Raw genomic sequence first — 56,410 nt, forward strand, 5'->3', positions numbered from 1 at the left:
CCCGATCCGGACGGGGGCCCCTGGGCCGCGGCGGGGGCCGCATACGGTGCGGTGGAACCGCCCGGGAGGCCGGGGAAACACGAAACCGGCCACGGCGGCCCTCCGGGTGACCAGGCGATGGGGGAGCCGAGTCGGGCTGTACGGAGGGCGCCGCGGCCGGGGCCGGGGTGCCGGTCAGACCGCTTCGGCGGTCTCCGGCAGCTGCTCGTGGAGCAGCTCGGTGAGCCGGGCCACGTCGGCGACGTCGCCGAAGTCCCGGGCAGCGGTGTCGACGGTCTTGCGCAGGCGGGTGTTCACCCGCTCGGAGCGGACCTTCTTGGCGATCTTCAGCGCGCGGGCGGCGAGCACGGTGGACTGTTCGGGCTCGCGCTGGAGCAGGTGGACGGTGGCCATGCCGATGAGGTTGAGCGCGTAGGAGCGCTGGTGCTCGTCGTCCTCGCCGAACAGCTCGACGGCCTTGTCCATGACGGGCTGGGCGAGCGAGGCGTACGTGGGGCTGCGGCCGGCGACGTAGGCCAGGTCCCGGTAGGAGTGGGCGTTCTCCCCGTTCAGCTCGGCCTCGGAGAAGAAGCGGATCCAGTCGGGCTCCGGCTCGCCGTCCAGACCCGCGTCCAGGAAGGTGTCCTCGGCCATCCGGACGGCCCGCTTGCACTTGCTGGGCTGGCCCATGTTGGCGTAGGCGCGCGCCTCCATCGCATACAGCATCGCCTGCGTGCGGGAGGTGGCGCAGTCGCGGCTGCCGTACTGCGCGAGGTGGATCAGCTCCAGGGCGTCGTCGGGGCGGCCCAGGTGGATCATCTGGCGGCTCATGCTGGACAGGATGTAGCTGCCGAGCGGCTTGTCCCCCGCCTCCTTGGCGGCGTGCAGGGCGAGCACGAAGTACTTCTGGGCGGTGGGCTGGAGGCCGACGTCGTAGCTCATCCAGCCCGCCAGCTCGGCCAGTTCGGCGGCGCAGCGGAAGAGGCGCTGGGCGGTGGGCCCCGGCTGGGGCTCCTGGAGCAGGTCGGTGACCTCGTGCAGCTGCCCGACGACGGCCTTGCGGCGCAGTCCGCCGCCGCACTGGGCGTCCCACTGCCGGAACATCGCGGTGGTGGACTCCAGCAGGTCCAGCTCGGGCCGGGAGAGCCGGGAGGGGCGGTGGGCGGCGGCCTGGGGCTCCGGCTCGCCGGGGCTCCGGGCGGGCACGGGCACCAGCCAGCGCTGCATCGGCTCGATGAGGGCGGGCCCCGCGGCCAGCGCCAGCGAGCTGCCGAGGAAGCCGCGCCGGGCGAGCATCAGGTCGCTGCGGGAGAACTCGCTGAGCAGGGCGACGGTCTGGGGTCCGGCCCAGGGCAGGTCGACCCCGGCCACCGAGGGTGACTGGTGGGCGGTGCGCAGTCCGAGCTGTTCGATGGCGACGACGGTGCCGAAGCGCTCCGAGAACAGCTCGGAGAGGATGCGCGGGATCGGCTCGCGCGGCTGTTCCCCGTCGAGCCAGCGGCGCACCCGGGAGGTGTCGGTGCTGATGTGGAGGGCGCCCATCTGCCGTGCCCGCCGGTTCACCTGACGCGCCAGCTCGCCCTTGGACCAGCCACTGCGCACGAACCACGACCCCAACTGCCCGTTGGGCCGCTTCCCGGCATCCGTGTCGCCTGCGCCGCTGCCACTCACTGGAACGCCCCCATCCCGCCGATACCTCTCCGCGCGAACCATTATCAGAATGCCGTGCATCAGTGCTGCCCGTAAGGGAGTTGAGACCTCATCAACCTCACGGGAACTTCACCGAACATCACCGAACAGGAAATCGGGTTGCCCGCGGCATACCCGAGGGTGCACATACTTCCAGGGTTCGTGTACCGACGGTAATCCTACGATCACCCCTCCCGCGAGGGGGATTGAGGAAACGCCACCATTCGCCACCCCTTCGAATGAACCCGACTGCCGCTGAGCGCGCTTGACTTGAGCCACCAGGACCGAGAGCGAGCGGATGGACGCACTCGGGGGCGCGCACTCCGTGGCGCGCTCCCTTTCGCACTACCGCGCACGCCACTCGATCGAGTTTCAGCGACGGAGGGTTACCCGAGCGACGCGGGTCGTAACCACCGACGAGCCGGACCCGTTGGAGGGGGCATGGGCTTCACGATCGGCGGCATCCGGGAGATGCGATCCGGGGCGCGGCGACGCCACCGCGGCGCCGCGGGTACGGCGGTGGGCGAGTACACGGGTCTGTGGGGCTGGGCGGTGACGCCCGGAGCACGGGCCGAGGCCGGCTCCTGCTCGTGCGGCGAGCCGGCCTGCCCGGCCCCGGGGGCCCATCCACTGGACTTCGCCCGGGAGGTCCCGGCGGGCACCGGCCTGGACCGAGCGTCGGACGCCTGGGCCGAGACTCCGGGAGCGGCGATGCTGCTGCCCGTGGGCCGCGCCTTCGACGTCCTGGAGGTCGCGGAGCAGGTGGGCCGGCGCGCCCTGGTCCGGATGGAGCGGATGGGGCTGCCGTCGGGGCCGGTCGCGGTGACGCCGACCGGCCGGGCCCAGTTCCTGGTCGCCCCCGGGGCCGCCGCCGAGCTGCCCGCGCTGCTCTACCGGATGGGCTGGGACGACGCGGGCCTCGATCTGCGCGCCTACGGCCCGGGGACCCACATCACCGCCCCGCCCTCCGACCTCGGCGGCCTGGGCCCGGTCCGCTGGCTGCGGCCCCCGCTGCTGGACACGGCGGCCGCTCCCCCGCGGGCGCGGCTGCTGCTGGGGACACTGGCGTACGTCTGCCACCGCTCGTAACACCCGGGCGGCGGGCCGCTCACGGACCCGGGCGGCACGCCCCCCGGGCGGGCACGGGAACGGCGGACGGGCGGGAACGGCGGACGGGCGGCAGGCTCCCCGTTGGAGCCGCCGCCCGTCCGCCGTACCGGATGCGAGGTGGGTCAGTCGCCGATCAGCGCGTCCACGAAGGCGCCCGGCTCGAACGGGGCCAGGTCGTCCGCTCCCTCGCCGAGGCCGATCAGCTTCACCGGCACGCCCAGCTCGCGCTGGACCGCGATGACGATGCCGCCCTTGGCGGTGCCGTCCAGCTTGGTCAGGACGATGCCGGTGATGTCCACGACCTCCGCGAACACCCGGGCCTGGACGAGGCCGTTCTGTCCGGTGGTGGCGTCGAGGACGAGCAGGATCTCGTCCAGCGGGCCGTGCTTCTCCACGACGCGCTTGACCTTGCCGAGCTCGTCCATGAGGCCGGTCTTGGTGTGCAGCCGGCCGGCGGTGTCGATGAGCACGACGTCCGCGCCCTCGGCGATGCCCTCCTTGACCGCGTCGTAGGCGATCGACGCCGGGTCGCCGCCCTCGGGTCCCCGGACCGTACGGGCGCCGACCCGCTCGCCCCAGGTCTGGAGCTGGTCGGCGGCGGCGGCGCGGAAGGTGTCGGCCGCGCCGAGCACCACACTGCGGCCGTCCGCGACGAGCACCCGGGCCAGCTTGCCGGTGGTGGTGGTCTTGCCGGTGCCGTTGACGCCGACGACCATGACGACGCCGGGGGTCTCGGCGCCGCCCTCGGTCTTGACCTCGCGGTCGAAGTCCGGGCCGAGCAGGGTGATCAGCTCCTCGCGGAGCAGGGTGCGCAGTTCCTCGGGGGTGCGGGTGCCGAGCACCCGGACGCGCTCACGGAGCCGCTCGACCAGTTCCTGGGTGGGGGCGACGCCGACGTCGGCGGTGAGGAGGGTGTCCTCGATCTCCTCCCAGGTGTCCTCGTCGAGGTTGTCCCGGGAGAGCAGGGTGAGCAGCCCCTTGCCCAGTGAGTTCTGCGAGCGGGCGAGCCGGGCCCGCAGGCGGACGAGCCGGCCGGCCGTGGGTTCGGGGACCTCCAGCGCGGGGGCCTCGGGGGCCTCGGCGACCGGGGCCTCCTCCGCGGGCGCGGTGGCGTCCGGCAGGCCGACTTCGTCGATGGTGCGCCGCGCTTCGTCGCGCGGCGTCTCGGCCTCCTCGCCGACCTGCGGTTCGGCGGGAGGGGTGATGGTCGGCGCGCTCGGCGGCGGGGGCGGCAGCTTCTTCTTGCGGCTGCCGACCACGAGCCCGCCGACCAGGCCGACAGCGACCAGGGCGATGACTACAGCGAGGATGACGATTTCGACGAGTTCCATAACCCGTCCAGTATCGGCCACGGCCGTGCCGCGGGCGCGGCCCCTGCTGACCCCCGGCGATCCATCAGGGCCATATGCACCTTTTGGCGGTAATGCGAACGCCTACCCCTACACTTCTGACGCCTCGTCAGCTATGGTGCCGCCGCCTGCCCGCCTCGGCGAAGGGACGCCTCGGATGGCCTTCACAGTGGTCCGGTTCAATCTCGTCGATCCAGCAGCCACGCCCGTATCGCTCTCGGCCCGCTATCGCGCCGCCCTGGAGATGGCTGCGTACGCGGACGAGCACGGCGTCGACACGGTGCAGACCGAGGAGCACCACGGCGTGGCGAACTCCTGGCTGCCCTCCCCGTTCGCCTTCGCCGGAGCGGTCTTCGGCGCCACCCGCCGGATCGCGGTGACCGTCTCGGCGATCATCGGCCCGCTGCACGATCCGCTGCGTCTCGCGGAGGACATCGCGGTGCTGGACCTGCTGAGCGCGGGGCGGCTGGTGACCGTCGCGGGGATCGGCTACCGCCCCGAGGAGTACGAGCGGGCCGGGGTCGAGTGGCGGCGGCGCGGCAGGCTCCAGGACGAGCTGCTGGAGACGCTGCTGTCGGCGTGGACCGGGGAGCCGTTCCCGTACCGGGGGCGTACGGTTCGCGTCACCCCACGCCCCTACACGCGCCCCCACCCGATGCTGCTGGTCGGCGGCAGCTCGCGGGCGGCGGCGCGGCGTGCGGCCCGGCTGGGGCTGCCGCTGTTCCCGAGCGCGCACCTGCCGGAGCTGGAGGCGTACTACCAGGAGCAGCGGGCGGCCCACGGGACCGAGGGCTTCTGCATGATGCCCGCGGCCGAGACGCCGCTGCTGCACGTGTCGGAGGATCCGGACCGCACGTGGGCGGAGTACGGCGAGCACTTCCTGCACGAGGCGCGGACGTACGCCTCGTGGCAGTCCGAGGACATCCGCTCGGCGGTGCGGTCGGCGGCGACGACGGTGGCGGAGCTGCGCGAGGAGGGGGTGTACCGGATTCTCACGCCGGACGAGCTGGCCGGGCTGGAGGCGGACTCGCTGGTGCTGCATCCGCTGTGCGGCGGGATGCCGGTGGCGGAGGGATGGCGCAGCCTGCGGCTGTTCTGCGAGGCGGTGGCCCCGAAGAAGCCGGACGCCCCGGCCCGGGGGCGGGCCGGGGCGTCCGCATGAGAAGGAGAGGGGCGGCGGGGGGCCGGACGCCCCCTACCCCATCTCCTCCAACGCCTTGCCCTTGGTCTCCTTCACGAACTTGAGCACGAAGGGGATCGAGAGCACGGCGAAGCAGGCGTAGATGATGTACGTCCCCGAGAGGTTCCAGTCGGCCAGGCTCGGGAAGCTGGCGGTGATCGCCCAGTTGGCGATCCACTGCGCGAACACGGCGACGCCGAGGGCGGCGGCGCGCAGGCGGTTCGGGAACATCTCCCCCAGGAAGACCCAGACGACGACACCCCACGACAGGGCGAAGAAGAGCACGAAGACGTGGGCGGCGACCAGGGCCGTGGCGCCCTGGGCGGTGGGGAGCTTGCCGTCGACCAGGTCGGCGGAGAAGGCCCAGGCCTCGACGGCGAGCGCGACCGCCATACCGATGGAGCCGACGAGGGCGAGCGGCCTGCGGCCCACCCGGTCGACCAGCACCATCGCGATCACCGTGCCGATGATGTTGATGATCGAGGTGGTGAACGAGTAGAAGAACGAGTCGGTCGGGTCGATGCCGACGGACTGCCACAGCGTCGCCGAGTAGTAGAACGCCACGTTGATGCCGACGAGTTGCTGGAACATCGAGAGGCCGATACCGACCCAGACGATCGGCAGGAAGAAGAAGCGGTTGCCGAGCAGGTCCTTGAAGGAGGACTTGTGCTCGCGGTGCATGGCCGTCTCGATCTCGTTCACCCGCGCGTCGAGATCGATCTTGTCGCCCTCGACCTCTTCGAGGATCTTGCGGGCCTCGGCCTTCTTGCCGACGGAGATGAGGAAGCGGGGGGACTCGGGGATGGCGAAGGAGAGCAGCCCGTACAGGACGGCGGGGACGACCATCACGCCGAGCATCCACTGCCAGGCCTCCAGGCCGAGGATCTTGCCGCGCTGGTCGCCGTCGGCGATCTGGAGGACGGCGTAGTTCACCAGCTGGGAGATGGCGATGCCGATGACGATCGCGGCCTGCTGGAAGGAGCCGAGCCGGCCGCGGTAGGCGGGCGGGGAGACCTCGGCGATGTAGGCCGGGCCGATCACGGAGGCCATGCCGATGGCGAAGCCGCCGATGATGCGCCAGATCGCCAGGTCCCAGAGCGCGAACGGCAGCGCGGAGCCGATCGCGCTGGCGGTGAAGAGCACCGAGGCGATCTGCATGCAGCGGATGCGGCCGATCCGGTCCGCGATCCGCCCGGCGGTGGCGGCGCCGATCGCACAGCCGATCAGCGCGATGGCGATGACCTGGGCGAGCGTGCCGGAGCCGATGTCGTACCGGTCGCGGATCGCCTCGACGGCCCCGTTGATGACGGAGCTGTCGTAACCGAAGAGGAAGCCGCCCATCGCGGCGGCGGCGGTGATGAAGATGACATGGCCCAGGTGGTCCGGATGGGCCGCCCGGGCCCCGGACTCGGGTCCGTTCGCAGTGCTGGTCACGTGAACTCCTGATGCCTGGCCGCAAGTCAGACGTGGGGGGTGAGCCTTCCCAGTGGGGCACAACATCCGGCCCGCCACCACTTGAAGACGAAATCGACTTTGGAGAGGCTATTTATTCAAGAAACGAAGTCAAACAGGGGGTCGATCCCCGTGTACCCAGGAGTGCACAGAAGGTGCGTTGAACTTCTGATGATTCGGTAAAAAGTCAGCGCAGCCGCTGGCTGATGACCTTCGAGACCCCGTCACCCTGCATGGACACGCCGTACAGCGCGTCGGCGACCTCCATCGTCCGCTTCTGGTGGGTGATCACGATCAGCTGGGAGCTCTCCTGGAGCTCCGCCATGATCCGGATCAGCCGTTGCAGGTTGGTGTCGTCGAGCGCGGCCTCGACCTCGTCCATCACATAGAACGGGCTGGGCCGGGCCTTGAAGATCGCCACCAGCAACGCCACCGCCGTCAGGGACCGCTCGCCGCCCGACAGCAGGGAGAGCCGCTTGACCTTCTTGCCCGGCGGACGCGCCTCCACGTCCACCCCGGTGGCGAGCATGTTGCCCGGATCGGTCAGGACGAGCCGCCCCTCGCCGCCGGGAAAGAGCCGCGAGAAGACCCCCTCGAACTCACGGGCGGTGTCCCGGTAGGCCTCCGTGAAGACCTGCTCGACCCGCTCGTCGACCTCCTTGATCACCTGGAGCAGATCGGCCCGGGTCTTCTTCAGGTCTTCAAGCTGCTCGGAGAGGAACTTGTGCCGTTCCTCCAGCGCCGAGAACTCCTCCAGGGCGAGCGGATTCACCTTCCCGAGTTGCTGGTACGCCCGTTCGGCCGACCGCAGCCGCTTCTCCTGCTCGGCCCGCAGATACGCCTTCGGCCGGTTGCGGGGGTGGTCCGGGTCCTCCGGCAGCTCCTCGCCCTCGGCGGCGGGCGACGGCGGCACGAGCTGGTCCGGCCCGTACTCGGAGACCAGCCCGGCAGGCTCCACGCCCAGCTCCTCCAGGGCCTTGGTCTCCAGCTGTTCGATCCGCAGCCGCTTCTCCGCGCCCAGCACCTCGCCCCGGTGGACCGAGTCGGTGAGCTTGTCCAGCTCGCCCTTCAGCCCCCGGCCCCGGTCGCGCTCGACGGCCAGCTCCCGCTCCCGCTCGCCCTTCGCCGCCTCGGCCGCCGTGCGCTCCCGGTCGGCCCGTACGAGGGACACCTCCACGTGCGCCAGCAGCTGACGGGCGCCCGAGGCCACGGCGGAGGCGACCTCGGCCTCGTACCGCAGCCGGGCCCGGCGCCGCTCGGCACGGGTGCGCGCCTCCCGTTCCGCGCGGGCGGCCCGGTCCAGCGAGTCGGCGCGGCCGGCCAGCGCTTTGACCCGCTCCTCGTGGGTACGGGCCTGGAGCCGGGCCTCCATCTCGGTCTGGCGGGCGTTGGCCCCGTCGGCGGCGAGCCGGTCCCGCCGGGACGTGTCGGGCTCCTCCTCCGTCGGGGCCTCCTCGGCGACCAGCAGCCGCTCCGCCAGCTCCTCGGCCTCCTCCGTCGCCCGCTCCAGGGCATCCTGGGCGCGGGCGGCGGACGCGGTCATGCGCTCGGCCTCGCCGGCCGCGCCCCGCGCCTGCCCGGCGAGCCGCCCCAGCTGCTGGGCGACACCGGACTTCTCCCGCTCGGCCGTCCGCCGGCGCTCGGCCAGCTCCTCGACGAGCGCCGTCCGCTCCGTGCGCCGCTCCCCCGCCAGTCGCTGGGCCTCCGCGAGCTCCTCGCACCGCACCGCGAGCTCGGCCAGCTCGGCGGCGGCCTCGTCGACGGAGGCCTGCACCTCCAGAAGGCTGGGCGCCCCGGCCGACCCGCCGTGCGCGAAGTGGGCGGAGAGCACGTCGCCCTCAGCGGTCACGGCGGTGATCCCGGGGTGCGCGGCCACCAGTTCCTCGGCCTCCTCCAGCGTCCCGACGACCACCGTGTCCGGTACGAGGCCGCGTACGGCCCCGAGCAGCGCGGCGGGCCCGCGCACCAGATCGGCGACGGCGGGCGCGGCGAGGGCGGTGGTCGTCCCGGCACGGTCCGCAGGATGCGCCTCGGCGTCCGGGCCGCTCCGCGCCCCCGAGCCGGCGCCCGCGCCCCCCTGTGCGGGCAGCACGGCGGGCGCCGGGCTCTCCGCCGTCTCCCGTGCAAAGGTCTGCTCCGGCACGTGCCGGGGCGCGGCGGCGGCGCCGTCCGCGAGCTCCGCGCCGAGCAGCATCGCCGCGCGCCCCGCGTCCCGTTCGCGCAGCAGCCGGATCGCGTCGGCGGCCGTGGCCGGGTCCGTGACGGCCACGGCGTCCGCCGCCGCGCCGAGGGCGGCGGCGACCGCGATCTCGTAACCGGGCTCGATGGTGAGCAGTTCGGCGGCCGGGCCGAGGAGTCCGGCCGGCCGGTCCCGGTCCCCGAGCAGCGCGCCCGTGCCGTCCTTGCGGCGCAGCCCCAGGGCCAGCGCCTCGTGCCGGGCCGCGACCGCCGCCCTTCTGCGCTCGGCGGCGGTCGCCTCCTCGCGCGCCGCGCTGTGGGCCGCCCGGTCCGCGGCGAGGGCCCGCTCGGCCTCCTCGTGGCGGGCGGTCAGCTCCTCGTCGGCGCCGTCCAGTCCCTCGACCTCGGCCTTGAGCTGCTCGTACTCCTCCTGGGCGCTCGCCGCGCGCTCCTGCGCCTCGTCGCGGGAGGCGGCCAGCCGGTCGATCTCGGCCTGAGCCGAAGCCGCCCGGCCGCGGGCCGCGTTGACCTGGCCGTTCAGCCGGGCGAGCCCCTCGCGCCGGTCCGCGATGGCGCGGGCCGCGTCCTTGAGCCGGCGTTCCTCGGCGGCCAGCTCGCGCTCCAGATCGGCGCGGTGGGCGACGGTGTCCTCCAGCGCGTGCTCGGCCGCCTCCAGGGCCGCCGTCAGCTCCGCCTCCTGCTCCCGGATCCGGGCGGCCTCGCGCTCCAGGTCCTCGGGGTCGCGGCCCCGACGCTCCTCGGCGGGCGCCTCGGAGGCGCTGCGGACCCGGGCGTCGGCCAGCGAGACCGTGCCGCGGACCCGCTCGGCCAGCTGGGACAGCTCGTACCAGGTCTGCTGGGCGAGCTGGAGCCGGGGCGCGAGCCGGCGCACCTCGCCCTCCAGCTCGGCCTCGCGGGCGAGCGCCGTCCTCAGCTCGGCCTCGGCCGCGTCCTTGCGCTTCTTCAGCTCCGCCTCGTCGGCGATCTCGTCGCGCAGCGCGACCCGCAGGGTCACCAGGTCGTCCGCGAGGAGCCTGAGCCGGGCGTCGCGCAGGTCGGCCTGGATGACGGCGGCCCGGCGGGCGACGGCGGCCTGCCGGCCGAGCGGCTTGAGCTGGCGGCGCAGTTCGTCGGTGAGGTCCTGGACCCGGGCCAGGTTGGCGCCCATCGCGTCCAGCTTCCGCAGCGCCTTCTCTTTCCGCTTGCGGTGCTTCAGGACGCCCGCGGCCTCCTCGATGAAGGCCCGGCGGCCCATCGGGTCGGCGTGCAGCACGGAGTCCAACTGGCCCTGGCCGACGATGACGTGCATCTCGCGCCCGATACCGGAGTCGGAGAGCAGTTCCTGGATGTCGAGCAGCCGGCAGGTGTCGCCATTGATCTGGTATTCGCTGCCGCCATTGCGGAACATGATCCGAGTGATCGTCACTTCGGCGTACTCGATGGGCAATGCGCCGTCGGAATTGTCGATGGTCAGCGACACTTCGGCGCGGCCGAGCGGGGGCCGCCCGGTCGTCCCGGCGAAGATCACGTCTTCCATCTTGCCGCCACGCAGGGATTTGGCGCCCTGTTCCCCCATGACCCAGGAGAGCGCGTCCACCACATTGGATTTGCCGGATCCATTGGGACCGACGACGCAGGTGATCCCCGGTTCGAACCGCAGGGTGGTGGCGGACGCGAACGATTTGAAACCACGCAGGGTCAGGGCCTTGAGGTGCACGCCGCCGGACTCTACCTTTCGCACTCGGTTTCGCTGATGAAGGTGCAGGGCACATCAGACGGTAAGCGAACGCCGGTACGTCCGGGACGGGGGGCGGGCAAAGAAAAAGGGACGCCGAGGCGTCCCTGTGAATCTTGCTGGTGTCTGCGTGAATCCAGCTGCCGGTCCTGCGTCGGCGCATCGCACGACGACCGGACAACGGCATCCCCGGCAGTGCGGGGACCCCGGTGTTCGGGGACGGCGATCCGTGACGCAGAACGAATCAGAGAGGTTCCGAGGCTACTGAGCGTGCCCGGCCCGACCGGCCCGAGGGGCCAGGACGGTCAGGTCAGCGCAGGCTCGCCCTGGGGTACGTCGATGTCGATGCTGTCGAGCAGCGACTCCTGGTGCTGGGCGGCGGCGTTGAGCGCGTCGTTCTCGTCCTGGATCCGGTTGAGCTCGGATTCCAGGTCCTGGACGCGCTGCTGGAGCCGTCGCATCTCGGCGAGGAGTCGCGGGTCGGAACCGCCGACGTAACCGAGAAGCGCCTTTGCCATGATGGATGGTCCTCCACAATGAGTGACCGACCGATGCGGTGTGGGTCGTCTGGGGATCGCACCCGCGGTGCTCGGCAGGGCTCTGTCACCACTGCGGTTCTGCTGCTAATCAGCTCTACCGAACAGCTAAGGTGCGCGGGGTTTTCAGCGTCTCACCAAAAAGTTTGACGGTCAACACGATCACACCCTGTGTACCCGGGTGTCCCGGGGGCGCGCTGCCGGACGATCATGCGGCGCGGCTCTCCTGCGGGACCCCGAGGGGTGCGCGGATCTTCGTCAATGCCGCAGCTTGGCACGACATCGGGTATCTGGCAACCATCGGTCGCCACCGGGTCCCGCCGCAGGTCATTTCGGGTGCGGGGACCGCACGGGCGTTCCGGTGACCGTTCGGCACACGGCGCCGGCCGAGCGGCTCGGGCGGCCGGCGCGAGGCGCGGTCAGCGGATGGCGAATCCGTCGTATCCGCCGCGCGGGGTGTCCCAGATCTCAGTCACTCCGTCCACGCGCCCGGGTGTGTCGTCGGACCGCAGCCAGTCCAGCAGACGGTGGCAATTGTCACGCGGCCCCTCGGCCACGATCTGCACCCTGCCGTCGTCCAGATTGAGGGCGAACCCGATGAGGCCGCCGATCTCCAAAGCATTTGCCCTGGTGAACCAGCGGAAGCCTACTTGCTGTACTCGGCCGCGTACCCAGACGACGAGGCGCGCTTCTTCGTTCATGCCCGAACGCTAACCGGCCAATTGCCCGTGAAGCACGTCGCCCCCTTTCGGCCATGGGCTACAGTCCCGTCGGAACAGCCTCACTCGATCGGGTGAGCATCGGATGGATGTCGACGGAAAGTCGATCAAGCAACGGCATTCACCCGGCGTGCCATCGAATTCGATCGACGAGGCAGTCGAGCGACGTCGCCAGGACGTCCGGAGCACCAGGAAGGCACAGCGCATGGGACGCCACCGACGATCCGCCGCAGGCCCCGCCGCTGAAGAACCCGCGGCCGGAGGCGCTTCGCGGCGCCGGGGCACTCGGCGCAAGAAGTCCGCCGTGCCGATCCGCACCGGCCTCCTCGGCGTCTCCGCGGCCGTGGCCGTCGGCGCGGTCGCCGTCGCCTCGGGCCTGCTCCCCGGCGGCGACACCTACACCTCCGGCAACACCACCGCCGCCGACCAGGTCCGCACCGGGGGCGCACCGGACCTGCTGACCCAGGGCGGCAGCTCCACCGCGCCCGCCGACCGGTCCGCCTCGCCGACCAGCCGGGGATCCGAACGCCCGGAGGCGCCGAGCGGGTCTCCGTCGAAGACACCGTCCAAGACGCCCTCGGCCTCGCCCTCGAAGACCCCGTCGAAGTCGTCCGCCCCCGCCACGTCGAAGAAGCCGGCGGCCACCCCGTCCCAGAAGGCGAAGACGCCCGCCGCCCCGAAGGCCCCGGAGCAGAGCAGCGCCCCGGCGAGCAGGACCCCGGCACCGCCGAAGACCTCCGCCGCCCCGCCGCCCAGCAAGAAGCCGAGCCCCTCCCCGACCGACGCCTCCGCACGCAGCGAGGTGCTGGCGCTGGTGAACGAGGAGCGCGCGAAGGTCGGCTGCTCCCCGCTCTCCACCAGCGCCCCGCTGACCTCGCTCGCCCAGAACTTCAGCGAGGACATGGCGGCCCGCGGCTTCTTCGACCACACGGACCCGGACGGCGACACTCCCTGGGACCGGGCCGCGCAGGCCGGCGTGCAGGGACTCGGCGCGGAGAACATCGCCCGCGGCCAGGCGGACGCCCGGGCCGTGATGGAGGGCTGGATGAACAGCGAAGGCCACCGGGCGAACATTCTCAACTGCGACTACAAGACCATCGGCATCGGCGTCCACGAGGGCTCCGGCGGCCCGTGGTGGGTCCAGAACTTCGGCTTCTGACCCCGGAACGCGCTTCGCCCCCACGCTCGGAGCGTGGGGGCTGTCCGCGTCCGAAGCCGGTCAGCAGTCGACCAGGCCCAGGAACGTGTTGAACGGGGCGGCCGGCTTGACCCACTGGGTCACTTCCTGGCCCGGCTGCAGAACGTGACACGCGGGCTGCGGCCCCGACGGGGACGTCACCTGGAAGGTCGCCCTCACCCGCTGCGGTGTCCCACAGGCATGGGTGATCTCGACGCCCATGTGGCCGAACACCTCGGGTATCACCACTGCGGTGACGCAGTTCGGCACCGCCGCCCCCGCGGCGGACGCCGAGGCGGGGGAGACGGCGGCCAGGGTCATGCCGCTCACGGCAACCGCCGTGGCCACGGCGACCTTTCGCCTGATCTTCGCCAGCACCATGTCCATACCTCCTCGTCGGGAGGCACCAGTCAACGGCGCGGCACCCTGCCGGAGAAGGCCACATCGAAAACCTCTACGCGGCTACGGGCGGCGTGGGCGCTTTCGTCCGAACAGCGCTCTCCCGCAGTGAGCACTGCGCGAGAGTAAGGTGTCGTCATGGCCAGCGATACGGACCGCCTCGCGTTCGACGTCTTCTCCCGGGAGTGCCCCTCGCGCTCCACGCTGGAGCACGCCACCGGGCGCTGGGGCAGCCTGACGCTCGGCGCCCTGTACGAGGGGAGCCTCCGGTTCAACGAGCTGCGCCGCAGGGTCGACGGGGTCAGCGAGAAGATGCTCTCCCAGACCCTCCACGCGCTGGAGCGGGACGGGCTCGTCCTGCGGGAGGCCCAGCCGGTCAACCCGCCCCGGGTGGACTACGAGCTCACCGCGTTCGGGCGCGAGGTCACGGAGAAGCTGCTCGGGCTGATCCGGTTCGTCGAGGGTCGGATGGACGACGTGCTGGCCGCCCGGACGCGCTACGACGAGGCGCGCGGCGGGCGCTGACAGCGCGGGCAGTAGTAGCTGGAGCGGTTCATCCAGGCGCGGCGGCGCATCGGGGTGCCGCACCGGTGGCAGGGCTCGCCCTCCCGGCCGTACGCGTCGAGCGACCGGTCGAAGTAGCCGGACTCGCCGTTCACGTTGACGTACAGGCTGTCGAAGCTGGTGCCGCCCTGGGCGAGTGCCGCGTTCATGACGTCGCGGGCGTGTCCGAGCAGTTCGGCGGACCTGGGGCGGGTCAGGGTCGCGGTCGGCCGGTCGTAGTGCAGCCTGGCGCGCCAGAGCGCCTCGTCCGCGTAGATGTTGCCGACCCCGCTGATCAGCGACTGGTCGAGCAGGGCGCGCTTGACCGTCGTACGGCGCAACCGCAGCGCGGTGTGGAACGCGGCGTCGTCGAAGAGGGGGTCGAGGGGGTCCCGGGCGATGTGCGCGATGGTCTCCGGCAGGCCGTCAGGGGTGTTGGCGTGCAGCGAGAGGCCGCCGAAGGTGCGCTGGTCGACGAAGCGCAGTTCGGTGCCGAGCGCGTCGTCGAACCGCATCCGGATCCGCAGGTGCTTCTCGTCCGGCGCGTCCGCCGGCCGCACCAGCAGTTGCCCGCTCATGCCGAGGTGCCCCAGCAGCGAGGCGGACGCCTCGTCGATCGGCACCCAGAGGTACTTGCCGCGGCGCATCGCCGCCCCGAAGCGGGCTCCGGCCAGCCGGGCGGCGAAGTCGACGCCCCCCGCGAGGTGCCGGCGGACCGCACGCGGGTGCAGGACCTCGACCTCGCTGACGGTGCGGCCGCTCACCCAGCGCTCCAGGCCCCGGCGGACCACTTCGACCTCGGGCAGCTCAGGCACGGTGCACTACTCCAGACACGACGACGGGCGGGGGTACGGGAGCGGGTCCGCCACCCGGCCCACTCCCCGGGACGGGGAAAACCCCCCGGTGCGCTCGGCACCGAGGGGTTCCCGTTTCGCTTCAGGCCGGAGCGGCGTCCGTGTGCGGCGACGGATCGGCAGGGGTGTCGGCGGCCCCTCCGTCGGCAGCGGACTTCTCCGCGGCCTGCCGTGCCTCCGCGGCGGCGCTGATCTCGCGCCAGGCGGACTCGGCCGCCTGCTGCTCCGCTTCCTTCTTGCTACGGCCGGTGCCGGTGCCGTACGAGACACCACCGACGCGAGCGGCAGCAGTGAAGGTCTTCTCGTGATCCGGACCGGTCTCCGTGACGAGGTACTCGGGGACTCCGAGGCTCTCGCTCGCGGTGAGCTCCTGGAGGCTGGTCTTCCAGTCCAGGCCGGCACCGAGGTTCGAGGACCTGTCGATCAGCGGGTCGAAGAGCCGGTGGACCAGCTCCGAGGCCGCGCTGAGGCCCTGGTCGAGATAGACCGCGCCGATCACTGCTTCCAGTGTGTCGGCGAGGATGGAAGCCTTGTCCCGGCCCCCCGTGCCCTCTTCACCGCGGCCGAGCCGGATGAAGGAGCCGAGTTCGAGGCCGCGGCCCACTTCCGCAAGCGCACGCGAGTTGACCACCGCGGCCCGCAACTTGGCCAGCTGGCCTTCGGGCAGGTCGGGGTGGGTGCGGTACAGCGTGTCCGTGACCACCAGGCCGAGCACCGAATCCCCGAGGAATTCGAGCCGCTCGTTGGTGGGCAGACCGCCGTTCTCGTATGCGTACGAACGGTGGGTCAGCGCACGCACCAGAAGGGCGGACTCGAGGTGATACCCGAGCCGCCCTTCCAGAAGCGTGTGGGACGAGGCTGTGTTGACGTTGTCTGCCTGCTTCTTGGCGCTGGACAACTCAGACATCGGGCCTCTCACCAGCCGCTCAGACCTCGAGGACCTGGCGCTTGTTGTAGGTGCCGCAGCTCGGGCACGCGATGTGCTGGAGCTTGGGCTCCTGGCAACGCTCACACGAAACCAGGGTGGGGACCGCAGCCTTCCACTGCGACCGGCGGTGGCGCGTGTTGCTGCGCGACATCTTCCGCTTCGGAACAGCCACGGCTACTTCTCCTGCTTCTCGTCGACGCCCGGTTCGGCGCCGCCCATGTTGTCCTTCTCGCCGTCCTGAACGGTCTCGGCGAGTCCTTGCAGTGCCGCCCAACGGATGTCGACGGCGTCGTGGTGGTGGCCCGGATTCTCGTCCAGCCTGATTCCGCATTCGGAACACAGACCGGCGCAGTCCTCCGAGCACACCGGCTGCATGGGCAGTGCGAGCACTACCGCGTCACGCAGCATGGGTTCGAGGTCGAACAAGCCGTCCTCGAGGAAGAACCTGTCCTCGTCGTCCTCGGCGTCGTCGGCCGGTTCCGCCGCAGTGCTGCGGCCCCGGTCATCGGCGTCAGGGTACGAGAACATTTCCTGGAAGTCCGCGTCGACCTCTACGGTCAGCGGCTCCAGACACCTTACGCACTCCCCCTCGGCGGTTGCACGGGCGGTGCCTGTGACAAGCACCCCTTCCATGACCGATTCGAGGCGGAGGTCCAGCTCCACGGGTGCGCCTTCCGGCACGCCGATGACGCCGTCGATGCCCAGGACCGGTGAACCGGGTGCTTCCACCGAGCGGGACAGCCGCTTCATGGCACCGGGACGCCGGCCCAGCTCGTGCGTATCGAACACGAGGGGGTTGCGGTGGTCGAGGTGGCCGTTCAGGGCTTTTCCTGCTTTCGAGATCATGGGTGTCGTCCTGCGAAGGGAGGGCCGTCTACGGTCCGGGGACGAACCGTCTCCGTTCCGTGGACGAAACGGGCAGCCGAGATCGCGGACCTGTGTGCGACCGAGGATTCAGGATACTGGACGGACCGCTCAGCACCCAATCGGGTCGGCCCGCCCGGGCTCAGCGGCCCTGCTCGTACCGGCGCAGCTGTTCCAGGTCGATCATGCTGGTGTCGAAGAGGCTGGTCTCGTCCAGCGCTCCCCCGTCCTGCTGACCGTCCGCCCGGGGCTGGGGCTGCTGGGGCTGCTGCCAGCCGTAGTCCGGCTGGGCCGTCGGCTGGGGCGGGTAGCCGCTCGGGTCGTAGCCCCCCTGCTGCTGGTACGCGGCGTAGGGATCGGGCTGCTGCTGGTAGCCGTAGGCGTCCTGGACGCCGTGCTGGAGCGGCTGCTGCGGCTGCTCCTGGTAGCCGTACGCCACCTGCGCGTAGCTCGGCTCGCCCTGCGGCTGCGCGGGGTACTGCGGCGGCTGCTGCACCGGCTGGGGCGCCTGCCGCGGTTCGGGGGTGGCGAGCTCGGCGAGGCCGGCCAGGTAGTCGGCGTCGCTGGTGTGCCCCTGGCCGCCCGCGGCGTCCTGGGCGGCGATGTGCGCGCCGAGGTCGTCGGTGGCGACCCGGCCGTGCAGCTTCTGGCGGCCCCGGCCGACCGCCTCCAGGGTCTTCGCGAGGACGGCCTCGAAGGCGCCGAACTTGGCGTCCACGTACGCGTCGGCCCGCTGCTTCAGGGTCTCCGGGTCGGCGCTGCGTTCGGGGGCCTCGGTGAAGTCGGGGTCCTCGTAGCCCCGCTCGTCCAGGCCGTGGCCCCGGCCGAGGAGCTTCTCGCGGCCCCGGTCCACGGAACCGATGGTCTTGGTGAGGACGACCTCGAAGTTGGCGAGCTTGCTGTCGACGTAGTCGTCGGCCTCGGCCCGGACCTCCTCGGCCTCGCGGCGGGCCTCGGACAGGATCCGGTCGGCCTCGCTCTGCGACTGCCGGGCGACCTCGGTCCCGGAGATCAGCGAAGCGCGCTCGGTGCGGGCGGACTCGATGATCCGCTCGGCCTCCTGCCGGGCCTGCACGGCGAGCTGCTCATGGCCGCCGAGCAGCTCCTGCGCCTGGGCGAGGGAGCCGGGCAGGGCCTGGCGCACCTCTTCGAGCATGGCGAGCAGCTCGGCGCGGTTGACCACGCACGAGGCCGACATGGGCATGGATCGGGCGCTCCCGACCGCTTCGACGATCTCGTCGAGCTTCTTCTGCACGTCCACCGTGTGCTCGCCACTCTCTGCTGCTCTGTTGAAGCTGCTGCTCCGTTGGAGACGGACGGGACGACTGTAAGGCCAGTCGGCCGCCGCCCGACACCTGGTGACGGGCCGTCAGCGGCTCAGCGCTCGCCCAGCCGCTTCACCAGTGCCTCGTGGACGGTCGGCGGCAGCAGGTGGGAGACGTCGCCGCCCCAGGTCGCCACCTCCTTGACCAGCGAGGACGACAGGAAGCTGTACGTCGGGTTGGTCGGCACGAAAAGCGTCTCGACGCCGGAGAGGCCGTTGTTCATCTGGGCCATCTGCAGCTCGTAGTCGAAGTCGCTGACGGCCCGCAGGCCCTTCACGATCGCCGGGATCTCCCGCTGCTTGCAGAAGTCGACCAGCAGGCCGTGGAAGGACTCCACCTCGACGTTGCCGAAGTCGGCGGTGACCTCGCGGATCAGCTCGATCCGCTCGTCCACGGTGAACAGCCCCTTCTTGGACTGGTTGATCATCACCGCCACGTGCACCACGTCGTACAGCTTCGAGGCTCGGCCAATGATGTCGAGATGTCCGTTGGTGATGGGGTCGAAGGACCCCGGACAGACGGCGCGGCGCACTGTGATTCCCTCGCTCTCCGGTCCGGTCATCGTGCGTCTTCGCACGTAGCGGCGGCGCGACCGTACCAAAGCGTCCCCTCGCCGTAGCGACGGGACCGCAGTGGCTCGAATCCGGCGGGCCAGCCGAATTCTCCGCCCCGGGTGCTGCGTTCCACGGTGACGAGCACATCGTCGGCGAGCCACCCCTGGGCACGGAGTGTGAGCAGGATCTCGCGAAGATCGTCGTCGGTGACGGCGTACGGCGGGTCCAGGAAGAGGATGTCGTACGGGTCGGCGGGCGCCGGTCCTGTCACGATCTGCTCGGCTTTGCCGGTACGGACCTCGGCGCCGGGGAGACCGAGGGTGCGGACGTTGTCGCGGACGGTGCGGACCGCCTTCGGGTCGGCCTCGACGAGCAGGGCGTGGACCGCGCCGCGGGAGAGCGCTTCGAGGCCGACGGCGCCGGATCCGGCGTAGAGATCGGCGACCCTGGCCCCGTCCAGGGTGCCGAGCAGCGCTTCCCAGGTGGAGAAGAGGCCCTCGCGCGCACGGTCGGAGGTGGGGCGGGTGCCGGTGCCGGGCGGGACGGCCAGGCGGCGTCCGCCGGCCGAGCCGGCGATCACGCGGGTCATGGGTGTCGGGTCCTCGGGGTCGGGGGCGTACGGCGCGCGCGGCCGTCGGCGGTCGGTACGCGCGCTGTGCGCGTGCCGTACGCCCACGATATGGCGTGCGGACCGCACCGGCCCGTCCGGCTCTCCTCTGCCCGCCCGGCCCGTCCGGCTCTCTACCGTGCCCGCACCGGCCCGTCCGGGTCTCCCCCCTGCCCGCCCGGCCCGTCCGACGCTCCCCCGCGTCCTCACCCCTTGTCGAGGTACTCCTCGCGGTCCTTGTCCAGCAGGGCGGCCAGCACCGTGCGCAGCTCCGGCAGGTGCTCCAGCTCCGGGTCGGCGGCGACGATCGCGACGGCCTCCTCGCGGGCGGCGGCGATCACCTCCTCGTCGTCGATGACGGTGAGCATCCGCAGCGAGGAGCGCACCCCGGACTGGGCCTGGCCGAGCACATCGCCCTCGCGGCGCTGCTCCAGGTCGATCCGGGAGAGCTCGAAGCCGTCGAGGGTCGCGGCGACGGCGGAGAGCCGGGCGCGGGCGGGGCTCGCCTCGTGGGCCTCGCTGACGAGCAGGCAGAGCCCCGGGGCGGAGCCGCGGCCGACGCGGCCGCGCAGCTGGTGGAGCTGGGAGACGCCGAACCGGTCGGCGTCCATGATCACCATGGCGGTGGCGTTGGGGACGTTGACGCCGACCTCGATGACGGTGGTGGCGACGAGGACGTGGACGTCCCCGGCGGCGAACCGGCGCATGACGTCGTCCTTCTCGTCGGGGTGCATGCGGCCGTGCAGCACCTCGACGCCCAGCCCGGCCAGCGCGCCCTTGCGCAGCTCGTCGGCGATCTCCAGGACGGCGAGCGGCGGGCGCTTGTCCGGATCCTCCTCGGCGGCCTTCTTCTTGGCCCTGCCCTTCTCCTCCTCCGCGTCGTCGCCGATGCGGGGGCAGACCACGTACGCCTGGTGGCCGTTCTCGACCTCCTCGCGGACGCGTTCCCAGGCGCGGGCGAGGAAGTGGGGCTTGTCCTTGGCGGGGACGACGTGGCTGGCGATCGGGGAGCGGCCGGCCGGGAGCTGGTCCAGGACGGAGGTCTCCAGGTCGCCGAAGACCGTCATCGCGACCGTACGGGGGATGGGGGTGGCGGTCATGACGAGGAGGTGGGGCGGCTGCTTGCCCTTCGACCGGAGGGCGTCGCGCTGTTCCACCCCGAAGCGGTGCTGTTCGTCGACGACGACCAGCCCCAGGTCGTGGAACTGCACCTTGTCCTCGATGAGGGCGTGGGTGCCGATGACGATCCCGGCCTCGCCGGTGACCAGGTCGAGCAGGGCCTGTCGCCGGGCCGCCGTGCCCATGGAGCCGGTGAGCAGCACGACCTTGGTGCCATGGTCCGATCCGCCCAGCATGCCGCCCTCGGCCAGCTCGCCCATCATCTCGGTGATCGAGCGGTGGTGCTGCTGGGCGAGGACCTCGGTGGGGGCGAGCATCGCGGCCTGGCCGCCGGCGTCGACCACGGCGAGCATGGCGCGCAGGGCCACCATCGTCTTGCCCGAGCCCACCTCTCCCTGGAGGAGCCGGTGCATCGGGTGCTCGGTGGCCAGGTCGTCGAAGATCTCCTTGCTGACCTTCTGCTGGCCCTCGGTGAGGGTGAAGGGCAGCTTGGCGTCGAAGGCGTCGAGGAGGCCGTCGGCGACGGGGCGGCGGGCGGCGGCGGGAAGTTGCGTGTCGGCGTACCGGCGGCGGGCCAGGGCGACCTGGAGGACGAACGCCTCGTCCCACTTGAGGCGGGCCCTGGCGTCCTCGATGTCCGCCTTCGTCTGCGGGCGGTGCGCCTTCAGCAGCGCCTCGGGCAGCGAGGTGAACCCCCGGCCCTCGCGCAGGGAGGCGGGCAGCGGGTCCACCGCGTCCCGGGCGCTCGGCAGGACGGCGTCCACGGCCTTGGCGATCCGCCAGGAGTCGAGCTGCTTGCACGCGGGGTAGATCGGCAGCAGCCGTCCGGCGAAGGCGTCCACGGCCTCGGTGGCCTCGTCGGCGTCGGAGGCGTCGAGCAGTTGGTACGTGGGGTGGGCCAGCTGCATCTTGCGGTTGAAGACGGAGACCTTGCCCGCGAACATCGCCTGCCGGCCCGGGAGCAGCTCCTTGTGCGGCTTGTGGACGCCGTGGCCGAAGAAGACCAGCTGGAGGCGGCCGCTGCCGTCGGTGAGGGTGACCTCCAGGCGTTTGCCCCGGCCGTTGTTGAACATCAGGATCCGGGCGTCGGCGACCTGGGCGACGACCGTGACGTGCTCGTCCAGCGGGAGGTCGGCCAGCGCGGTCAGCCTGCCGCGCTCCTCGTACCGCCGCGGGTAGTGGTGGAGCAGATCACCGACCGTGTGCAGGTCGAGGTGTTCGGCCATCACCTTCGCGGTGGCTCCGCCGAGCAGCTTCTTGAGGGGTTCATCGAACGAGGACACGCGATCCATTGCACACCACGGCACTGACAGCTGTCCGGCGGGCGCGGCGGCGGGTCCGCTACTCGACGCCGATCAGCAGCGGTGCGCGCTGGTGGCCGCCCCGGTAGACGACGGTGTCCACGGCGAGGTGGCCCTCGCGCACGTGCTCCTCCAGCGCGTCGGCCAGCGCGTCGGGGACATCCTCGCCGAGGACGAGGGTGACCAGCTCGCCGCCCGCCGCCAGCATCCGGTCGAGGACGGTGCGGGCGGTGGCGGGGACGTCGGCGCCGATCACGGCCACGTCGCCGTCGATCAGGCCGAGGATGTCCCCGGCCTGGCAGATGCCGGCCATGGTCCACGACTGGCGCTCCGCGACGGCCAGTTCCGCGTAGCGGGTGGCTCCGGCGGCGGCGGTCATGGCGACCACGTCCTCGTCGAAGCCCCGGTCGGGCTCGTGGACGGCGAGGGCGGCGATGCCCTGGACGGCGGCGCGGGTGGGGACGAGGGCGACCCGGACCCCCTCGCTCCTGGCCTGTTCGGCGGCTGCGGCGGCGGTGTGGCGCAGGGCCGCGTCGTTGGGGAGCAGGACCACCTCGCGGGCGTGGGCGCGGCGGATGGCGTCGACCAGTTCGCCGCTGGCGGGGGGTTCGCCGGGGCGGGCGATCACGGTGGTGGCGCCGGCCTCGGTGCAGAGCCCGGCGAGGCCGTCGCCGGGGACCACGACGACGACGGCGCGTTGGGCGGGTTCGGCCTGGACGCGGAGGTCGTGGCCGCTCTCGGTGGCGAAGTGGGTGATCCGGATCCGGTACGGCCGGCCTGCCTCGACGCCCGCCTCCACGGCCGCCCCGGCGTCGTCGACGTGGACGTGGACGTGCCAGAGCCCGTCGCCGCCCACCACGACCAGGGAGTCGCCGAGGGCGTCGAGCCGGGTGCGCAGCAGGGCCACCTGCTCGTCACCGGCCTCCAGGAGGTAGATCACCTCGAACGCGGGGCCGGTGCCCCCGTCCTCGGGGCAGTCCGGCGGCCCCGCCCCCGCGGGTCCCAAGGTGACGTCCCCCTCCACCGGGGTGCCGCCGACCGGCAGGCCCACCACGGAGCCGCCGTCCACCGGCGCAGGCGTCTTCCCGGGCCCGGTGCGGGGGCTCCGCGCCGGAGCCTGCCCGGTCACGGTCTCCACCAGGGCGCCCAGGACCGCGACCAGCCCCCGTCCCCCCGCGTCGACCACGCCCGCCCGGCCGAGGACGGCGAGCTGCTCGGGCGTCTTCGCGAGGGCCGCGAGTGCGCCGGTGTGGGCGGCGTGCACGACGGCGCACAGGTCTGCGCTGCCGTCCGCCGAGGCCTCGACCTCGGCGGCGGACTCGGCGGCGGCGGTGGCGACGGTGAGCACGGTGCCCTCGACGGGGTGGGCGACGGCCCGGCGGGCGGCGTCGGCGGCGCGGGCGAGGGCGAGGCTCAGGTGAGCCGCGTCACCGCCGTCGACCAGCACCCCGGCCATGCCGCGCAGCAGCTGGGCCAGGATGGTGCCGGAGTTCCCGCGGGCGCCGATCAGGGCGCCGTGCGCCATGGCGCGTACGGCGTCGGCGGTGCCGGGCGCGGTGGCGCCGGTCTCGTGCGCGGCGAAGACGGCTTCGACGGCCGCGGCGGCGGACTCGACGGTCAGGTAGAGGTTGGTGCCGGTGTCCCCGTCGGCGATGGGATAGACGTTGATCGCGTCGATCTCCGCGCGCTCCCGGCCCAGGGCCTCCAGGGCCAGTGAGCACCACGTGCGCACCGCGACGGCGTTCAGATCGTCGGGGAGCTGCGGCACCGATGGTCCTCCTCGATCGGCCGTGGTGGCGGACTGCACCGCAGGTTAGCCCGCCTGCCGGGGTTCCGGGCCGGACAGGGGGCGGGCGGGGCGGGGGCCGACCCGTGGTAGTTTCGTATCTCCGAAGCAGGCGTTGTATGCTGCTCCGGTTGCCCGATGAAAGTCGGGCCATTCCTCCGGTACCGCCACTTCAGTCAAATGATTCCGGCGCGCCGGATTTCACTGTAAGTGCATCTGAAGTCTTTGGAGTGACCCGTGGCTGCCAACTGCGACGTTTGCGGCAAGGGGCCGAGCTTCGGCAACAGCATTTCGCACTCGCACCGCCGTACGTCCCGTCGCTGGAATCCCAACATCCAGCGCGTGCGTGCCGTGGTCGGTCGGACGCCGAAGCGGCTCAACGTCTGCACCTCGTGCATCAAGGCCGGCAAGGTCGCGCGCTGACGTCCCCGTCGTAGCGCAGCCTGCCGGTTGCCCAAAAAGCCGGTCCACCTCGGTGGACCGGCTTTTTGCTGTGCTCAGGTGGCGGTCTGCCCCGAAGAGGGTCGGGTCAGCCAGCCGTGGTCGACCGGACCGATGCCGCCGCCGAGCGGGAAGCCGGCCTCGATCGCGCCGGTGACGTACGTCTTCGCGTCCCGTACCGCCGTGGGCACGTCCTTCCCGAGGGCGAGACCGGAGGCGATGGCCGAGGCCAGGGTGCAGCCGGTGCCATGGGTGTGGCGGTTGTCGTGCCGGGGTGCGCGCAGCCGGTGTTCCGCGCTCCCGTCGGTCAGCAGGTCCACCGCCTCGCCGGGCAGGTGGCCGCCCTTGATCACGACCCAGCGCGGCCCGAAGGCGAGGATCTCCTCGGCGGCCCGGCGCATCCCGCTCTCGTCGGTGACCGTGACCCCGGTGAGCTGGGCGACCTCGTCGAGGTTGGGCGTGGCGACGGTGGCGACGGGCAGCAGTTTCGTCCGTACGGAGTCGAGGGCCTCGGCGGCGAGCAGCGCGTCGCCGTGCTTGGAGACGCCGACCGGGTCGACGACGACCGGGGCGTCGGTTCCGGCGAGGAGTTCGGCGACGGTCTCGACGAGGGCGGCGGAGGCGAGCATCCCGGTCTTCACGGCCTGGACGCCGATGTCGTCGACGACGCTGCGGTACTGGGCGCGTACGGCGTCCACCGGAAGCTCCCACGTGCCCTGGACGCCGAGGGAGTTCTGTGCGGTGACGGCGGTGAGCACGCTCATGCCGTGCACGCCGAGCGCGAGCATCGTCTTCAGGTCGGCCTGGATCCCCGCACCGCCGCCGGAGTCTGATCCGGCGACGGTGAGCACACGGGGCGGTACAGCGGTACGTATGGGCATACGCAGCAATCTAGTGGTCAGCCGCGCGGGTGGGTGTCCTCGATGGAGCCGAAGTGGTCCCAGCCGCCCTTGCTGGTCCAGGGGGCTCCGTCGACGGTGACCTGGGGCAGGGCGGAGGGGTTGAGGACCTCGCCGATCACCTTCCAGCGGGCGGGCAGTTTCACGTCCGGCGGGAAGGTCGCCACGATCGCGTGGTCCTCTCCCCCGGTCAGCACCCACTGGAGCGGGTCGACGCCGACGGCCTGGCCGATGTCGGACATCTGCGAGGGGATGTCGATGAGGCCGGAGCGCAGGTCGATGCGGCACTTGCTGGCCTCCGCGATGTGCCCGAGGTCCGCGACGAGGCCGTCGCTGACGTCGGTCATGGCGGTGGCGCCGAGCCCGGCGGCGGCGGGGCCCGCGTGGTACGGCGGTTCGGGGCGGCGGTGGGCCTCGACGAAGGCGCGGGGCGAGCGGAAGCCGCGGGAGAGCACCGCGTATCCGGCGGCGGACCAGCCGAGCCAGCCGGTGACCGCGACGACGTCGCCGGGGCGGGCGCCGGACCGGGTGACCGGTTCGTGGTTGCGCAGGTCGCCGAGGGCGGTGATCGCGACGGTGATCGTGTCGCCGCCGACCACATCGCCGCCGACCACGGCGGCGCCCGCCACCTGGCACTCGTCGCGCAGCCCGTCCATCAGCTCCGCGGCCCAGGTGACGGGGAGGTCGGCGGGGACGACGAGGCCGAGGAGCAGCGCGGTGGGCACGGCGCCCATGGCCGCGATGTCGGCGAGGTTCTGGGCGGCGGCCTTGCGGCCGACGTCGTACGCCGTCGACCAGTCGCGCCGGAAGTGCCGGCCTTCCAGCAGGATGTCCGTACTGGCCACGACCCTGCGGTCGGGGGCGGCCACGACCGCGGCGTCGTCGCCGGGCCCCAGCCGTACCGCCGGAGTGGTGGTGAGCCGGGACGTGAGCTCTCTGATGAGCCCGAACTCCCCCAACTCGCCCACGGTTCCCTTCACCGAGTCTCACCTCTCCTTTATCGCCCCGGACACCCGTCCGGGCCCCCGGTCGCGAGCCGTCTGTGCTGTCGGTACCGTCAAGACATACGTCAACTTCTGCGCCCTGTACGCCACGCTCGGGACGTCATCCGGCCCGTAGGTCTCCCCGTGGCCCGCGGCAACGCGATAACGTGGCGTCCCTTTCCCCCACATGATCCTCGTGGCCGCCCTGGAGGTTCCGTGGTACAGGCGTACATCCTCATCCAGACCGAAGTGGGCAAGGCGTCGATCGTCGCCGACACCATTTCCAAGATTCCGGGAGTGATCCAGGCAGAGGACGTCACCGGTCCGTACGACGTGATCGTGCGGGCCCAAGCGGACACGGTCGACGAGCTCGGCCGCATGGTGGTCGCCAAGGTGCAGCAGGTGGACGGCATCACACGGACCCTGACCTGCCCGGTCGTCCACCTCTGACCCCCGTCTAGGCTGGGCCGGTGACGTCATCCGCCCGCCGTTCCCCCCGCTCGATGTTCCTCGGTCCGTCCGCCGTCCTGCTCGTGCTGGCCGCGGCGGGCTGCTCCCTCAGCGACGCGCAGCCCTCGATCACGGTTCCCACGCCGTCCTCGGAGGCCGCAGCGTACTGCGGAGCCCTGCACGAGGCACTGCCGGAGACCGTCCTCGAACTGGAACGCAGCGACCCCTCGCCGGATTCGGAGCTGACCGCCGGCTGGGGGGACGGGGCGATCGTACTGCGCTGCGGGGTCCCCCGGCCCGCCAAGATGGACGACCCCCAGTCGCAGGGCGTCGAGGCGGACGGAGTGCAGTGGATGCTGGAGGAGCCCGAGGACTCCGGTCCGCGGTTCACCACCACGTACCGCAAGGCGTACGTCGAGGTCACGCTGGACTCGACGTACGCCCACGACATCACGCCGCTGGCCTCGTTCGCCGGCCCGGTCTCGAAGACGGTACCGAGCAAGTTCTGAGGGCCGGCCGCCGGCTTCGTCAGCGCAGTCCGGTGGAGCGGCTCAACGCGGCCTGGATCAGCCGGTCGACCAGCTCCGGGTAGTCGACGCCGCTCTCCTGCCACATGCGCGGGTACATGGAGATCGGGGTGAAGCCCGGCAGGGTGTTGATCTCGTTGATGACGAAGGTGCCGTCCTCCGTGAGGAAGAAGTCGGCGCGCACCAGTCCCTCGCAGGAGACCGCGTCGAAGGCCGCGACGGCGAGGCGCCGCACCTCGGCGGTCTGCTCCTCGGTGAGCGGTGCGGGCACGAGCCCGGCGGCCGAGTCGATGTACTTGGCCTCGAAGTCGTAGAAGTCGTGCGAGGTGACCGGCGGGATCTCGGCGGGCACGCTGGCGCGCGGGCCGTCCTCGAACTCCAGCACGCCGCACTCGATCTCCCGGCCGCGCAGCAGCGACTCGACGAGGAACTTCGGGTCGTGGCGGCGGGCCTCCTCGATCGCCGCGTCGAGTCCTTCGACGGAGTCGACCTTGGTGATGCCCATCGAGGAGCCGCCCCGGGCGGGCTTGATGAACAGCGGCCAGCCGTGCTCGCCGGCGAAGTCCACGATCCGCTCGCGGGCGGCGGCGGGGTCGTTGTCCCACTCGCGGGGGCGGACGACCTCGTAGGGCCCGACCGGCAGCCCGAAGGAGAGGAAGACGCGCTTCATGTACTCCTTGTCCTGGCCGACGGCGGAGGCGAGGACACCCGCGCCGACGTAGGGCACCCCGGAGAGTTCGAGGAGCCCCTGGAGGGTGCCGTCCTCCCCGTACGGACCGTGCAGGACGGGGAAGACGACGTCGACCTCGCCCAGCGCCTTGGGCACCGAGCCCGGCTCGGTGTAGACGACCTCGCGGCTGCCCGGATCGACGGAGAGCACCACGCTGCCCTCGGCGGACTCGGTGAGCCGGTCCACGTCGGGGACCTTGCGGTCGGTGATGGCCATGCGTTCGGGCTCGTCGGCGGTGAGGGCCCAGCGGCCGTCCGTCGTGATGCCGATCGGCAGGACGTCGTACGTGGTCCGGTCGATGGCCCTCATGACGGCGCCGGCCGTGACGACCGAGATGCCGTGTTCGGAGCTGCGGCCGCCGAACACGACAGCCACGCGGGGCTTGCGGCGCGGCGCCTGCGGGCTCTCGGCGCGCTCAGGGCTCTGGGGGAGGTTCTCGCTGCTCATATCGCGATGAGCGTACCTGCTGGTAAGGGGTACGTCAGCGTCGCTCGGGCTTGGCGCTCCGCGACATCAGCTCCTTGACGGCGACGACCGGGGACTTGCCCTCGTGGACGATGGAGACGACGGTCTCGGTGATGGGCATGTCGACCCCGTGCCGGCGGGCCAGGTCGAGGACCGATTCGCAGGACTTGACGCCTTCGGCGGTCTGCTTGGTGACGGCGATCGTCTCCTGGAGGGTCATGCCGCGGCCGAGGTTGGTGCCGAAGGTGTGGTTGCGCGAGAGCGGCGAGGAGCAGGTGGCCACCAGGTCGCCCAGGCCCGCGAGTCCGGAGAACGTCAACGGGTCCGCGCCCATGGCCAGACCCAGTCGGGTGGTCTCGGCGAGGCCCCGGGTGATGAGGGAGCCCTTGGTGTTGTCGCCGAGGCCCATGCCGTCCGCGATGCCGACGGCGAGGCCGATGACGTTCTTGACGGCGCCGCCGAGCTCGCAGCCGACCACGTCGGTGTTGGTGTACGGCCGGAAGTACGAGGTGTGGCAGGCGGCCTGGAGGCGCTGGGCGACGGACTCGTCGGCGCAGGCGACGACGGCCGCGGCCGGGCGTCGCTCGGCGATCTCCTTGGCGAGGTTGGGTCCCGACACGACGGCGATGCGGTCTGCGGGGACCTTGGCGACGTCGGCGATCACCTCGCTCATCAGCTCGGCGGTGCCCAGCTCGACGCCCTTCATCAGGGAGACCAGGACGGTGTCCGGCTCCAGGTGCGGGGCCCAGTCGGCGAGGTTGGCCCGCAGCGTCTGGGAGGGCACGACGAGGAACGCGAAATCCGCGCCCCGCAGGGCCTCGGCGGCGTCGGTGGTGGCACGGACGGAGTCGGGGAGCGCGATGCCCGGGAGGTAGTCCGGGTTGGTGTGCGTGGTGTTGATGGCCTCGGCGACCTCGGCGCGTCGGCCCCAGAGGGTGACCTCGCAGCCGGCGTCGGCGAGGATCACGGCGAAGGCCGTACCCCATGAGCCGGTTCCGAAGACGGCCGCTTTTACGGGGTGCGTCACGTGGGTCCCTTTCCCTGAGCCCTGCGCCGTTGCTCAGCACGGGCTTTGCGGTGATCGTAGAGCTCGGCGGGCGCCTTCTCGCCGCGCAGGTCCTCCAGCTCGCGGGTGACCGCCGCCATGATGACCTCGGTCACCTCGCGGAGCACCTCGGGGGTCGGCTCCAGAGCGTGGAAGCGGCTGAGGTCGACGGGCGGTCCCGCCTGCACCTGGAGTGTCTTGCGGGGGAACAGCCGGAACTTGTTCTCCTTGGCGTACGGCGGCATCGCGAGGTTGGCGCCCCACTGGGCGACGGGGATGACGGGCGCCTTGGTCATCAGGGCGACCCGGGCGGCCCCGGTCTTGCCGGCCATCGGCCACATGTCGGGGTCCCGGGTGAGGGTGCCCTCGGGGTAGAAGGCGACGCACTCGCCGCGCTCGATGGCGTCCACGGCGGCCCGGAAGGCGTCCAGGGCGTTGGTGGTCTCGCGGTAGACGGGGATCTGGCCGGTGCCGCGCAGCATCATCCCGACGAACGGGGTGCGGAAGAGGGCTGCCTTCGCCAGGAGCCGCGGCACCCGCCCGGTGTTGTACTGGAAGTGGCCGTAGGAGAGCGGGTCCAGATAGGAGTTGTGGTTGACCGCGGTGATGAATCCGCCGTCGGCCGGAATGTGTTCCATCCCCCGCCAGTCGCGCTTGAACAGAACCACCAATGGCGGCTTGGCGATGACCGCCGCCAGGCGGTACCAGAAGCCGATTCTGCGGCGGGACACTCGGACACCTTCCTTAGGAATTTCGACCTGCAGCCTGGCTACTGACGGTCAAGTCTCGCCCCAGGCCCCTGCTCTGTCGAGAACACCGTACGCCTCACGTTCGGGAGCGGACCTCCAGGTTGTCGTACCGGCAGGCGAGAATAGGCGCTGACGCGTACGGAGGGGGAGATCGCCACGAACACCGATCCGGCCGGGCCCTGGTCCCTGGTCGTTCCGCTGAAGCCGCTCGCACGGGCCAAGAGCCGCCTGGGGCGGGCGGCGGGCGAGGATGCTCGGCCCCGGCTGGCCCTGGCGTTCGCCCAGGACACGGTGGCCGCGGCGCTGGCCTGCCCTCCGGTGCGGGATGTGGTGGTCGTCACGGACGACGCCGTGGCCGCGGCGGCTCTTTCCGCGCTCGGGGCGCGGGTCGTGCCGGACGCTCCGGGGGCCGGGCTCAACGCCGCGCTCGCGTACGGCGCGCGCTCCGTGCGGGCCTTGCGGCCCGCCGCCGCGGTGGCCGCGCTCAACGCCGATCTGCCGGCACTGCGCACCGCCGAATTGGCGCGGGTGCTCGATTTTGCCTCCGCTTTTCCCAGCGCTTTTCTCCGGGACGCGGCGGGAATCGGAACCACATTTCTGGCCGCGGCGGGCGGTGCGGAATTCCGTCCGGCTTTCGGTGGTCCGTCCGGGGCCCGGCACCTGGCGTCCGGTGCGGTGGAAATAGCGCTGTCCGGCGTGGACTCGGTGCGCCGGGACGTGGACACGGGAGAGGACCTGCGGGTGGCCCTGGCCCTGGGGGTGGGGGCGCACACGGCGCGGATCGCGGCAGCGGCCGCCTTGTCCTGCGACCGATAGGCTGCCGCCCATGCAGGCGACCTCGTACACGTACGACCCCGAGACCCGCGGCGGCAGCGTGCTGCTGGACGACGGCACCCCCGTGGACTTCGACGCCCCGGCCTTCGACGCGGGCGGTCTGCTGCTGCTGCGTCCGGGTCAGCGGGTGCGGATCGAGGGTGAGGGTTCGGGAGCGGACCTGCGGATCACCCTGGTGACGTTGCAGACGTTCTAGTGGCGGTCCGCTGGGCCGAACGGGGCCCGGAAAGCCCGCGGGCCGGGCTCCCCCGGAGGGGAGCCCGGCCCGGCGCGTTGTGACGATCGAGCGAGTGCCCGGTCTCACTTCTTGCGTGCGGTGGCCTTCTTGGCCGTGGTCTTGCGCGCCGTGGTCTTCTTCGCGGGCGCCTTCTTCGCCGTGGTCTTCTTGGCGGGCGCGGTCTTGCTGGCGACGGTCTTCTTGGCGGCCGTCGCGGTCTTCTTGGCCGGGGTCGCCTTCTTCGCGGCCGCGGACGCCTTCTTCGCCGTCGCGGTCGTCTTCTTCGCGGTGACCTTCTTGGCCGCGGCGGTGGTCTTCTTCGCCGGAGTCGCCTTCTTGGCGGTGGTCTTCTTCGCGGTGGCCTTCTTGGCGGCCGACTTCTTGGCGGCGGCGGCCTTCACCGTCGTACGGGCGGCGGAGGATCCGCCCGAGAGGCTGCCCTTGGGGGCCTTCTTGACGGCCACGTCGTTCTTGGGGAGCTTCTTCGAGCCGCTCACCAGGTCCTTGAACCCCTGGCCCGCGCGGAAGCGGGGCACCGAGGTCTTCTTGACCCGGACGCGCTCACCCGTCTGCGGGTTGCGGGCGTACCGGGCGGGACGGTCGACCTTCTCGAACGAGCCGAAGCCGGTGACCGAGACACGGTCCCCGGCGACAACCGCACGGACGATCGCGTCGAGCACCGCGTCGACGGCGTCCGCGGCCTGCTGACGGCCGCCGACCTTGTCGGCAATCGCTTCTACGAGCTGCGCCTTGTTCACGTCTTCCCCTTCGGAGACATTGCCAGAACGAAAGTGTTCAAGCTTTTTCGCACGTTAGGCAGATATATACCGCAAATCAAACACGAAACGGGCTAATCACCCTAGTGCCGCAACGAAGTCGACCGATGCGCAGTTCCACGTGTCAGTCACCTTCGGGGAATCGGCCCTCATCGAGGTCCTTCATCATCCGGTCCAGACGCCTTGCCGCGTCCGGGAGATCGTGCTTCGCCGCGGCCGTGACGACCAGCAGCTTCCGGGTCAGCGCCATCCGTACGCTCTCCGGGACTTGCAGTGCACGCACCTTCGCGTGCGCTTCCTTCAATCGGTCGGCGACGTGGCCATAGAGCTTGAGTTGGCTGTCGCGTTCCATGCACCGATTGTGCCATCTGGGGCGAGTTGTCGCCCGACGGGGTCTCAACAAGCGACTGCGCCCCCTGCCGGGAGGCAGGGGGCGCAGTCCTGGAAAAGCGCTGCTCAGGCCGCAATGGTACGCGGCTTGAAGGCGGGCCTGGCCGCCTCGTACGCGGCGATGTCCGCTTCGTTCTGAAGGGTGAGGCTGATGTCGTCGAGCCCGTTGAGCAGGCGCCAGCGGGCGTTCTCGTCGAGCTCGAAGTCGGCGGTGATGCCCTCGGCCCGGACCTGGCGCGCCTCCAGGTCGACCGTCACCTCGGCGGTCGGGTCGGCCTCCGACAGCTCCCAGAGCGCGTCGACGACGCTCTGCTCCAGGACCACGGTGAGCAGCCCGTTCTTCAGCGAGTTGCCGCGGAAGATGTCGGCGAAGCGGGAGGAGATCACGGCCTTGAAGCCGTAGTTCTGGAGGGCCCAGACCGCGTGTTCGCGGGAGGAGCCGGTACCGAAGTCGGGGCCGGCGACCAGGACCGAGGCGCCCTGGCGCTCGGGGCGGTTGAGGACGAAGTTCTCGTCCTTGCGCCAGGCTTCGAAGAGGCCGTCCTCGAACCCGTCGCGGGTGACCTTCTTCAGCCAGTGGGCGGGGATGATCTGGTCCGTGTCGACGTTGCTGCGGCGCAGCGGAACGGCTCGGCCGGTGTGCGTGGTGAAGGCTTCCATGGCTATCGGACTCCGGCGGGGGTACGGGTGTCGGACAGGTCGGCGGGCGAGGCCAGATGGCCCAGCACGGCGGTGGCGGCGGCGACCTGGGGCGAGACCAGATGGGTGCGGCCGCCCTTGCCCTGCCGGCCCTCGAAGTTGCGGTTCGAGGTGGAGGCGGAGCGCTCGCCGGGGGCCAGCTGGTCGGGGTTCATGCCCAGGCACATCGAGCAACCCGCGTGCCGCCATTCGGCGCCGGCCTCGGTGAAGACCTTGTCCAGGCCCTCGGCGACGGCCTGGAGCGCCACCCGGACGGAGCCGGGGACGATCAGCATCCGTACGCCGTCGGCGACTTTGCGGCCGTCCAGGACGGCGGCCGCGTTGCGCAGGTCCTCGATGCGGCCGTTGGTGCACGAACCTACGAAGACGGTGTCGACGTTGATGTCGCGCAGCGCCTGTCCGGCGGTCAACCCCATGTACTCCAGGGCCTTTTCGGCAGCGAAGCGCTCCGAGGCGTCCTCGTACGAAGCCGGGTCGGGGACGTTGGCCGACAGGGGGGCGCCCTGGCCGGGGTTGGTGCCCCAGGTGACGAACGGGGCCAGTTCGGCGGCGTCGATGACGACCTCGGCGTCGAACACGGCGTCGTCGTCGGAGCGCAAGGTCTTCCAGTACGCGACGGCGGCGTCCCAGTCCTCGCCCCGGGGGGCGTGGTCGCGGCCCTCCAGGTAGTCGAAGGTGGTGGCGTCCGGGGCGATCATGCCCGCGCGGGCGCCGGCCTCGATCGACATGTTGCAGATGGTCATCCGGGCCTCCATCGAGAGCTTCTCGATGGCGGAGCCGCGGTATTCGAGGATGTAGCCCTGGCCGCCGCCGGTGCCGATCCGGGCGATGATCGCCAGGATCAGGTCCTTCGCGGTGACCTCGTCGGGCAGTTCGCCCTCGACCGTGATGGCCATGGTCTTCGGACGGGCCAGCGGCAGCGTCTGGGTGGCGAGGACGTGCTCCACCTGGCTGGTGCCGATGCCGAACGCCAGCGCGCCGAACGCGCCGTGCGTGGAGGTGTGGGAGTCGCCGCAGACCACGGTGGTGCCGGGCTGGGTCAGCCCCAGCTGCGGGCCGACCACGTGCACCACGCCCTGCTCGACGTCGCCCAGCGGGTGCAGCCGGACGCCGAAGTCCGCGCAGTTCTTGCGCAGGGTCTCCAGCTGGGCGCGGGAGACCGGGTCGGCGATCGGCTTGTCGATGTCGAGGGTCGGGGTGTTGTGGTCCTCGGTGGCGATGGTGAGGTCGAGGCGTCGTACCGGGCGTCCGGCCTGGCGCAGCCCGTCGAAGGCCTGCGGGCTGGTCACCTCGTGCAGCAGGTGCAGATCGATGAAGAGAAGGTCGGGCTCGCCCTCCGCGCGCCGGACGACATGGTCGTCCCAGACCTTCTCCGCGAGTGTCCTACCCATCGCTTTCCCTCCGGCCGGCGTCTTCGCCGGCCCAACTAGAGATTCGGTGTGCCTCCGTCCGGACCCCCGTGCGGGGCGGTGGCTACGAGCCGTTGTGCGGCCGCCCCCACAGGTTCGCAACTTCCGCCGGAAATTGAACTTGCGTTTCACAGAGTGAGACGGGAGTATCGTCGTATGGACAACTCTAGCGGCGTCGGCGTTCTCGACAAGGCAGCTCTGGTATTGAGCGCCCTGGAGTCCGGTCCGGCCACCCTCGCCGGGCTGGTCGCGGCGACCGGGCTCGCACGGCCCACGGCCCACCGACTGGCCGTGGCACTGGAACACCACCGGATGGTGGCGAGGGACATGCAGGGCCGGTTCATTCTCGGCCCCCGGCTGTCGGAACTGGCAGCCGCGGCGGGCGAGGACCGCCTGCTGGCCACGGCCGGACCGGTGCTCACCCACCTGCGCGACATCACCGGCGAGAGCGCGCAGCTCTACCGCCGGCAGGGCGACATGCGCATCTGCGTGGCGGCGGCGGAGCGGCTGTCGGGGCTCCGGGACACGGTGCCGGTCGGCTCGACCCTCACGATGAAGGCGGGTTCCTCCGCCCAGATCCTGATGGCCTGGGAGGAGCCGGAGCGCCTGCACCGGGGGCTCCAGGGCGCCAGGTTCACGGCGACGGCGCTCTCCGGCGTACGGCGGCGGGGCTGGGCCCAGTCGATCGGCGAGCGGGAGCCGGGGGTCGCCTCGGTCTCGGCGCCGGTGCGCGGTCCGTCGAACCGGGTGGTCGCCGCGGTCTCGGTCTCCGGGCCGATCGAGCGGCTGACCCGTCACCCGGGCCGGATGCACGCCCAGGCGGTCATCGACTCGGCGGCGCGGCTGAGCGAGGCCCTGCGCCGCACGGGCTGACGCCGCACACCACTCTTCCCCCTGACCGGACTTCCCGAAGGCCGCCCCAGCGTCGTGGCGGCCCTTTTCCTTTCCCCGGTGGGCGCCAACCACGGTGCCGGACGGGCGACTTGGCGCGGGGCGGCCGGCCCCGGAGAAGCGCGAAGGCCCTCCGCCGAAGCGAAGGGCCTTCCCGTACTGCTCTGTTGTACCCCCGACCGGATTCGAACCGGCGCTACTGCCGTGAGAGGGCAGCGTGCTAGGCCGCTACACAACGGGGGCGCGTTTACTGCTGACTTGCGCTGGGCTACCAGGACTCGAACCTAGAATGACGGTACCAGAAACCGTAGTGTTGCCAATTACACCATAGCCCATGGTGTGACAAGTACCCCCGACCGGATTCGAACCGGCGCTACTGCCGTGAGAGGGCAGCGTGCTAGGCCGCTACACAACGGGGGCCCTAGCGATCCTGCATCGAGAGCGATGGGTGCGACCCATGATGTTCTCGCGGGAAGGATCTGTACCCCCGACCGGATTCGAACCGGCGCTACTGCCGTGAGAGGGCAGCGTGCTAGGCCGCTACACAACGGGGGCTTGTCCTGCTGATCGTGCTCGTACTGCTTGGTCTTGCGCTGGGCTACCAGGACTCGAACCTAGAATGACGGTACCAGAAACCGTAGTGTTGCCAATTACACCATAGCCCACTGAAATGCAACCCCTGGTGGGGGCTTCATCTCTGTCTGCGCTTCCCGGCCGGATCTTTCGGCCCGCTCGGGCGGCGCAGAAAGAACATTACCCGAAGGTGTCCGGCGCTCCAAAACGGGTATCCCCCGCCAACAGGCCGGGGAGCTGGTCGAGCCCGGTGATCGTCACGAGGTCCGGCCTCCCGCCCCGGCCCCGCCGGTCGAGCCAGATGCCGGTCAGCCCGGCGGCGACGGCGCCCGCGGCGTCGACGTCGGGCTCGTTGCCCACGTACGCCACCTCGTGCGGCTCCAGCGCGAGCGTCTCGCAGGCCGCGTGGAAGGCGCCCGCCTCCGGCTTGGAGATGCCGAGTTCCACGGCGCAGACCATCGACTCGAACCGGTCGCGGACGCCGAGCGCGGTGAGCTTGTGGTGCTGGTGGTCGGTGTTGGCGTTGGACAGGATCCCGTGCCGGTAGTCGTGGGCCAGCAGGTCGAGTACGGGCAGGACGTCCGGGAAGAGTGCCCAGGCGGCCTCGTAGTGGGCGGCGTGACGCCCGAACCACGCCTCGGCCTCGGCGTCCTCCAGATCGCGGGAGAGGAACTCGCGCACCCGGTCCCGCCGCTGCCCGCGGAAGTCGGTCTCGCCGGCGATCATGCGGGTCCAGTGGCGGACGCTCAGCGCCTTCCAGGCGTCGAGGGCCACGTCCACCGAGGCGTACGCCTCGGGCAGCCCCTCGCGCTCCAGGTGCCGGCGCATGCCGACGCGGTCGGCGTTCGCGTAGTCGAAGATCGTGTCGTCGATGTCCCAGAGCACGGCGCGGATCGGCATGGAGCTCACGGTAGCCGCGCGGTGGCGCCCGGGGAGGCGGAAAGCCGAGGAGGGCCGCGGCCGGTCGGTCGCGGCCCTCCTCGGGGGGCGTCGTGTCGTCTACGCGGTCAGCTTGGCCAGCGCCGCGTCCACGCGGGCCAGGCTCCTGTCCCGGCCCAGGATCTCCAGGGACTCGAAGAGCGGCAGGCCCACCGTGCGGCCGGTGACGGCGACGCGGACCGGGGCCTGCGCCTTGCCGAGCTTGAGGCCGTGGGCCTCACCGGCGGTGAGGACGGCGTTCTTCAGCGACTCCGGGTCGCTCCAGTCGGCCGCCTCCAGGTTGGCGCGGGCGGTGGTGAGCAGGGCCACCGGGTCGCCCTTCATCGCCTTGGTCCAGGACGCCTCGTCCTCCACCGGCTCGTCGAGGAAGAGGAAGTCGACGTTGTCGGTGATGTCGGAGAGCACCGTGACCCGGGTCTGGGCGTACGGGGCGATCCGGGTCCACTTCTCCGCGTCGAAGGCCTCGGGGGCCCAGGGCGCGAAGGGGGCCTTCAGCCAGGGGCCGCAGGCCTCGGTGAAGGTCTTCACGTCGAGCATGCGGATGTGCTCGGCGTTGATGTGCTCGCACTTCTTGAGGTCGAAGCGGGCCGGGTTGGCGTTGACGTCCTTGATGTCGAACGCGGCGACCAGCTCGTCCATCGAGAAGATGTCGCGGTCCTCGGCGATCGACCAGCCGAGCAGCGAGAGGTAGTTCAGCAGGCCCTCGGGGAGGAAACCGCGCTCCCGGTAGAGGTTGAGGGAGGCCTGCGGGTCGCGCTTGGAGAGCTTCTTGTTGCCCTCGCCCATGACGTACGGCAGGTGGCCGAAGGCCGGGGTGTCCTTGGCGATGCCCAGCTCGATGAGCGCCCGGTACAGGGCGATCTGGCGCGGGGTGGAGGAGAGCAGGTCCTCGCCGCGCAGGACGTGGGTGATCTCCATCAGGGCGTCGTCGACCGGGTTGACCAACGTGTAGAGCGGGGCCCCGTTGGCACGGACGATGCCGTAGTCGGGGACGTTCTCCGGCTGGACGGTGATCTCGCCGCGGACCAGGTCGGTGAAGGTGATGGCCTCGTCGGGCATCCGGAAGCGGACGATCGAGGTGCGGCCCTCGGCCTCGTACGCGGCCTTCTGCTCGGCGGTGAGGTCGCGGCAGTGGCCGTCGTAGCCGGACGGCTTCCCGGCGGCGCGGGCGGCGTCGCGGCGGGTGTCCAGCTCCTCGGTGGTGCAGTAGCAGGGGTAGGCGTACCCGGCGGCGAGGAGCTTCTCGGCGACGTCCTTGTACAGGTCCATCCGCTGCGACTGGCGGTAGGGGGCGTGCGGGCCGCCGATCTCGGGGCCCTCGTCCCAGTCCAGGCCGAGCCAGCGCATCGAGTCGAGCAGCTGCTGGTAGGACTCCTCGGAGTCGCGCGCGGCGTCGGTGTCCTCGATCCGGAAGACCAGGGTGCCCTGGTGGTGCCGGGCGAAGGCCCAGTTGAACAGGGCCGTGCGGACCAGGCCCACGTGGGGGTTGCCGGTCGGGGAGGGACAGAAACGGACGCGATGGGGCCTCCCCTGGTCGAGCGAAGCCGAGAGCTTGGGGAAAGGTGCGTTAGCCACGCTTGATCACCTTGTTGGTGAGAGTGCCGATGCCTTCGATGGTGACGGCGACCTCGTCGCCGACGTGCAGGGGGCCGACCCCCGCGGGGGTGCCCGTGAGGATCACATCGCCCGGGAGCAGCGTCATGGCCTCCGTGATGTGGACGACCAGGTCCTCGATGGAGCGGACCATGTCGCTCGTGCGGCCGAGCTGGCGCTGCTCGCCGTTGACCGTCGCCTGGATGGTGAGGTCGTGGGGGTCCACGTCGGTCTCCACCCAGGGGCCCAGCGGGCAGGAGGTGTCGAAGCCCTTGGCGCGGGCCCACTGCTTCTCCCGCTGCTGCACGTCGCGGGCGGTGACGTCGTTGGCGCAGGTGTAGCCGAGGATGACGTCCCCGACCCGCTCACGGGGGACCTCGCGGCACATGCGGCCGATGACCACGGCCAGCTCGGCCTCGTGGTGCAGCTCGTTGGAGAAGGAGGGGTACTCGATCGCGTCGCCGGAGCCGATCACCGAGGTGGTGGGCTTGAAGAAGGTGATCGGCGCGTCGGGGACCTCGTGGCCGAGTTCGGCGGCGTGCTCCGCGTAGTTGCGGCCGATGGCCACGACCTTGTTCGGGAGCACGGGGGGCAGCAGCCGGACCTTGTTCAGCGGGACCTTGGTGCCCGAGAGCTCGAAGTCGGCGTACGGAATGCCCTTGATGATGTCGAGGACGAGGTCACCGGATTCCACGGTGCCCTGTCCCTCGACGGCGCCGAAGGCGACATTGCCGTCGATGGAGAACCTGGCGATGCGCACGGGATGCTGTCGCCCCTCACTTGCTGGCTGACTGAAGACTGACGCTCCAGGCTAACGCCGATGAGGGGCTCCGCCTCGCCGATCGCGGAGCGGCTAGCGGGCCGCCGCGACCGGGGCTTCCATGAGGATGGTGCGGCGCGGGTTGGCGGTGACGTTGGGCAGCTCGGCGGCGTGCTCCGGCAGGAACGGCGTCTGCAGGGCTTCGGCGTCCTTGAGGTGCGCCAGCGTGGTGCGCCGGGGGTTGGCAATGTTGCGGACCATCGTCGTCGTCTTCATCTGTCGTCAGGACCCTGTCGGTGAGGGCGTCGCTCGTCGCGTCGCCGGCTTGTCGGATACGCCATCCCTGTAAAGCGTCAGGCTAAACATCCGATTCCCCACCGAAGCCGGGATGAGGCGACGATCATCATGTGAGTTTGCTCACGAACTTATAGACAATTGGCCCAATCCAGACAGTTGACCATGGTCCAGAAAACGGACAATGCACCACTGAATCCACCATTCCGCTCCTGATCATCGCGTCTGGGACACGCTCCACCCCCAGACGAGTCCTCCGCAATAGTCCGCTTTACCCATGATCACCCTCCACTGCTTGTCACCCGGCCATCACAACGTGTCACGCAGGTCACAGCCCGGTACGCGGCCCTTGTTGGAGATCCTGCACTGTGCTGGAATTCCACGCACCGCCGCGGGTTTCAGGCCGGCGCGCAGGGGCGCAACGCAGCGCCGAGTGGCGGCGGGAGGGGGAAGTACGCCGGTCACTCACACGACCACCCATGGGGCGCGTCCAGCGCCCCACGACGCCGACACCGTTCTTGTCCGCACACGCGGGCGGGACGCCTGGTCCAGAGGTTGCGACGCTAGTGCAGGGACGTTTCAAGAGGGATGGCAGCGCTCCGGCGGAACAGGAGCCGCGCGGCGGGACCGACCGCGGTTCCTCGCCCCAGCACGCCCAGAACCCCGGGCCGGCCGCCGCCGGCGACAACAGCGACCGCGCGCAGCGCCCGGGCTCCACGACGAGCGGCGGCGCGGAGCCGAACCCGCCCGCACAGCCGCGCGGACCGGTCGACACGGGTTCGCGCATCGCGCTCCGTAACTGGCGCATCAGCACGCGACTGGTCTCGCTCCTCGCCCTCCCCGTGGTCGCCGCGACCACCCTGGGCGGTCTGAGGATCAACGAGTCCATGACCGACATGCAGCAGCTGGAGCACATGCAGCTGCTGACGAAGATGACCAAGCAGGCGACCTCGCTCGCCCAGGCGCTCCAGGTGGAGCGCGACCAGTCCGCCGGTCCGCTGTCCAACAAGTCCAAGCCCACCGACTACAAGGTCACCGGGCCCCGGGACAAGACCGACCGGGCCAAGGACGCCTTCCTCGACGAGACCGACTCGATCGGCGACTCCGAGGGCGACGAGGCGCTCGAGAGCATCCACGCGAGCATCTCGCAGATCGCCTCGCAGCTCGGCACCATCCGTACGATCCGCAAGACGGCGTACGAAGAGGGCGCGCCCAGCCTCAACACCATCGACCAGTACAACCAGCTGATCACCTCGCTGCTGAGCCTCTCGCAGGACATGGCGCAGGCGACCAGCAACCCGGACATGATCAAGCGGACCCGGGCCCTGGCGGCGTTCTCCTCCGCCAAGGAGTACGCCTCGGTCCAGCGCGCGGTCATCGCCGCGGCCCTGCCCGGCGGTTCGGTCAAGGAGCCGCACCTCAACCCGAACGACCGGCAGTTCGGCTCCAACGCGCTCGCCAAGGAGTCCCGGGCCCTCACCTCGTTCAAGACGATCTACGGGACGACCGGGGAGAGCGCCGAGGAGCTCATGGCTCCCCTGGACAACGGCAACCCGGAGATCAACGCCGGGAACATGTACGCCAAGCGGATCCTGGACACCACGAACGGGATCGAGGGCAAGCAGGTCCGGTCGTACCTGGACTGGTACGACCAGTCGACCATCAAGATCAAGGCCATGGAGACGATCGAGGCCACCCTCCTCAGCGACATGGAGGCCAAGGCCCGCGAGCTGCGCCAGGCCTCCCAGCGCGAGGCGATCGTCAACGGTGCGGTCATCCTCATCGTGCTCGGCGTCTCGCTCGTCGGCGCCTTCGTGGTGGCCCGCTCCATGATCCGTTCGCTGCGGCGCCTCCAGGACACCGCCACCCGGGTCGCCCAGGACCGGCTGCCCGAGCTCGTCAAGCAGCTCTCCGAGACCGACCCGCAGGACGTCGACACCTCCGTCGAGTCGGTCGGCGTGCACTCCCGGGACGAGATCGGCCAGGTGGCCGCGGCCTTCGACGACGTGCACCGCGAGGCCGTCCGGCTCGCCGCCGAGCAGGCCCTCCTCCGGGGCAACGTCAACGCGATGTTCACCAACCTCTCGCGCCGCTCGCAGGGCCTCATCCAGCGCCAGCTCTCGCTCATCTCCGAGCTGGAGTCCCGCGAGGCCGACCCGGACCAGCTGTCCTCCCTCTTCAAGCTCGACCACCTCGCGACGCGCATGCGCCGTAACGGCGAGAACCTCCTCGTCCTCGCGGGCGAGGAGCCGGGCCGCCGGTGGACCCGGCCCGTCCCGCTGGTCGACGTGCTCCGCGCCGCCGCCTCCGAGGTGGAGCAGTACGAGCGCATCGAGCTCTCCGCGGTGCCCGCCACCGAGGTCGCCGGCCGGGTCGTCAACGACCTCGTGCACCTGCTCGCCGAGCTGCTGGAGAACGCCACCTCGTTCTCCTCGCCGCAGACGAAGGTCAAGGTCACCGGTCACGCGCTGCCCGACGGGCGGGTCCTCGTCGAGATCCACGACACCGGCATCGGCCTCTCCCCCGAGGACCTCGCCGCGATCAACGAGCGGCTCGCGCAGCCGCCCACCGTGGACGTCTCCGTCTCCCGCCGCATGGGTCTGTTCGTGGTCGGCCGGCTGTCGCTGCGTCACGGCATCCGGATCCAGCTGCGCCCCTCCGACTCCGGTGGTACGACCGCGCTGGTCATGCTGCCCGTCGACGTCGCGCACGGCGGCAAGCAGCCTCCGTCCAAGCAGGGCCCCGGACAGCAGCCCGGCGCCCCGGGCGGTCTGCTCGCGGGCAACGGGAACGGCGCCGGCAACGGCCAGCGTCCGGGCCTGGGCGGCGGACCGGCCGGTCCGGGCGCCAAGAGCCTCGGCGGTGGACCGGGCGCCCAGCGCGGCCAGGTCGGCGTCGGCTCGGGTCCCCGGGCGGCGCTGCCGGCCCGGGACACCGGGGCCGGCCGTCCGCAGGGCCCGCAGGGCGGCGGCCAGCCGAACACCGGCGGACCGGGCCAGGACTTCCCCGGTCCGGGCCCCGCGCCCCAGCGCCAGGGCGGCGGCCTCTCCGGCGCCTTCGGCAACAACGCCCGGCTCGGCGCCCGCGGCGCCCAGGGCGGCCCGCAGGGCGAGGCCCCGGGCCGCGGTGACGCGACCAACCTGTTCGGGCACGGCGCTCCGCCCTCCTCCGGGCAGAACGGCCGCCCGGGCCCGTTCGCACCGCCGAACCAGCAGGGCCCGTCCGGCTGGCAGCACCAGCAGGGCCCGGGTGCTCAGCAGCCCCAGGGCGGTCCGGAGCAGAACGGCCCCGCGCAGGGCGGCTTCCAGCAGTCCGGCGGCCCCGGCCGTCAGCTGCCGCCGCCCGGTGGACCGCGTGCCGAGCTGCCCGGGGGCAACCCGCAGCCGCAGCGGCCCGCGACCACCAGCTGGGGTGCGGACACGGCGCGCGGACACGAGGAGCACGACGCGACCGGGCAGTTCGCCCGTCCGTCGGACCTCGGCCAGGACCCGTTCGCCTCCCCGCTGAACCAGCCGTCGTCGGACGACCGCCAGGGTCCCGGCGCGACCTCCGAGTTCGCCCGGCCCGACTTCTCGGCGCCGGGGGCTCCCCAGGACCGCTCGTACCAGCAGGGCGTTCCGCAGGGCCAGGACCCGGCGAGCACCGCGCAGTTCGCGCGGCCCGACTTCGGCGTCCCGCGGCAGCCCGACCAGAACCAGCTGGGCCAGGGGCAGTACGACCAGGGTCAGCAGCAGCTGCCCGCGCCGCGGGGCCGCGGTCCCGAGGGCAACGACTTCGGCGCGCCGCTGCCGTCCGCCTCCCCGGCGGGCGAGGCCGCTCCGTACCGTCCGGCGCTGCCGCAGCAGCCCCAGCAGCCGGAGGCCCTGCCGCCGGCCGGCCCCGGGGACGGCCGTACGCCGCTGTACGACACCCTGGAGACGAACTGGTTCCACGGTCCGGGCCAGGGCGGCCAGCAGCCGCCCGCCGAACCGCAGGCGCCGGCCGCTCCGGGCTCCTCCGACGTGCCGGTCCCGCCCATGCCTCGGCGTGGTGCGGCCGACCCCTCGGTCACCAGCTCGTGGCGGGCCTCGCCCAACGACGAGCTCGTACGCCAGGCCGAACGGGTCAAGAAGCCCGCCGCCGGCGGGGTCACCACTTCCGGGCTGCCCCGCCGTGTTCCCCGCGCCAATTTGGTTCCGGGGACCGCACAGCAGCAGAATCACCAGTCCGGACCACAGGTTTCGCGCGCGCCCGATGACGTGCGCGGTCGTCTGACCAATCTCCGCCGGGGCATCCAGCAGGGTCGGCAGGCCAACAACGGCCCGCAGACCGGCAGTATCCATCTCGGCCCCACTCACCAGCAGGAGCGTTAGTTGAGCCCCATGAGTCAGGCCGCGCAGAATCTGAACTGGCTGATCACCAACTTCGTGGACAACACCCCAGGGGTGTCCCACACGGTGGTGGTCTCCGCGGATGGCCTGCTGCTGGCGATGTCCGAAGGTTTCCCGCGCGACCGTGCCGACCAGCTCGCGGCGGTCGCGTCCGGCCTCACCTCGCTGACCGCGGGCGCCTCCCGGATCTTCGAGGGCGGCGCCGTCAGTCAGACGGTTGTGGAGATGGAGAGGGGATTCCTCTTCCTCATGTCCATCTCCGACGGTTCGTCACTGGCCGTTCTGGCCCACCCGGACGCCGACATCGGTCTGGTCGGGTACGAAATGGCCCTCCTGGTCGACCGTGCGGGCACCGTCCTCACGCCCGACCTCCGCGCCGAACTCCAAGGAAGTCTGCTCCACTAGGCGGCCATCCAGCGGATTCACGACACGATCCCCCCAGGTAATGCCCACAACCCTCACCCGACAGGCCGCTTTAGTCCCCTCACCGGCCCCTTGCAGACGGCAAGCCGAGAACCTGCTGTCACGCCCGGAGGATTCATGACCCCGCCACCCGCCTCACCCGATCCGTACGGCGCACTGCACCACGCGTCGTACGACGGGGAAGGCGACCAGCCGCTGGTTCGTCCTTACGCCATGACCGGCGGCCGGACCCGGCCGCGCTACCAGCTCGCGATAGAGGCACTGGTCAGCACGACGGCAGACCCCGCCCATCTGGGGACCCTGCTCCCCGAGCACCAGCGGATCTGCCACCTCTGCCGTGAGGTCAAGTCGGTGGCGGAGGTGTCGGCGCTGCTGTCGATGCCGCTCGGCGTCGCCCGGATCCTGGTGGCGGACCTGGCGGAAGCCGGCATGGTGGCCATCCACCAGCCGGGCAACGGAGAGGCCGGCGGCGCGCCGGATGTGACACTGCTCGAAAGGGTGCTCAGTGGACTTCGCAAGCTCTAGCGGCGGCACGGGCCGCGCCACCACCTCGGCGAAGATCGTGGTGGCGGGCGGGTTCGGCGTGGGCAAGACCACGTTCGTCGGTGCCGTTTCGGAGATCAACCCGCTGCGCACCGAGGCCGTCATGACGTCCGCGTCCGCGGGCATCGACGATCTGACCCACACCGGGGACAAGACCACCACGACGGTGGCCATGGACTTCGGCCGCATCACGCTCGACCAGGACCTGATCCTGTACCTCTTCGGTACCCCCGGTCAGGACCGCTTCTGGTTCATGTGGGACGACCTGGTCCGCGGCGCCATCGGCGCCGTCGTCCTCGTCGACACCCGCCGCCTCGCCGACTGCTTCCCCGCGGTCGACTACTTCGAGAACAGCGGCCTCCCCTTCGTCATCGCCCTCAACGGCTTCGACGGACACCAGCCCTACACCCCCGACGAGGTACGCGAAGCACTCCAGATCGGGCCCGACGCACCCATCATCACGACGGACGCCCGCCACCGCGCGGACGCCAAGAGCGGCCTGATCACCCTGGTCGAGCACGCCCTGATGGCCCGCCTGAAGTAGCCCTTCCATCAGGGGCAAGTCGATACCGGCATACGGAAGTTGCCGTAGTCACGCGGGGGCGGCCTGTGTCGTTTGACACGATCCGCCCCCGCGTTCATAACGTTTCGAGAGAGAATTGACCCCACGCCGCCACCCGACGCATCCATCCGGTGCCACTGCGCTCACATGAGCCCCGCCTTTTGACGGGGCTCGCTCTTTATGCCCGTTTTATCTGAGGTCTGGGCCACTCGGAATCGCCGATTCCGACTGTTTGGAACGGGACCGGTCCCCGTGCTGCAATTCGACGAACTCCCCAGTAGGACCGCCCTGAACGAATAATCCGGCACAGCGTAGGTGCCGACGCCGAGAGGTTGTTGGTCGAGTGAGGCGAAGCAACGAGGGCGCCGCGGCGCAGCCCGAGCGGGGCAACTTCACCCCGCCGACGCGCGCCGTGCCGTCCCCTGCCGAGGCGCCCGGCACGGAGCCCACCGGTGGTGGCAGCACCAGCCGGCTGTCCCCGCGCAACTGGCGGGTGGCCACCCGGCTGAACGCGATCCTCCTGATCCCGGTGCTGGTCGGGCTCGTCATGGGCGGCTTCCAGGTGAAGGGCTCCATCGACACCTGGAGCGAGGCGCAGGACGCCGAGAGGATCGCGGTCGTCGTGCGCGCCGCGTCCGACTACGGGCAGGCGCTCCTGAACGAGCGGGACCTCACCGCCGAACCGCTGCTCTCGGGCGACCGTGACGCCGATGTGGTCGAGCAGACCCGGGCCACCACCGACGAGGCGGCGCGGAAGTTCGACGCCGCGGTGAAGGACATGCCGGCGAAGCCGGGCCTGGAGCGCCGTCTGAAGCTTTTCAAGGGTGAGGAGCCCAAGCTTCCCGAGCTGCGCAAGGCCGCCTACTCGCAGGCCCTGGACCCAGTGAAGACCGAAGAGGGCTACGTCCAGGTCCAGCACTCGCTGATGGAGTTCTCCAACGAGCTCGGCCTCGGCACCGGCAACATCACCAGCTACGGCCGTACGGTCTACGCGATCGAGCTGTCCAAGGCTGCAGAATCGCTTCAGCGCTCGATCGGCATGCACCTTCTGGTGCGCCCGAGCAAGAAGCCGGGGACCTACAACGACCAGGTCAAGGCCTTCGGCTCCTACAACTACCTGGAGCAGATCGCGCTGGGCGAGTTCAACTCCGGGGGCACCCAGGACGACGTCGACCGGCTGAAGCAGGTCATGGCCGGCAAGGCCGCCGAGGGGGCCAAGCAGATCAAGGCGGCCAAGGAGCAGGCCGAGGCCGCGGGCGAGCCCTTCGTGGCCCCGCCGAGCATCGACGGCTCGGTCTTCGACGGCATGGCCCGGGAGATCGGCCAGGGGCAGGACCCCGAGGAGCTGGCGGCGAAGGGCATCACGCCGGCGACCTGGATGGCGGCGGCGACCGCGAAGTTCGAGGGGTACGCCACCGTCGAGGACGAGCTGGTCACCAAGGCGGTGGACGAGGCCGCGAGCATCTCGTCCGACGCCAAGACCGACGCCATCGTCAACGGCCTCGTCGTCGTCATCGCGCTGCTGGCCGCGTTCGTCCTGGCCGGGCTCATGGCCCGTCAGATGAGCCGCTCGATGCGCCAGCTGCGTACCGCCGCCTTCGGCATCGCCGAGCAGCGGCTGCCCTCCCTCGTCGACCAGCTCTCGCGCACCGACCCGGGCCGGGTCGACACCCGGGTGCAGCCGATCCCGATCACCACCCAGGACGAGATCGGCGAGGTCGCCCGCGCCTTCGACCAGGTGCACCGCGAGGCCGTCCGGCTCGCCGCCGAGCAGGCCATGCTGCGGGGCAACGTCAACGCGATCTTCACGAACCTCTCGCGCCGCAACCAGTCGCTCATCGAGGGCCAGCTGACCCTCATCACCGACCTGGAGAACAACGAGGCCGACCCGGACCAGCTGGAGAGCCTCTTCAAGCTGGACCACCTGGCGACCCGTATGCGCCGCAACGGCGAGAACCTCCTCGTCCTCGCGGGCGAGGAGCCCGGCCGCCGCTGGAACCAGCCGGTGCCGCTGGTGGACGTCCTGCGGGCCGCCTCCTCCGAGGTGGAGTCCTACGAGCGCATCCAGCTGACCGGCGTGCCGGAGAGCGAGATCCACGGGCAGGCCGTCACCGACCTCGTCCACCTGCTGGCCGAGCTGCTGGAGAACGCCACCACGTTCTCCTCGCCGCAGACGAAGGTCAAGGTCACCGCGACCCGGCTGCCCGACGGCCGGGTCATGGTCGAGATCCACGACAAGGGCATCGGCCTCACCGCCGAGGACTTCGCCGACATCAACCACAAGCTGGCCAACCCGCCGACCGTGGACGCAGCGGTCTCCCAGCGCATGGGCCTGTTCGTGGTCGGCCGGCTGGCCGACCGGCACGGGATCCGGGTCCAGCTGCGCCCCTCGGGCGAGCAGGCCGGGACCACCTCGCTGGTGATGCTGCCGGACGCCATCACCCACGGTGGCGGTGGCGAACCGGGCGCCGGACAGGACGACTTCACCGTCTCCTCGATCATCCCCGAGCAGCAGCAGGCCTTCGAGCCGGCGCCGCAGCAGGCCCCGATGCGCACGGCGGCGGAGCTCGGCTTCGACGACTCGCGCTACGAGGCCCCGGCGGACCCGGGTCAGCTGGACCCGGTCAACCGCTCGCTGATGCGCGAGGAGCGCAGGGCGGCCCTGGAGGCGCAGACGGGCCCGGGCGGCCCGTTCGGGGAGGACGCCCGGGAACAGCGGGGCTACGCGCCGGAGTCGTACGCGGGCGACCCGTACGGCGGGCAGCCGCAGCAGGGGTACGCCGGCGATCGCTACGGCCAGGACCCGTACGGGCAGCAGCAGCCGTACCAGGAGACCTACGAGCAGCAGCGGTACGGCGCCGGGGACGGCTACGCGCAGCAGGACCAGCAGCCGCAGCAGCACCCGGGAGACGGCTATACGGAATCGGCATATGCCGATCAGCAGGGCCGGCAGGGTCAGTACGCCGACCCGTACGCGGCGTCGCCGGACCCGTCCCACCAGGATGATTGGCCTGTTCAGAGTGGTTTCCAGAACACTTATGAGCCGATCGCTCCCGCCGAATCGGAATCTGTTCCGAGCACGCCCGCGGAGCCGTCGGAGCGCGTAGGCTTCGACCGTCCGGGTCCCACCCCGAACGTCGGCCACGAGCTGACCGAAGCCGGTCTGCCGCGCCGCGGCGCTCAGCAGCACTGGCAGCCCGGCCCCGGCGGCCGCGGCAACGACCAGCCCGATCCGGCTCCGGGGCCCCAGCCGCGGCAGGAACAGCGGCAGGAGCCGCAGACGGACGGGGACGGCACCGACGACTGGCGCTCGACGAACGACGAGCGCTGGGAGCGGGCCGAGAAGCTCCGCGAGCCGAAGGCGGGCGGAATCACCCCCTCCGGCCTCCCCCGGCGCGTGCCCAAGGCCAACTTGGTCGAGGGCACGGCGGAGCAGACCCAGCAGGGCGGCCCACAGGTCTCCCGCGCGCCCGAGGACGTCCGCGGCAGGTTGAGCAACCTGCGGCGGGGGATCCAGCGGGGACGCAGCGAGGGTTCGGACACCAGTACCACCTACAACCAGGAGCGTTAGTGTGAGCCCGATGAGCCAGGCGGCGCAGAATCTCAACTGGTTGATCACCAACTTCGTGGACAACACCCCCGGGGTGTCGCACACGGTGGTGGTCTCCGCCGACGGACTCCTGCTGGCGATGTCCGAGGGTTTCCCGCGCGACCGCGCCGACCAGCTGGCGGCCGTCGCCTCCGGTCTGACGTCGCTGACCGCGGGCGCCTCGCGGATCTTCGAGGGCGGCGCCGTGAATCAGACCGTTGTGGAGATGGAGCGTGGATTCCTCTTCATCATGTCCATCTCCGACGGATCCTCTCTCGCCGTCCTGGCCCACCCGGACGCCGATATCGGTCTGGTCGGGTACGAAATGGCCCTTCTGGTCGACCGCGCGGGCAGTGTCCTGACACCGGACCTCCGCGCCGAACTTCAGGGAAGTCTTCTTAACTAGCAGACAGACAGTGCGTTTCTCGCCACCGCGCCATAATGTGCGGTGGCGCGGCCCACGGGAATCGGTGACCGGCAGTCGGAGGAGGAAACGTGGCAGCACCCACAGGCGGGCACCCATACAACGGTGACCAGAGGGTTCCGGGTGAGCACGGTGACAACCGTTTCGGCTTCCCTGCCGCACCTGGCGGGCAGGGTCCAGGCCACTACCAGCCATACCAGGAGCCGCAGCACCACCAGCAACAGCAGGGCCCTCACGGTGCGCAGGGGTCCGAGTGGCCCCCGCAGCAGCAGCCGGGCGCGGGGTGGCCGCAGCAACCGCAGCAGCCCCAGCGGTACGACGCCCCCCAGCAGTCGCGCATTCAGCCGGTGCAGCAGCGGCGGGCCCCCGAGCCCGCCAAGCCCGCCGCGCACAACCCGCTGGTCCGTCCGTACGCCATGACCGGCGGCCGGACCCGACCGCGTTACCAGCTCGCCATCGAGGCGCTGGTCAGCACCACGGCCGATCTGTCCCGGCTGCAAGGGCAGTTGCCCGAGCACCAGCGGATCTGCCGGCTCTGCATCGAGATCAAGTCGGTGGCCGAGATCTCGGCCCTTCTCTCGATCCCCCTCGGCGTTGCCCGGATCCTCGTCGCCGACCTGGCCGAGGCCGGACTCGTCGCTATCCATCAGCCCGGCGGCGACGAGGCCGCCGGCGGCCAGCCAGATGTGACACTGCTCGAAAGGGTGCTCAGTGGACTTCGCAAGCTCTAGCGGCGGAGCGGCCCGCTCCACTACCTCGGCGAAGATCGTGGTGGCAGGGGGCTTCGGCGTGGGTAAGACCACGTTTGTCGGTGCCGTTTCGGAGATCAACCCGCTGCGCACCGAAGCCGTGATGACGTCCGCCTCGGCGGGCATCGACGATCTGACCCACACCGGGGACAAGACCACCACGACGGTGGCCATGGACTTCGGCCGCATCACGCTCGACCAGGACCTGATCCTGTACCTCTTCGGTACGCCCGGTCAGGACCGCTTCTGGTTCATGTGGGACGACCTGGTCCGCGGCGCCATCGGCGCCGTCGTCCTCGTCGACACCCGCCGCCTCGCCGACTGCTTCCCCGCGGTCGACTACTTCGAGAACAGCGGCCTCCCCTTCGTCATCGCCCTCAACGGCTTCGACGGACACCAGCCCTACACCCCCGACGAGGTACGCGAAGCACTCCAGATCGGACCGGACACCCCGATCCTGACGACGGACGCCCGCCACCGCGCGGACGCCAAGAGCGCGCTCATCACGCTGGTCGAGCACGCCCTGATGGCGCGGCTGCGCTAGGGCGCCCGCCGGTCCCGTACGGAGAAGGGCCCCGCACTCCCGAGGAGTGCGGGGCCCTTCTCGTAACGTCCGGCGGGGGTGGTCAGCCCTGCCAGCTGTGCGGGGCGCGGAAGCCCGGCGTGCGCTCCAGACGGCGCCAGCCGGCGGTGTCACGGCCGCGGTGGGCGGGGGCGGCGGGCTGGGCGGCGGCGCGGGCCATCAGGACGGCGGTGATGGCCGCCAGCTCCTCGGGGGCCGCGTGGCCCTTCTCGACGCGCAGGACGGACTCGGCGGGGGTGAGGCTCATGGTGGGGTGTCTCCGTCTTCTCGGCAGGATGTCGTGGACCGTGCGGCGGATCGCGCCGCTGCGGAGGTGACTACTGCGGGGGGTTGCCGTGCTTGCGGGACGGCAGGTCGGCGTGCTTGCTGCGGAGCATGGCGAGCGAGGCGATGAGCACCTCGCGGGTCTCGGCGGGGTCGATGACGTCGTCGACGAGGCCGCGCTCGGCCGCGTAGTAGGGGTGCATCAGCTCGGCCTTGTACTCCTTGACCATGCGGGTGCGCATGGCCTCGGGGTCCTCGGCGTCGGCGATCTGCCGGCGGAAGATCACGTTGGCCGCTCCCTCGGCGCCCATCACCGCGATCTCGTTGGTGGGCCAGGCGTAGGTGAGGTCGGCTCCGATGGACTGGCTGTCCATGACGATGTACGCGCCTCCGTAGGCCTTCCGCAGGATCAGCGAGATCCGCGGCACGGTGGCGTTGCAGTAGGCGTAGAGCAGCTTCGCTCCGTGGCGGATGATCCCACCGTGCTCCTGGTCGACGCCCGGCAGGAAGCCGGGGACGTCCAGAAGGGTGATGATCGGGATGTTGAAGGCGTCGCACATCTGGACGAACCGCGCGGCCTTCTCGGAGGCCTCGATGTCCAGCACCCCGGCCAGCGACTGCGGCTGGTTGGCGACGATGCCGACGACCTGGCCGTCCAGGCGGGCCATCGCACAGATGATGTTGCGGGCCCAGCGCTCGTGGATCTCCAGGTAGTCGCCGTCGTCGACGAGCTCCTCGATCACCTTGTGCATGTCGTACGGGCGGTTGCCGTCGGCCGGGACCAGGTCCAGCAGGACGTCGCCGCGCCGGTCGGCGGGGTCGTCGCTCTCCACCGTCGGCGGGTTCTCGCGGTTGTTCGAGGGCAGCATCCCGATGAGGTAGCGGACCTCGGCGATGCAGGTCTCCTCGTCGTCGTAGGCGAAGTGCGCGACGCCCGAGGTCTCGGCGTGCACGTCCGCGCCGCCGAGGCCGTTCTGGGTGATCTCCTCGCCGGTGACCGCCTTCACGACGTCCGGTCCGGTGATGAACATCTGCGAGGTCTCACGGACCATGAACACGAAGTCGGTCAGCGCCGGGCTGTAGGCCGCGCCGCCCGCGCACGGGCCGAGCATCACGCTGATCTGCGGGATGACACCGGAGGCGCGGGTGTTGCGCTGGAAGATCCCGCCGTAGCCGGCGAGCGCCGAGACGCCCTCCTGGATACGCGCCCCGGCGCCGTCGTTCAGCGACACCAGCGGAGCCCCGGCCGAGATGGCCATGTCCATGATCTTGTGGATCTTCGTGGCGTGCGCCTCGCCCAGCGCCCCGCCGAAGATCCGGAAGTCGTGCGCGTAGACGAAGACCGTGCGGCCCTCGACCGTGCCCCAGCCGGTGATGACACCGTCGGTGTACGGCTTCTTCGCCTCCAGGCCGAAACCGGTCGCCCGGTGCCGGCGCAGCTGCTCGACCTCCTTGAACGAACCCGGGTCCAGCAGCAGCTCGATCCGCTCCCGCGCGGTCAGCTTCCCCTTGGCGTGCTGCGCCTCGGTCGCCCGCTCGCTCGGTCCGCGCCGCGCCTGCTCGCGCAGGGCCAGCAGTTCGGCCACCCGGCCTCGGGCGTCGGTCGGCTCACCCTGGGTTTCGTCCACAACGGTCATGTACTGACCCTACGAACACCGACCCAGAAATCTCGCCGTCGACTCTGTACAGTCTCCTGCCCGGTTTCGTGGTGGGAGTGAACAGAACCACGCCGCCGTGCACGCGATCCACCAGCGAAACGCCGCTTTCGGTTGTGAGGACCCCACAAGAGTGGCTGTGCCGTGGGCCACACGCCCCTGAGGGGGCCCGCAGGGGCCCCCTCAGTATGGCGCGGCCGGTCTCCCCCGCCGTCCACCGCGCCCGGGACGCCGGGCGGCCGGCGGTCAGTCTCCGCAGTGGAAGCGGGCATCGCCCCAGTCCGCGTGGTCGTTGCCGTTGCCGTCGCCGCCGTCCTGGACGATCAGCTCGACGTACTTCGCGCCGGTGACGTCGGCGGTGAGCTTCCAGGCGGGGTCGGCCGCCCCCAGCACGGGTGACGCCGCCTTCTCCGTACCGTCGGCGGTGACCGAGAACCGCACACTGCCCCGGGTCGTCTGGACGTCGTCCACGCCCACCTCGGCGGTGAAGGAGGTGCACTTCCCGCCCAGGTAGTAGCGGATCTTCGCCGGGGCGTGGGTGCCCAGGCCCTTGGCGTAGGTGACGCCGCCGATCTTCAGGGGGCCTCCGTCGCCGGCCCCGGCCTCCCCGTTGGAGCGGTCGCGCTCGACGGGACCCCAGCCGTTCTGCGAGGCGGTCCAGTCGAGGTCGCCGGCCCAGCTGTCCGCGGTGGGCGGCGGCGGGAGCGTACGGACGGAGGTTCCCGCGCCGAGCGCTCTGGCCGCTCCGCCGACGCTGTACGTGGCCTTCGCGTCCAGCGCGTACGTGCCGTAGGGGGCGTCGACCGGCGGGGTGACCCGCCAGCTGCCGGTGGCCTTGGCCCCGGGGGCGACCGAGTCGAAGGCGACCGGGCCCACGGGCTCGGCCTGCCAGCCCTCGGGCACGGTCAGCGCGAGCTTCACGCCGGTGGCGGCGCTCGCCTCGTCGTTGCCGAAGGTCGCCTTCACGGTGTTCGGGGCTCCCGGCTCCAGGGTCTCGGCGCCGGCGGCCACGCCGAGGGTGCCGCAGACGGCCTCCTGCCCTGCCGGGGCCGGCCCGAGGTCGGTGACGGTGAAGCCGTCGAGCACGAAGTCCGCGCCCTCGGGTGCTCCGGGCAGCTTGCGCAGCCCGGTCCAGGTGTCGCCGCAGCCCGCGGTGAGGGTCCGGCTGAACTTCCCGGTGGTGCGCTGCTGCCCGATCGGGGTGGCGCGGGTCTCGGTGGAGGAGGCCTTGCCGTCGGCGACCCGGTCGTAGCCCTCCACCCAGCTGTAGGCCCCGGCGTGGCTGGACTGGTAGTCGAAGGCGACCTCGTACCGGTGGCCGTCCTTCATCGGGACGGTCCAGGGCGCGGTGCGGTAGACGAGTCCGGTGTTCTCCTCGTGGGACTTCAGGGACTCCTTCCCGTCGAGCACGTCGTCGATGAGCTTCCCGTTCCAGCCGGCCCGGGTGTACGGGGCGTTCAGCTGGGAGACGTGGGTGCGGGGGTCGGTGGAGCCGCCCGCGTCGCCCTTGAGGAAGGGGCCCCAGCCCTGGTCGACGGCCTCGAAGTCCTCGTACGCCACGGTGCCGGTGCGGGTGGCGGGGGCGTTCTCGACGATCCGTACGTCGTCGGCGCGGACCGTGGCCCCGGAGCCCGCCGCCGCCTCGACGCGCAGGGTGGTGCGGCCGTTCGCGGGGGCGGTGAAGTTGACCTTGGCCCGCTGGAAGCGGGTGCCGTGCCAGTCGGAAGCGGCGACGAAGTCCTCGGCCGTGGAGCGCTCGACGGCGACCGATTTCCCGCCGGCGCTGATCACCGTACGCCGGCTCGCGCCGGGCTCGACCTCGATCAGGGCGGAGGCGGTGTAGCGCTTGCCGGGCTTGAGGCCGGTGACGGTCTGGGAGATCGCGGCGGGGCCCGAGCCGGAGAGCCGGGCGCTGTTGCGGCCCTGCTCGTCGGTGTCGCGGACGGCGGTGCCGGTCTTCGTCCAGCCCTTCAGGTCACGGTCGTTGAAGCCGGGGTCCTTCAGACCGGTGCCCTTCCCCCAGGCGGGGTCCGTCTCCTTCGGCGCACGGTCGGGGTAGAGGACGTAGGCCTGTCCGGCGGCTGCGGTGAGGGTGATCCCGCCGTTCTCCGGGCGTACGGTGGCGACCTTCTTCCGGCCGTTGTCGGACAGCTCGTAGACGGTGTACGGGCCCGTGCCGGGCACCTCCCAGCTGCTGGTCCCACCGGTCTCGCTGTAGTGGTAGAGCTTCTTGCCGCCGTCCCACGGCAGCAGGTAGTCGGTGCCGCTGAGCACCTTGCGGCCCTGGTCATAGAAGGTCCGCCTGCCGTCCTCGACCGTGCCGCGCACCCCGCCGGTGAAGGTGATGTCATTGCCGTCCCAGCGGGTGATCCTCTGCTGCTGGAGGTACTTGGCGGGGAGGTTCTTCTGCCAGATGTTGGCGGTGAAGGCGTTCCAGTCGGTCTCGCCGGTCCAGCCCTCGAAGTCCTCCAGGGCGCTCTGGCCGAGGACCGGGTGGTTGTTCCAGATGTCCTTCTCGCCGTTGCGGATGAACCGGATGATCCGGGAGTTCAGGCCCTTGTTGGTGGCCCCGCCGTAGTTGAGGTCGTTGGCCCAGTGGGACCAGAGGGAGGCGCGCTCGAACTTGTCGGCCCATTCGGTGCCGACGGTCCAGCCCTGCTTCTGGACGGCCTGGATGGTCTTGTCGGCGATCCAGCCGTGGCTGTAGTAGACGTCGATGTAGAGGAAGTCGAGGTTCCTGTGGGTCTCGTCGCGCAGCTGCCTGAACCGCTTCTCCAGGTCGCCGCTGTTGATGTCGCGGCGCTGGTCGATGTAGTAGCTCTGGTTGAGCCAGTTCCAGCCGGGCTTGGTCTTGTCGACGAGCTGCTCGGAGAAGGCCTTGGCCTCCGGGTAGGACTCGGTGGCGTTGACGTGCACGCCGAAGTCGGCGCCCCACTTCTCGCCGTCCTTGAGCAGGGTGTTGAGGTCCTTCAGCCCGCCGGCCCGCTTGTTGTAGTTGCCGCCGTAGTCCGGGTGGGCGGAGTCGTGGCCCTCGGAGCCGTATCCCTTGAGGACGGCGAGCTGGCCGAGGCCGTCGGTGGCCTTCGAGATCCGCTTGACGTCGTCCAGGGTGCGCAGGAAGGGGTGGGTGGCCTGGCTGGCGAAGTTGAACGGGATGTGGGTGACGACCCGCTCGGCCGTGTTCTCGCTGCCGGGCGCGGTGACGCCGATGGAGCGGAAGGCCACGGCCCCGTCCTGCCAGTCGACGGCCTTGTCGCCGTTGGCGTCCGGGGTGACGACGACCTTGGCCCAGGGCAGGTTCTCGCCGCTCTCGGGCCTGGGCGCGCCCTCGCCCCGGTAGGTCCACTGGCCGGACCAGGCGCCGACCCGGACGCCGCCGCCCTCCTCGGTGCGCGCCTGGTGCCAGAAGCGGGCGTCGTCGCCGCCGGTGGCCCCGGAGGGCTTGTCGTACGAGGAGTTGGACTCGATGGCCGCGGCCAGGGAGCCGGTGTTGAGGAGCGCGTAACTGGCCCCGACGGGCGCGGGGTCGGGCTTGGTCTCCCCGGTGACCTTCGCGAAGACGTCGGCGGTGCGGGTGGAGTCCGGGTCGAGCTTCGTGAACGCGGTGGCGGCCCCGGACTCGGTGGAGCCGACGGAGATCAGGTCGTGCCCGGGGATGTCGATGGTCCCGACCCGGAAGGCGGAGGTGTCGCGGACGGCGGTCACCTTGAAGGTGGTGGCCCGCCCGGAGACGGTGAGCGAGGCGTCGATCTCGACGCCCGGCAGGGAGTCGAAGGCGAGCGTGTAGCGGGCGGCGGAGCGGGTGGTCTTCGGCTTGCCCTTGAGCTTCACCGGGTGGGCGGTCCCGTTGAGGGTGACGGCGGTGACCGGCCGGGTGGAGCCGAGCAGTTGCTCGCCGCTCGCCCGGTCGGTGTACGACAGGACGCGCGGGAAGTCGTCGGCGACGGCGACGGCGAGCCGGTCGGATCCGATGACGGCGGATCCGGCGGGCCGCGCCGCCCCGGCCGGGGCGGGGGACGGATCGGCGGCTGCGGCGGGGAGGGCGGCCCCCACGAGCGCCAGGACGGCAGCGGAGGCCGCGGCGACCAGGCCGGGGCGAGGGAATCTTGGCGACATGGCCCCTGAGTAGTCGCCGTGTCCGGACATCGTCAACGAACTTCGGCTCCGGGGGTCGGCTCCGTCCAACAACCCCGGGCGTTA

The 56,410-nt window shown here is 71.2% G+C and carries 50 protein-coding genes and 5 tRNA genes; 18 read left to right on the forward strand and 37 right to left on the reverse strand.

The genetic code is table 11. The annotated features are described in order from the left end of the window. Positions 1-174: 174 nt before the first annotated feature. On the reverse strand, positions 175-1,650 hold the full coding sequence (nsdA, locus tag DTB53_RS04705; protein WP_012378850.1) for a transcriptional repressor NsdA: 1,476 nt from the start codon (positions 1,648-1,650) through the stop codon (positions 175-177). A 459-nt stretch (positions 1,651-2,109) separates the two neighbouring features. On the opposite strand from nsdA, the gene DTB53_RS04710 reads away from it, so the two are divergent. Next, positions 2,110-2,757 carry a bifunctional DNA primase/polymerase gene (locus DTB53_RS04710; RefSeq protein ID WP_012378851.1) on the forward strand — a complete coding sequence of 216 codons (648 nt, stop codon included), beginning with the start codon at positions 2,110-2,112 and terminating at the stop codon, positions 2,755-2,757. A 143-nt stretch (positions 2,758-2,900) separates the two neighbouring features. Here the strand turns inward: DTB53_RS04710 and ftsY are convergent, their stop codons facing one another. Next, the gene (ftsY, locus tag DTB53_RS04715) at positions 2,901-4,109 is read right to left on the reverse strand and encodes a signal recognition particle-docking protein FtsY (protein WP_012378852.1); all 1,209 of its coding nucleotides are present in this window, start codon (positions 4,107-4,109) and stop codon (positions 2,901-2,903) included. Between the two features lie 175 nt (positions 4,110-4,284). Here ftsY and DTB53_RS04720 point away from each other — a divergent pair, with 175 nt between their 5' ends. After that, on the forward strand, positions 4,285-5,289 hold the full coding sequence (locus DTB53_RS04720) for an LLM class flavin-dependent oxidoreductase (protein ID WP_003965970.1): 1,005 nt from the start codon (positions 4,285-4,287) through the stop codon (positions 5,287-5,289). A 33-nt stretch (positions 5,290-5,322) separates the two neighbouring features. On the opposite strand, the gene DTB53_RS04725 is transcribed toward DTB53_RS04720, so the two are convergent. The 4 genes from DTB53_RS04725 to DTB53_RS04740 all read right to left on the reverse strand — a co-directional run bounded on the left by DTB53_RS04725 (position 5,323) and on the right by DTB53_RS04740 (position 11,909). Next, positions 5,323-6,741, reverse strand: coding sequence for a sugar porter family MFS transporter (locus DTB53_RS04725; RefSeq protein WP_003965971.1), 1,419 nt, complete (start codon positions 6,739-6,741; stop codon positions 5,323-5,325). Positions 6,742-6,946: 205 nt separating this feature from the next. After that, the gene (locus DTB53_RS04730; RefSeq protein ID WP_012378853.1) at positions 6,947-10,654 is read right to left on the reverse strand and encodes an AAA family ATPase; all 3,708 of its coding nucleotides are present in this window, start codon (positions 10,652-10,654) and stop codon (positions 6,947-6,949) included. A gap of 323 nt (positions 10,655-10,977) precedes the next feature. Further along, the gene (locus tag DTB53_RS04735; RefSeq protein WP_003965973.1) at positions 10,978-11,190 is read right to left on the reverse strand and encodes a hypothetical protein; all 213 of its coding nucleotides are present in this window, start codon (positions 11,188-11,190) and stop codon (positions 10,978-10,980) included. Between the two features lie 437 nt (positions 11,191-11,627). Then, positions 11,628-11,909 carry an acylphosphatase gene (locus DTB53_RS04740; protein ID WP_003965974.1) on the reverse strand — a complete coding sequence of 94 codons (282 nt, stop codon included), beginning with the start codon at positions 11,907-11,909 and terminating at the stop codon, positions 11,628-11,630. A 223-nt stretch (positions 11,910-12,132) separates the two neighbouring features. Between DTB53_RS04740 and DTB53_RS04745 the strand changes: the two genes are divergently transcribed. After that, positions 12,133-13,086 (forward strand): CAP domain-containing protein, encoded by a 954-nt coding sequence (locus DTB53_RS04745; RefSeq protein ID WP_012378854.1) that lies wholly within the window; start codon positions 12,133-12,135, stop codon positions 13,084-13,086. 60 nt (positions 13,087-13,146) lie between these two features. On the opposite strand, the gene DTB53_RS04750 is transcribed toward DTB53_RS04745, so the two are convergent. Beyond that, positions 13,147-13,485, reverse strand: a complete 339-nt coding sequence (locus DTB53_RS04750) for a hypothetical protein (protein WP_106431760.1) — start codon at positions 13,483-13,485, stop codon at positions 13,147-13,149. 156 nt (positions 13,486-13,641) lie between these two features. Here DTB53_RS04750 and DTB53_RS04755 point away from each other — a divergent pair, with 156 nt between their 5' ends. Beyond that, the gene (locus DTB53_RS04755) at positions 13,642-14,028 is read left to right on the forward strand and encodes a winged helix-turn-helix transcriptional regulator (protein WP_012378856.1); all 387 of its coding nucleotides are present in this window, start codon (positions 13,642-13,644) and stop codon (positions 14,026-14,028) included. Here DTB53_RS04755 and mutM read toward each other — a convergent pair. From mutM to DTB53_RS04800, 9 genes are all read right to left on the reverse strand, one after another. Next, positions 14,001-14,861 carry a bifunctional DNA-formamidopyrimidine glycosylase/DNA-(apurinic or apyrimidinic site) lyase gene (mutM, locus tag DTB53_RS04760; protein ID WP_012378857.1) on the reverse strand — a complete coding sequence of 287 codons (861 nt, stop codon included), beginning with the start codon at positions 14,859-14,861 and terminating at the stop codon, positions 14,001-14,003. The genes DTB53_RS04755 and mutM overlap by 28 nt on opposite strands. A 121-nt stretch (positions 14,862-14,982) precedes the next feature. Then, on the reverse strand, positions 14,983-15,807 hold the full coding sequence (gene rnc / locus DTB53_RS04765; protein ID WP_012378858.1) for a ribonuclease III: 825 nt from the start codon (positions 15,805-15,807) through the stop codon (positions 14,983-14,985). Between the two features lie 19 nt (positions 15,808-15,826). Further along, positions 15,827-16,000 carry a 50S ribosomal protein L32 gene (gene rpmF, locus DTB53_RS04770; protein ID WP_003965982.1) on the reverse strand — a complete coding sequence of 58 codons (174 nt, stop codon included), beginning with the start codon at positions 15,998-16,000 and terminating at the stop codon, positions 15,827-15,829. A gap of 2 nt (positions 16,001-16,002) precedes the next feature. Further along, positions 16,003-16,674, reverse strand: coding sequence for a YceD family protein (locus DTB53_RS04775; protein ID WP_003965983.1), 672 nt, complete (start codon positions 16,672-16,674; stop codon positions 16,003-16,005). Positions 16,675-16,834: 160 nt separating this feature from the next. Then, a complete protein-coding gene (locus DTB53_RS04780; protein WP_012378859.1) occupies positions 16,835-17,953 on the reverse strand; it encodes a F0F1 ATP synthase subunit B in 1,119 nt (372 codons plus the stop codon). A gap of 116 nt (positions 17,954-18,069) precedes the next feature. After that, positions 18,070-18,549, reverse strand: a complete 480-nt coding sequence (gene coaD, locus DTB53_RS04785) for a pantetheine-phosphate adenylyltransferase (protein ID WP_007448181.1) — start codon at positions 18,547-18,549, stop codon at positions 18,070-18,072. 26 nt (positions 18,550-18,575) lie between these two features. Continuing rightward, a complete protein-coding gene (gene rsmD / locus DTB53_RS04790; RefSeq protein WP_012378860.1) occupies positions 18,576-19,160 on the reverse strand; it encodes a 16S rRNA (guanine(966)-N(2))-methyltransferase RsmD in 585 nt (194 codons plus the stop codon). 224 nt (positions 19,161-19,384) lie between these two features. Continuing rightward, positions 19,385-21,589 carry an ATP-dependent DNA helicase RecG gene (gene recG / locus DTB53_RS04795; protein ID WP_012378861.1) on the reverse strand — a complete coding sequence of 735 codons (2,205 nt, stop codon included), beginning with the start codon at positions 21,587-21,589 and terminating at the stop codon, positions 19,385-19,387. Positions 21,590-21,638: 49 nt separating this feature from the next. Next, a complete protein-coding gene (locus tag DTB53_RS04800) occupies positions 21,639-23,366 on the reverse strand; it encodes a DAK2 domain-containing protein (protein WP_012378862.1) in 1,728 nt (575 codons plus the stop codon). A 255-nt stretch (positions 23,367-23,621) separates the two neighbouring features. Here DTB53_RS04800 and rpmB point away from each other — a divergent pair, with 255 nt between their 5' ends. Further along, positions 23,622-23,807 (forward strand): 50S ribosomal protein L28, encoded by a 186-nt coding sequence (gene rpmB / locus DTB53_RS04805; protein WP_003965989.1) that lies wholly within the window; start codon positions 23,622-23,624, stop codon positions 23,805-23,807. A gap of 74 nt (positions 23,808-23,881) precedes the next feature. Here the strand turns inward: rpmB and thiD are convergent, their stop codons facing one another. Further along, entirely contained in the window at positions 23,882-24,706 is an 825-nt protein-coding gene (gene thiD / locus DTB53_RS04810) for a bifunctional hydroxymethylpyrimidine kinase/phosphomethylpyrimidine kinase (protein ID WP_042496000.1), read from the reverse strand. 17 nt (positions 24,707-24,723) lie between these two features. Continuing rightward, on the reverse strand, positions 24,724-25,704 hold the full coding sequence (locus DTB53_RS04815) for a thiamine-phosphate kinase (RefSeq protein ID WP_003965991.1): 981 nt from the start codon (positions 25,702-25,704) through the stop codon (positions 24,724-24,726). Between the two features lie 219 nt (positions 25,705-25,923). Here DTB53_RS04815 and DTB53_RS04820 point away from each other — a divergent pair, with 219 nt between their 5' ends. After that, entirely contained in the window at positions 25,924-26,157 is a 234-nt protein-coding gene (locus DTB53_RS04820; RefSeq protein WP_003965992.1) for an Lrp/AsnC ligand binding domain-containing protein, read from the forward strand. Between the two features lie 53 nt (positions 26,158-26,210). Then, positions 26,211-26,666, forward strand: coding sequence for a DUF3515 domain-containing protein (locus tag DTB53_RS04825; protein ID WP_003965993.1), 456 nt, complete (start codon positions 26,211-26,213; stop codon positions 26,664-26,666). Positions 26,667-26,685: 19 nt separating this feature from the next. Here DTB53_RS04825 and DTB53_RS04830 read toward each other — a convergent pair whose 3' ends face one another. The 3 genes from DTB53_RS04830 to DTB53_RS04840 are packed head-to-tail and all read right to left on the reverse strand — an operon-like array spanning position 26,686 to position 29,655. Next, a complete protein-coding gene (locus tag DTB53_RS04830; RefSeq protein ID WP_003965994.1) occupies positions 26,686-27,861 on the reverse strand; it encodes a D-alanine--D-alanine ligase family protein in 1,176 nt (391 codons plus the stop codon). A 34-nt stretch (positions 27,862-27,895) separates the two neighbouring features. Continuing rightward, on the reverse strand, positions 27,896-28,906 hold the full coding sequence (locus DTB53_RS04835) for an NAD(P)H-dependent glycerol-3-phosphate dehydrogenase (protein WP_012378865.1): 1,011 nt from the start codon (positions 28,904-28,906) through the stop codon (positions 27,896-27,898). Next, positions 28,903-29,655 (reverse strand): lysophospholipid acyltransferase family protein, encoded by a 753-nt coding sequence (locus DTB53_RS04840; protein WP_012378866.1) that lies wholly within the window; start codon positions 29,653-29,655, stop codon positions 28,903-28,905. Before DTB53_RS04840 ends, DTB53_RS04835 begins: the two co-directional genes overlap by 4 nt. Before the next feature lie 147 nt (positions 29,656-29,802). Between DTB53_RS04840 and cofC the strand changes: the two genes are divergently transcribed. Both cofC and DTB53_RS36780 read left to right on the forward strand, forming a co-directional pair. Beyond that, a complete protein-coding gene (gene cofC, locus DTB53_RS04845; RefSeq protein ID WP_003965997.1) occupies positions 29,803-30,489 on the forward strand; it encodes a 2-phospho-L-lactate guanylyltransferase in 687 nt (228 codons plus the stop codon). A 10-nt stretch (positions 30,490-30,499) separates the two neighbouring features. Next, entirely contained in the window at positions 30,500-30,703 is a 204-nt protein-coding gene (locus DTB53_RS36780; RefSeq protein WP_003965998.1) for a hypothetical protein, read from the forward strand. A 104-nt stretch (positions 30,704-30,807) separates the two neighbouring features. Here the strand turns inward: DTB53_RS36780 and DTB53_RS04850 are convergent, their stop codons facing one another. The 4 genes from DTB53_RS04850 to leuC form a co-directional block, all read right to left on the reverse strand. Further along, on the reverse strand, positions 30,808-31,482 hold the full coding sequence (locus DTB53_RS04850) for an HU family DNA-binding protein (protein WP_003965999.1): 675 nt from the start codon (positions 31,480-31,482) through the stop codon (positions 30,808-30,810). A 142-nt stretch (positions 31,483-31,624) separates the two neighbouring features. Beyond that, positions 31,625-31,852, reverse strand: a complete 228-nt coding sequence (locus DTB53_RS04855; RefSeq protein ID WP_003966000.1) for an SCO5555 family protein — start codon at positions 31,850-31,852, stop codon at positions 31,625-31,627. A 104-nt stretch (positions 31,853-31,956) separates the two neighbouring features. After that, positions 31,957-32,550, reverse strand: a complete 594-nt coding sequence (gene leuD / locus DTB53_RS04860; RefSeq protein ID WP_003966001.1) for a 3-isopropylmalate dehydratase small subunit — start codon at positions 32,548-32,550, stop codon at positions 31,957-31,959. Positions 32,551-32,552: 2 nt separating this feature from the next. Next, positions 32,553-33,980, reverse strand: a complete 1,428-nt coding sequence (gene leuC / locus DTB53_RS04865; RefSeq protein WP_003966002.1) for a 3-isopropylmalate dehydratase large subunit — start codon at positions 33,978-33,980, stop codon at positions 32,553-32,555. A 174-nt stretch (positions 33,981-34,154) separates the two neighbouring features. On the opposite strand from leuC, the gene ndgR reads away from it, so the two are divergent. Next, positions 34,155-34,871 carry an IclR family transcriptional regulator NdgR gene (gene ndgR, locus DTB53_RS04870; protein ID WP_003966003.1) on the forward strand — a complete coding sequence of 239 codons (717 nt, stop codon included), beginning with the start codon at positions 34,155-34,157 and terminating at the stop codon, positions 34,869-34,871. A gap of 188 nt (positions 34,872-35,059) precedes the next feature. Here ndgR and DTB53_RS04875 read toward each other — a convergent pair. From DTB53_RS04875 to DTB53_RS04915, 9 genes are all read right to left on the reverse strand, one after another. After that, positions 35,060-35,132: transfer RNA gene (locus DTB53_RS04875), tRNA-Glu, on the reverse strand. A 20-nt stretch (positions 35,133-35,152) separates the two neighbouring features. Then, positions 35,153-35,224 (reverse strand) — tRNA-Gln (locus DTB53_RS04880). A gap of 12 nt (positions 35,225-35,236) precedes the next feature. After that, positions 35,237-35,309, reverse strand: a tRNA-Glu gene (locus DTB53_RS04885). Positions 35,310-35,371: 62 nt separating this feature from the next. Next, positions 35,372-35,444, reverse strand: a tRNA-Glu gene (locus DTB53_RS04890). Between the two features lie 38 nt (positions 35,445-35,482). Continuing rightward, positions 35,483-35,554: transfer RNA gene (locus tag DTB53_RS04895), tRNA-Gln, on the reverse strand. Positions 35,555-35,642: 88 nt separating this feature from the next. Further along, complete coding sequence (locus tag DTB53_RS04900) at positions 35,643-36,362, reverse strand: HAD family hydrolase (RefSeq protein ID WP_012378868.1); 720 nt, start codon at positions 36,360-36,362, stop codon at positions 35,643-35,645. Positions 36,363-36,461: 99 nt separating this feature from the next. Beyond that, entirely contained in the window at positions 36,462-37,976 is a 1,515-nt protein-coding gene (gltX, locus tag DTB53_RS04905; protein ID WP_012378869.1) for a glutamate--tRNA ligase, read from the reverse strand. Continuing rightward, positions 37,969-38,754, reverse strand: coding sequence for a fumarylacetoacetate hydrolase family protein (locus DTB53_RS04910; RefSeq protein ID WP_003966006.1), 786 nt, complete (start codon positions 38,752-38,754; stop codon positions 37,969-37,971). Before DTB53_RS04910 ends, gltX begins: the two co-directional genes overlap by 8 nt. Before the next feature lie 93 nt (positions 38,755-38,847). After that, positions 38,848-39,030, reverse strand: coding sequence for a hypothetical protein (locus DTB53_RS04915; protein ID WP_003966007.1), 183 nt, complete (start codon positions 39,028-39,030; stop codon positions 38,848-38,850). A 584-nt stretch (positions 39,031-39,614) separates the two neighbouring features. Between DTB53_RS04915 and DTB53_RS04920 the strand changes: the two genes are divergently transcribed. From DTB53_RS04920 to DTB53_RS04955, 8 genes are all read left to right on the forward strand, one after another. Continuing rightward, the gene (locus DTB53_RS04920; protein WP_012378870.1) at positions 39,615-43,400 is read left to right on the forward strand and encodes a sensor histidine kinase; all 3,786 of its coding nucleotides are present in this window, start codon (positions 39,615-39,617) and stop codon (positions 43,398-43,400) included. 9 nt (positions 43,401-43,409) lie between these two features. Continuing rightward, the gene (locus DTB53_RS04925) at positions 43,410-43,823 is read left to right on the forward strand and encodes a roadblock/LC7 domain-containing protein (RefSeq protein ID WP_006127850.1); all 414 of its coding nucleotides are present in this window, start codon (positions 43,410-43,412) and stop codon (positions 43,821-43,823) included. A gap of 135 nt (positions 43,824-43,958) precedes the next feature. Next, a complete protein-coding gene (locus DTB53_RS04930) occupies positions 43,959-44,366 on the forward strand; it encodes a DUF742 domain-containing protein (RefSeq protein ID WP_003966010.1) in 408 nt (135 codons plus the stop codon). Further along, positions 44,347-44,928 carry a GTP-binding protein gene (locus DTB53_RS04935; protein ID WP_003966011.1) on the forward strand — a complete coding sequence of 194 codons (582 nt, stop codon included), beginning with the start codon at positions 44,347-44,349 and terminating at the stop codon, positions 44,926-44,928. The genes DTB53_RS04930 and DTB53_RS04935 overlap by 20 nt, the downstream gene beginning before the upstream one ends. A 361-nt stretch (positions 44,929-45,289) precedes the next feature. After that, complete coding sequence (locus DTB53_RS04940; RefSeq protein WP_012378871.1) at positions 45,290-48,517, forward strand: sensor histidine kinase; 3,228 nt, start codon at positions 45,290-45,292, stop codon at positions 48,515-48,517. A gap of 10 nt (positions 48,518-48,527) precedes the next feature. Then, entirely contained in the window at positions 48,528-48,941 is a 414-nt protein-coding gene (locus DTB53_RS04945) for a roadblock/LC7 domain-containing protein (RefSeq protein WP_006127847.1), read from the forward strand. Between the two features lie 89 nt (positions 48,942-49,030). Next, positions 49,031-49,690 (forward strand): DUF742 domain-containing protein, encoded by a 660-nt coding sequence (locus DTB53_RS04950; RefSeq protein ID WP_003966014.1) that lies wholly within the window; start codon positions 49,031-49,033, stop codon positions 49,688-49,690. Next, entirely contained in the window at positions 49,671-50,252 is a 582-nt protein-coding gene (locus DTB53_RS04955; RefSeq protein ID WP_014048542.1) for a GTP-binding protein, read from the forward strand. Before DTB53_RS04950 ends, DTB53_RS04955 begins: the two co-directional genes overlap by 20 nt. A gap of 82 nt (positions 50,253-50,334) precedes the next feature. Here DTB53_RS04955 and DTB53_RS04960 read toward each other — a convergent pair whose 3' ends face one another. From DTB53_RS04960 to DTB53_RS04970, 3 genes are all read right to left on the reverse strand, one after another. Next, entirely contained in the window at positions 50,335-50,538 is a 204-nt protein-coding gene (locus DTB53_RS04960; protein WP_003966016.1) for an acyl-CoA carboxylase subunit epsilon, read from the reverse strand. Between the two features lie 70 nt (positions 50,539-50,608). After that, positions 50,609-52,192, reverse strand: a complete 1,584-nt coding sequence (locus DTB53_RS04965; RefSeq protein WP_003966017.1) for an acyl-CoA carboxylase subunit beta — start codon at positions 52,190-52,192, stop codon at positions 50,609-50,611. Positions 52,193-52,456: 264 nt separating this feature from the next. Then, a complete protein-coding gene (locus tag DTB53_RS04970) occupies positions 52,457-56,326 on the reverse strand; it encodes an endo-alpha-N-acetylgalactosaminidase family protein (RefSeq protein WP_042498286.1) in 3,870 nt (1,289 codons plus the stop codon). Positions 56,327-56,410 lie beyond the last annotated feature (84 nt).

Origin of the sequence: Streptomyces griseus, from assembly GCF_900460065.1 — a bacterium.
GTDB lineage: Bacteria > Actinomycetota > Actinomycetes > Streptomycetales > Streptomycetaceae > Streptomyces > Streptomyces griseus.

What these genes read in the sequence shown, in the direction of transcription:
- ndgR (WP_003966003.1), top strand. Translation starts at nt 34,155, where the DNA reads ATGGACAACTCTAGCGGCGTCGGCGTTCTCGACAAGGCAGCTCTGGTA.
- rsmD (WP_012378860.1), bottom strand. Translation starts at nt 19,160, where the DNA reads ATGACCCGCGTGATCGCCGGCTCGGCCGGCGGACGCCGCCTGGCCGTC.
- DTB53_RS04925 (WP_006127850.1), top strand. Translation starts at nt 43,410, where the DNA reads ATGAGTCAGGCCGCGCAGAATCTGAACTGGCTGATCACCAACTTCGTG.
- ftsY (WP_012378852.1), bottom strand. Translation starts at nt 4,109, where the DNA reads ATGGAACTCGTCGAAATCGTCATCCTCGCTGTAGTCATCGCCCTGGTC.
- DTB53_RS04855 (WP_003966000.1), bottom strand. Translation starts at nt 31,852, where the DNA reads ATGGAACGCGACAGCCAACTCAAGCTCTATGGCCACGTCGCCGACCGA.
- DTB53_RS04745 (WP_012378854.1), top strand. Translation starts at nt 12,133, where the DNA reads ATGGGACGCCACCGACGATCCGCCGCAGGCCCCGCCGCTGAAGAACCC.
- DTB53_RS04945 (WP_006127847.1), top strand. Translation starts at nt 48,528, where the DNA reads ATGAGCCAGGCGGCGCAGAATCTCAACTGGTTGATCACCAACTTCGTG.
- DTB53_RS04900 (WP_012378868.1), bottom strand. Translation starts at nt 36,362, where the DNA reads ATGCCGATCCGCGCCGTGCTCTGGGACATCGACGACACGATCTTCGAC.
- DTB53_RS04750 (WP_106431760.1), bottom strand. Translation starts at nt 13,485, where the DNA reads ATGGTGCTGGCGAAGATCAGGCGAAAGGTCGCCGTGGCCACGGCGGTT.
- DTB53_RS04970 (WP_042498286.1), bottom strand. Translation starts at nt 56,326, where the DNA reads ATGTCGCCAAGATTCCCTCGCCCCGGCCTGGTCGCCGCGGCCTCCGCT.
- DTB53_RS04740 (WP_003965974.1), bottom strand. Translation starts at nt 11,909, where the DNA reads ATGAACGAAGAAGCGCGCCTCGTCGTCTGGGTACGCGGCCGAGTACAG.
- DTB53_RS04720 (WP_003965970.1), top strand. Translation starts at nt 4,285, where the DNA reads ATGGCCTTCACAGTGGTCCGGTTCAATCTCGTCGATCCAGCAGCCACG.
- DTB53_RS04825 (WP_003965993.1), top strand. Translation starts at nt 26,211, where the DNA reads ATGTTCCTCGGTCCGTCCGCCGTCCTGCTCGTGCTGGCCGCGGCGGGC.
- DTB53_RS04710 (WP_012378851.1), top strand. Translation starts at nt 2,110, where the DNA reads ATGGGCTTCACGATCGGCGGCATCCGGGAGATGCGATCCGGGGCGCGG.
- DTB53_RS04930 (WP_003966010.1), top strand. Translation starts at nt 43,959, where the DNA reads ATGACCCCGCCACCCGCCTCACCCGATCCGTACGGCGCACTGCACCAC.
- DTB53_RS04735 (WP_003965973.1), bottom strand. Translation starts at nt 11,190, where the DNA reads ATGGCAAAGGCGCTTCTCGGTTACGTCGGCGGTTCCGACCCGCGACTC.
- thiD (WP_042496000.1), bottom strand. Translation starts at nt 24,706, where the DNA reads ATGCCCATACGTACCGCTGTACCGCCCCGTGTGCTCACCGTCGCCGGA.
- DTB53_RS36780 (WP_003965998.1), top strand. Translation starts at nt 30,500, where the DNA reads ATGCAGGCGACCTCGTACACGTACGACCCCGAGACCCGCGGCGGCAGC.
- leuD (WP_003966001.1), bottom strand. Translation starts at nt 32,550, where the DNA reads ATGGAAGCCTTCACCACGCACACCGGCCGAGCCGTTCCGCTGCGCCGC.
- recG (WP_012378861.1), bottom strand. Translation starts at nt 21,589, where the DNA reads ATGGATCGCGTGTCCTCGTTCGATGAACCCCTCAAGAAGCTGCTCGGC.
- DTB53_RS04755 (WP_012378856.1), top strand. Translation starts at nt 13,642, where the DNA reads ATGGCCAGCGATACGGACCGCCTCGCGTTCGACGTCTTCTCCCGGGAG.
- DTB53_RS04830 (WP_003965994.1), bottom strand. Translation starts at nt 27,861, where the DNA reads ATGAGCAGCGAGAACCTCCCCCAGAGCCCTGAGCGCGCCGAGAGCCCG.
- DTB53_RS04915 (WP_003966007.1), bottom strand. Translation starts at nt 39,030, where the DNA reads ATGAAGACGACGACGATGGTCCGCAACATTGCCAACCCCCGGCGCACC.
- leuC (WP_003966002.1), bottom strand. Translation starts at nt 33,980, where the DNA reads ATGGGTAGGACACTCGCGGAGAAGGTCTGGGACGACCATGTCGTCCGG.
- rnc (WP_012378858.1), bottom strand. Translation starts at nt 15,807, where the DNA reads ATGTCTGAGTTGTCCAGCGCCAAGAAGCAGGCAGACAACGTCAACACA.
- DTB53_RS04965 (WP_003966017.1), bottom strand. Translation starts at nt 52,192, where the DNA reads ATGACCGTTGTGGACGAAACCCAGGGTGAGCCGACCGACGCCCGAGGC.
- DTB53_RS04775 (WP_003965983.1), bottom strand. Translation starts at nt 16,674, where the DNA reads ATGATCTCGAAAGCAGGAAAAGCCCTGAACGGCCACCTCGACCACCGC.
- DTB53_RS04960 (WP_003966016.1), bottom strand. Translation starts at nt 50,538, where the DNA reads ATGAGCCTCACCCCCGCCGAGTCCGTCCTGCGCGTCGAGAAGGGCCAC.